This is a genomic window from Saccharomonospora sp. NPDC046836, from assembly GCF_040645195.1.
GTDB lineage: Bacteria > Actinomycetota > Actinomycetes > Mycobacteriales > Pseudonocardiaceae > Prauserella_A.
The window spans coordinates 110,925-167,692 of sequence record NZ_JBEYXW010000006.1 but is presented as its reverse complement, the minus strand read 5'-3'; the positions used below and the strand labels follow the sequence as shown (position 1 = coordinate 167,692).

At 70.8% G+C, this 56,768-nt stretch carries 54 protein-coding genes (1 of these 54 only partly in view); 10 read left to right on the top strand and 44 right to left on the bottom strand.

Features of this window, described 5'->3' with window-relative positions; all coding sequences use genetic code 11:
- From ABZ863_RS10680 to ABZ863_RS10660, 5 genes are all read left to right on the top strand, one after another.
- Positions 1 to 369, top strand: partial view of a glucose-6-phosphate isomerase gene (locus tag ABZ863_RS10680; protein ID WP_358533627.1) — the 3' portion only. It extends 1,248 nt beyond the left edge of the window; 369 of the gene's 1,617 nt are visible here — the last part of the coding sequence; the start codon falls outside the window, past its left edge; it ends in the stop codon at positions 367 to 369.
- Positions 366 to 1,895 carry a glucose-6-phosphate dehydrogenase gene (gene zwf / locus ABZ863_RS10675; RefSeq protein ID WP_358533624.1) on the top strand — a complete coding sequence of 510 codons (1,530 nt, stop codon included), beginning with the start codon at positions 366 to 368 and terminating at the stop codon, positions 1,893 to 1,895. The genes ABZ863_RS10680 and zwf overlap by 4 nt, the downstream gene beginning before the upstream one ends.
- On the top strand, positions 1,892 to 2,881 hold the full coding sequence (gene opcA, locus ABZ863_RS10670; protein WP_358533621.1) for a glucose-6-phosphate dehydrogenase assembly protein OpcA: 990 nt from the start codon (positions 1,892 to 1,894) through the stop codon (positions 2,879 to 2,881). The genes zwf and opcA overlap by 4 nt, the downstream gene beginning before the upstream one ends.
- On the top strand, positions 2,878 to 3,660 hold the full coding sequence (gene pgl, locus ABZ863_RS10665; protein ID WP_358533618.1) for a 6-phosphogluconolactonase: 783 nt from the start codon (positions 2,878 to 2,880) through the stop codon (positions 3,658 to 3,660). The genes opcA and pgl overlap by 4 nt, the downstream gene beginning before the upstream one ends.
- A 155-nt stretch (positions 3,661 to 3,815) precedes the next feature.
- Positions 3,816 to 5,024, top strand: coding sequence for a sensor histidine kinase (locus tag ABZ863_RS10660; protein ID WP_358533615.1), 1,209 nt, complete (start codon positions 3,816 to 3,818; stop codon positions 5,022 to 5,024).
- A gap of 130 nt (positions 5,025 to 5,154) precedes the next feature.
- Here ABZ863_RS10660 and ABZ863_RS10655 read toward each other — a convergent pair whose 3' ends face one another.
- The 6 genes from ABZ863_RS10655 to ABZ863_RS10630 form a co-directional block, all read right to left on the bottom strand.
- Complete coding sequence (locus ABZ863_RS10655; protein ID WP_358533613.1) at positions 5,155 to 5,496, bottom strand: RNA polymerase-binding protein RbpA; 342 nt, start codon at positions 5,494 to 5,496, stop codon at positions 5,155 to 5,157.
- Between the two features lie 54 nt (positions 5,497 to 5,550).
- On the bottom strand, positions 5,551 to 5,781 hold the full coding sequence (gene secG / locus ABZ863_RS10650) for a preprotein translocase subunit SecG (RefSeq protein WP_358533610.1): 231 nt from the start codon (positions 5,779 to 5,781) through the stop codon (positions 5,551 to 5,553).
- Between the two features lie 59 nt (positions 5,782 to 5,840).
- Positions 5,841 to 6,626, bottom strand: coding sequence for a triose-phosphate isomerase (gene tpiA, locus ABZ863_RS10645; protein WP_358533916.1), 786 nt, complete (start codon positions 6,624 to 6,626; stop codon positions 5,841 to 5,843).
- Between the two features lie 2 nt (positions 6,627 to 6,628).
- A complete protein-coding gene (locus tag ABZ863_RS10640; protein ID WP_358533608.1) occupies positions 6,629 to 7,882 on the bottom strand; it encodes a phosphoglycerate kinase in 1,254 nt (417 codons plus the stop codon).
- Between the two features lie 3 nt (positions 7,883 to 7,885).
- The gene (gene gap, locus ABZ863_RS10635) at positions 7,886 to 8,890 is read right to left on the bottom strand and encodes a type I glyceraldehyde-3-phosphate dehydrogenase (protein WP_358533605.1); all 1,005 of its coding nucleotides are present in this window, start codon (positions 8,888 to 8,890) and stop codon (positions 7,886 to 7,888) included.
- 143 nt (positions 8,891 to 9,033) lie between these two features.
- On the bottom strand, positions 9,034 to 10,209 hold the full coding sequence (locus ABZ863_RS10630) for a winged helix DNA-binding domain-containing protein (protein WP_358533602.1): 1,176 nt from the start codon (positions 10,207 to 10,209) through the stop codon (positions 9,034 to 9,036).
- Between the two features lie 56 nt (positions 10,210 to 10,265).
- Between ABZ863_RS10630 and ABZ863_RS10625 the strand changes: the two genes are divergently transcribed.
- Complete coding sequence (locus ABZ863_RS10625) at positions 10,266 to 10,910, top strand: LysE family translocator (RefSeq protein ID WP_358533600.1); 645 nt, start codon at positions 10,266 to 10,268, stop codon at positions 10,908 to 10,910.
- Between the two features lie 679 nt (positions 10,911 to 11,589).
- Positions 11,590 to 12,741, top strand: coding sequence for a DUF222 domain-containing protein (locus ABZ863_RS10620; protein ID WP_358533598.1), 1,152 nt, complete (start codon positions 11,590 to 11,592; stop codon positions 12,739 to 12,741).
- Between the two features lie 12 nt (positions 12,742 to 12,753).
- Here the strand turns inward: ABZ863_RS10620 and ABZ863_RS10615 are convergent, their stop codons facing one another.
- The 6 genes from ABZ863_RS10615 to ABZ863_RS10590 all read right to left on the bottom strand — a co-directional run bounded on the left by ABZ863_RS10615 (position 12,754) and on the right by ABZ863_RS10590 (position 21,148).
- A complete protein-coding gene (locus ABZ863_RS10615) occupies positions 12,754 to 13,437 on the bottom strand; it encodes a DUF899 domain-containing protein (protein WP_358533595.1) in 684 nt (227 codons plus the stop codon).
- 45 nt (positions 13,438 to 13,482) lie between these two features.
- Positions 13,483 to 13,839, bottom strand: coding sequence for a metalloregulator ArsR/SmtB family transcription factor (locus tag ABZ863_RS10610; RefSeq protein WP_358533593.1), 357 nt, complete (start codon positions 13,837 to 13,839; stop codon positions 13,483 to 13,485).
- Positions 13,829 to 14,260: an SRPBCC domain-containing protein gene (locus ABZ863_RS10605; RefSeq protein WP_358533590.1), complete on the bottom strand. Its 432-nt coding sequence runs from the start codon at positions 14,258 to 14,260 to the stop codon at positions 13,829 to 13,831. Before ABZ863_RS10605 ends, ABZ863_RS10610 begins: the two co-directional genes overlap by 11 nt.
- 59 nt (positions 14,261 to 14,319) lie before the next feature.
- Positions 14,320 to 18,801: a hypothetical protein gene (locus tag ABZ863_RS10600; RefSeq protein ID WP_358533587.1), complete on the bottom strand. Its 4,482-nt coding sequence runs from the start codon at positions 18,799 to 18,801 to the stop codon at positions 14,320 to 14,322.
- Positions 18,802 to 18,872: 71 nt separating this feature from the next.
- On the bottom strand, positions 18,873 to 19,670 hold the full coding sequence (locus tag ABZ863_RS10595) for a hypothetical protein (RefSeq protein WP_358533584.1): 798 nt from the start codon (positions 19,668 to 19,670) through the stop codon (positions 18,873 to 18,875).
- Positions 19,667 to 21,148 (bottom strand): hypothetical protein, encoded by a 1,482-nt coding sequence (locus tag ABZ863_RS10590; protein WP_358533582.1) that lies wholly within the window; start codon positions 21,146 to 21,148, stop codon positions 19,667 to 19,669. The genes ABZ863_RS10595 and ABZ863_RS10590 overlap by 4 nt, the downstream gene beginning before the upstream one ends.
- 66 nt (positions 21,149 to 21,214) lie before the next feature.
- Here ABZ863_RS10590 and ABZ863_RS10585 point away from each other — a divergent pair, with 66 nt between their 5' ends.
- A complete protein-coding gene (locus ABZ863_RS10585; protein WP_358533579.1) occupies positions 21,215 to 21,652 on the top strand; it encodes a PPOX class F420-dependent oxidoreductase in 438 nt (145 codons plus the stop codon).
- Between the two features lie 13 nt (positions 21,653 to 21,665).
- Here the strand turns inward: ABZ863_RS10585 and ABZ863_RS10580 are convergent, their stop codons facing one another.
- From ABZ863_RS10580 to ABZ863_RS10555, 6 genes are all read right to left on the bottom strand, one after another.
- Entirely contained in the window at positions 21,666 to 22,673 is a 1,008-nt protein-coding gene (locus ABZ863_RS10580; RefSeq protein ID WP_358533577.1) for a glucosyl-3-phosphoglycerate synthase, read from the bottom strand.
- A gap of 158 nt (positions 22,674 to 22,831) precedes the next feature.
- Positions 22,832 to 23,818 carry a DNA-binding protein WhiA gene (gene whiA / locus ABZ863_RS10575; RefSeq protein ID WP_358533574.1) on the bottom strand — a complete coding sequence of 329 codons (987 nt, stop codon included), beginning with the start codon at positions 23,816 to 23,818 and terminating at the stop codon, positions 22,832 to 22,834.
- Positions 23,818 to 24,783, bottom strand: a complete 966-nt coding sequence (yvcK, locus tag ABZ863_RS10570) for a uridine diphosphate-N-acetylglucosamine-binding protein YvcK (protein ID WP_358533572.1) — start codon at positions 24,781 to 24,783, stop codon at positions 23,818 to 23,820. Before yvcK ends, whiA begins: the two co-directional genes overlap by 1 nt.
- Before the next feature lie 8 nt (positions 24,784 to 24,791).
- Positions 24,792 to 25,649: an RNase adapter RapZ gene (gene rapZ / locus ABZ863_RS10565; protein ID WP_358533913.1), complete on the bottom strand. Its 858-nt coding sequence runs from the start codon at positions 25,647 to 25,649 to the stop codon at positions 24,792 to 24,794.
- A 22-nt stretch (positions 25,650 to 25,671) separates the two neighbouring features.
- Entirely contained in the window at positions 25,672 to 27,648 is a 1,977-nt protein-coding gene (uvrC, locus tag ABZ863_RS10560; RefSeq protein WP_358533569.1) for an excinuclease ABC subunit UvrC, read from the bottom strand.
- A gap of 58 nt (positions 27,649 to 27,706) precedes the next feature.
- Positions 27,707 to 28,384, bottom strand: coding sequence for an HAD family hydrolase (locus ABZ863_RS10555; protein ID WP_358533566.1), 678 nt, complete (start codon positions 28,382 to 28,384; stop codon positions 27,707 to 27,709).
- 74 nt (positions 28,385 to 28,458) lie between these two features.
- Here ABZ863_RS10555 and ABZ863_RS10550 point away from each other — a divergent pair, with 74 nt between their 5' ends.
- Positions 28,459 to 29,238 carry an exodeoxyribonuclease III gene (locus ABZ863_RS10550; protein WP_358533563.1) on the top strand — a complete coding sequence of 260 codons (780 nt, stop codon included), beginning with the start codon at positions 28,459 to 28,461 and terminating at the stop codon, positions 29,236 to 29,238.
- Between the two features lie 267 nt (positions 29,239 to 29,505).
- Here ABZ863_RS10550 and ABZ863_RS10545 read toward each other — a convergent pair whose 3' ends face one another.
- The 23 genes from ABZ863_RS10545 to pyrR form a co-directional block, all read right to left on the bottom strand.
- Positions 29,506 to 29,898 carry a PH domain-containing protein gene (locus ABZ863_RS10545; RefSeq protein WP_358533911.1) on the bottom strand — a complete coding sequence of 131 codons (393 nt, stop codon included), beginning with the start codon at positions 29,896 to 29,898 and terminating at the stop codon, positions 29,506 to 29,508.
- 53 nt (positions 29,899 to 29,951) lie between these two features.
- Positions 29,952 to 30,461, bottom strand: coding sequence for a 6,7-dimethyl-8-ribityllumazine synthase (gene ribH / locus ABZ863_RS10540; RefSeq protein WP_358533560.1), 510 nt, complete (start codon positions 30,459 to 30,461; stop codon positions 29,952 to 29,954).
- Positions 30,462 to 30,492: 31 nt separating this feature from the next.
- A complete protein-coding gene (locus tag ABZ863_RS10535) occupies positions 30,493 to 31,785 on the bottom strand; it encodes a bifunctional 3,4-dihydroxy-2-butanone-4-phosphate synthase/GTP cyclohydrolase II (RefSeq protein WP_358533908.1) in 1,293 nt (430 codons plus the stop codon).
- A 2-nt stretch (positions 31,786 to 31,787) separates the two neighbouring features.
- Positions 31,788 to 32,414 (bottom strand): riboflavin synthase, encoded by a 627-nt coding sequence (locus ABZ863_RS10530; RefSeq protein ID WP_358533557.1) that lies wholly within the window; start codon positions 32,412 to 32,414, stop codon positions 31,788 to 31,790.
- Positions 32,414 to 33,421, bottom strand: a complete 1,008-nt coding sequence (ribD, locus tag ABZ863_RS10525) for a bifunctional diaminohydroxyphosphoribosylaminopyrimidine deaminase/5-amino-6-(5-phosphoribosylamino)uracil reductase RibD (protein WP_358533905.1) — start codon at positions 33,419 to 33,421, stop codon at positions 32,414 to 32,416. The genes ABZ863_RS10530 and ribD overlap by 1 nt, the downstream gene beginning before the upstream one ends.
- Before the next feature lie 31 nt (positions 33,422 to 33,452).
- Positions 33,453 to 34,127, bottom strand: a complete 675-nt coding sequence (rpe, locus tag ABZ863_RS10520) for a ribulose-phosphate 3-epimerase (RefSeq protein WP_358533902.1) — start codon at positions 34,125 to 34,127, stop codon at positions 33,453 to 33,455.
- An 83-nt stretch (positions 34,128 to 34,210) separates the two neighbouring features.
- A complete protein-coding gene (locus ABZ863_RS10515) occupies positions 34,211 to 34,717 on the bottom strand; it encodes a flavoprotein (RefSeq protein ID WP_358533555.1) in 507 nt (168 codons plus the stop codon).
- A complete protein-coding gene (locus ABZ863_RS10510; protein ID WP_358533552.1) occupies positions 34,714 to 36,135 on the bottom strand; it encodes a transcription antitermination factor NusB in 1,422 nt (473 codons plus the stop codon). Before ABZ863_RS10510 ends, ABZ863_RS10515 begins: the two co-directional genes overlap by 4 nt.
- Complete coding sequence (fmt, locus tag ABZ863_RS10505; RefSeq protein ID WP_358533549.1) at positions 36,132 to 37,058, bottom strand: methionyl-tRNA formyltransferase; 927 nt, start codon at positions 37,056 to 37,058, stop codon at positions 36,132 to 36,134. The genes ABZ863_RS10510 and fmt overlap by 4 nt, the downstream gene beginning before the upstream one ends.
- A gap of 234 nt (positions 37,059 to 37,292) precedes the next feature.
- Positions 37,293 to 39,362, bottom strand: a complete 2,070-nt coding sequence (locus ABZ863_RS10500; protein WP_358533547.1) for a primosomal protein N' — start codon at positions 39,360 to 39,362, stop codon at positions 37,293 to 37,295.
- Positions 39,363 to 39,387: 25 nt separating this feature from the next.
- Complete coding sequence (locus ABZ863_RS10495; protein WP_358533899.1) at positions 39,388 to 40,473, bottom strand: acyltransferase; 1,086 nt, start codon at positions 40,471 to 40,473, stop codon at positions 39,388 to 39,390.
- A gap of 94 nt (positions 40,474 to 40,567) precedes the next feature.
- Positions 40,568 to 41,770 (bottom strand): methionine adenosyltransferase, encoded by a 1,203-nt coding sequence (metK, locus tag ABZ863_RS10490; RefSeq protein ID WP_358533544.1) that lies wholly within the window; start codon positions 41,768 to 41,770, stop codon positions 40,568 to 40,570.
- Between the two features lie 54 nt (positions 41,771 to 41,824).
- Positions 41,825 to 43,063 carry a bifunctional phosphopantothenoylcysteine decarboxylase/phosphopantothenate--cysteine ligase CoaBC gene (gene coaBC / locus ABZ863_RS10485; protein WP_358533541.1) on the bottom strand — a complete coding sequence of 413 codons (1,239 nt, stop codon included), beginning with the start codon at positions 43,061 to 43,063 and terminating at the stop codon, positions 41,825 to 41,827.
- Between the two features lie 7 nt (positions 43,064 to 43,070).
- Positions 43,071 to 43,337 (bottom strand): DNA-directed RNA polymerase subunit omega, encoded by a 267-nt coding sequence (gene rpoZ, locus ABZ863_RS10480; protein ID WP_358533538.1) that lies wholly within the window; start codon positions 43,335 to 43,337, stop codon positions 43,071 to 43,073.
- A gap of 8 nt (positions 43,338 to 43,345) precedes the next feature.
- A complete protein-coding gene (gene gmk / locus ABZ863_RS10475) occupies positions 43,346 to 44,008 on the bottom strand; it encodes a guanylate kinase (RefSeq protein ID WP_358533535.1) in 663 nt (220 codons plus the stop codon).
- A gap of 116 nt (positions 44,009 to 44,124) precedes the next feature.
- Complete coding sequence (mihF, locus tag ABZ863_RS10470) at positions 44,125 to 44,442, bottom strand: integration host factor, actinobacterial type (protein WP_005437476.1); 318 nt, start codon at positions 44,440 to 44,442, stop codon at positions 44,125 to 44,127.
- A 314-nt stretch (positions 44,443 to 44,756) separates the two neighbouring features.
- On the bottom strand, positions 44,757 to 45,602 hold the full coding sequence (pyrF, locus tag ABZ863_RS10465) for an orotidine-5'-phosphate decarboxylase (RefSeq protein WP_358533531.1): 846 nt from the start codon (positions 45,600 to 45,602) through the stop codon (positions 44,757 to 44,759).
- A gap of 141 nt (positions 45,603 to 45,743) precedes the next feature.
- Positions 45,744 to 49,058, bottom strand: a complete 3,315-nt coding sequence (carB, locus tag ABZ863_RS10460; RefSeq protein ID WP_358533528.1) for a carbamoyl-phosphate synthase large subunit — start codon at positions 49,056 to 49,058, stop codon at positions 45,744 to 45,746.
- Positions 49,058 to 50,257, bottom strand: a complete 1,200-nt coding sequence (carA, locus tag ABZ863_RS10455) for a glutamine-hydrolyzing carbamoyl-phosphate synthase small subunit (protein ID WP_358533524.1) — start codon at positions 50,255 to 50,257, stop codon at positions 49,058 to 49,060. Before carA ends, carB begins: the two co-directional genes overlap by 1 nt.
- Positions 50,254 to 50,745, bottom strand: a complete 492-nt coding sequence (locus ABZ863_RS10450; RefSeq protein WP_358533521.1) for a transporter — start codon at positions 50,743 to 50,745, stop codon at positions 50,254 to 50,256. The genes carA and ABZ863_RS10450 overlap by 4 nt, the downstream gene beginning before the upstream one ends.
- A complete protein-coding gene (locus tag ABZ863_RS10445; protein ID WP_358533519.1) occupies positions 50,745 to 52,040 on the bottom strand; it encodes a dihydroorotase in 1,296 nt (431 codons plus the stop codon). The genes ABZ863_RS10450 and ABZ863_RS10445 overlap by 1 nt, the downstream gene beginning before the upstream one ends.
- A 69-nt stretch (positions 52,041 to 52,109) precedes the next feature.
- Positions 52,110 to 53,045, bottom strand: a complete 936-nt coding sequence (locus ABZ863_RS10440; RefSeq protein WP_358533516.1) for an aspartate carbamoyltransferase catalytic subunit — start codon at positions 53,043 to 53,045, stop codon at positions 52,110 to 52,112.
- Positions 53,042 to 53,620, bottom strand: coding sequence for a bifunctional pyr operon transcriptional regulator/uracil phosphoribosyltransferase PyrR (gene pyrR, locus ABZ863_RS10435; protein ID WP_358533513.1), 579 nt, complete (start codon positions 53,618 to 53,620; stop codon positions 53,042 to 53,044). Before pyrR ends, ABZ863_RS10440 begins: the two co-directional genes overlap by 4 nt.
- A 260-nt stretch (positions 53,621 to 53,880) precedes the next feature.
- On the opposite strand from pyrR, the gene ABZ863_RS10430 reads away from it, so the two are divergent.
- A complete protein-coding gene (locus ABZ863_RS10430) occupies positions 53,881 to 54,369 on the top strand; it encodes a helix-turn-helix domain-containing protein (protein WP_003096372.1) in 489 nt (162 codons plus the stop codon).
- 62 nt (positions 54,370 to 54,431) lie between these two features.
- Here the strand turns inward: ABZ863_RS10430 and nusB are convergent, their stop codons facing one another.
- Genes nusB through ABZ863_RS10415 form a run of 3 tightly spaced genes read right to left on the bottom strand, consistent with a single transcriptional unit; the run spans position 54,432 to position 56,631 of the window.
- Positions 54,432 to 54,884: a transcription antitermination factor NusB gene (gene nusB, locus ABZ863_RS10425; protein WP_358533506.1), complete on the bottom strand. Its 453-nt coding sequence runs from the start codon at positions 54,882 to 54,884 to the stop codon at positions 54,432 to 54,434.
- Between the two features lie 34 nt (positions 54,885 to 54,918).
- A complete protein-coding gene (gene efp / locus ABZ863_RS10420; protein ID WP_358533505.1) occupies positions 54,919 to 55,476 on the bottom strand; it encodes an elongation factor P in 558 nt (185 codons plus the stop codon).
- 36 nt (positions 55,477 to 55,512) lie between these two features.
- Positions 55,513 to 56,631, bottom strand: coding sequence for a Xaa-Pro peptidase family protein (locus ABZ863_RS10415; RefSeq protein ID WP_358533503.1), 1,119 nt, complete (start codon positions 56,629 to 56,631; stop codon positions 55,513 to 55,515).
- Between the last annotated feature and the right edge of the window lie 137 nt (positions 56,632 to 56,768).

The following is a 56,768-nucleotide window of genomic DNA, read 5'->3' as shown; positions in this document are numbered from 1 at the left end:
TACCTGGCCGTGCAGGCCTACCTCGACCGGCTCGACGACGCCTCGGCGGCGCTGCTGCGGCCGGAGCTGGCGAAGCGGTCGGGCAGGCAGACGACCTTCGGCTGGGGTCCGCGGTTCCTGCACTCCACCGGGCAGTACCACAAGGGCGGTCATCCGAACGGCGCCTTCCTGCAGATCACCGGCGCGGCCGAGACCGATCTCGCCGTACCGGACCGCCCCTACACACTGGGCACCCTGCAGCTGGCGCAGGCACTCGGTGACGGCCAGGTGCTCGCCGGGCACGGCAGACCCGTGCTGCGGCTGCACCTCACCGACAGGGTCGCCGGCCTGGCCGAACTCATGCGCGCAGTACAGGACATCACTTCATGAAACGTGGCTGGACCAACCCACTGCGCGATCCGCGCGACAAGCGGCTGCCCAGGATCGCGGGCCCGTCGGGCCTGGTGATCTTCGGTGTCACCGGTGACCTCTCACGCAAGAAGCTGATGCCGGCGATCTACGACCTCGCGCACCGCGGGCTGCTCCCGGCGAGCTTCTCGCTCGTCGGCTTCGCCCGGCGGGACTGGGCGGACCAGGACTTCGGCGAGCTCGTGCACGACTCGGTGGCCGAGCACGCCCGCACCCCGTTCCGCGAGTCGGTGTGGAACCGGCTGGCTGAAGGGATCCGGTTCGTTCCGGGCGCCTTCGACGACGACGCGGCGTTCGACCACCTCGCGGAGACCGTGCGTGAGCTGAACACCGAGCGCGGCACCGGCGGCAACACGGCCTTCTACCTCTCGATCCCGCCGTGGGCGTTCCCCGTGGTCACCAAACAGCTCGCGCGGAGCGGGCTGGCGGAGTCCAGCGAGGACGTCTGGCGCCGGGTCGTGATCGAGAAACCGTTCGGGCACGACCTGGCCAGCGCCGTGGAGCTCAACGCGGTCGTCAACGACGTGTTCCCCGAGGAGTCGGTCTTCCGTATCGACCACTACCTCGGCAAGGAGACGGTGCAGAACATCCTGGCGCTGCGCTTCGCCAACCAGCTGTTCGAGCCGATCTGGAACGCCAACTTCGTCGACCACGTGCAGATCACGATGGCGGAGGACATCGGCCTCGGTGGGCGCGCCGGCTACTACGACGGCATCGGCGCCGCGCGGGACGTGATCCAGAACCACCTGCTGCAGCTGCTGGCACTGACCGCGATGGAGGAGCCCGTCTCCTTCGAGCCGAACGCACTGCGTGCGGAGAAGGTCAAGGTGCTGGGGGCGACCACGGCCATCGGCCCGTTCGACGAGACGACGGCACGCGGCCAGTACGCCGGTGGCTGGCAGGGCGGGACGAAGGTCCCCGGCCTGCTGCAGGAGGCGGGCTTCGCGAAGGACTCGACCACCGAGACCTACGCGGCGGTGACGCTGGAGGTCCAGAACCGGCGGTGGGCCGGCGTGCCGTTCTACCTGCGCACCGGCAAGCGGCTGGGGCGGCGGGTCACCGAGGTCGCCGTGGTGTTCAAGCGGGCGCCGCACCTGCCGTTCGACTCCAGCTCCACCGAGGAACTGGGCGAGAACGCGCTGGTGATCCGCGTGCAGCCGGACGAGGGCATCACACTGCGGTTCGGCTCCAAGGTGCCGGGGACGACCATGGAGGTGCGTGACGTCACGATGGACTTCGGCTACGGTCACGCGTTCACCGAGACCTCACCGGAGGCCTACGAGCGGCTGATCCTGGACATGTTGCTGGGCGAGCCGTCGCTGTTCCCGGCGAACGAGGAGGTCGAGCTGTCCTGGCAGATCCTCGACCCGGTGCTGGAGCACTGGGCGAAGGAGGGCGCACCTGAGCCGTACCAGCCCGGCTCATGGGGCCCGCCCTCGGCAGACCACATGCTCGCCCGCTCCGGCAGGCACTGGAGGCGTCCATGATCATCGATCTGCCGTCCACGACAACGTCGCAGCTGAACAAGAAACTCGTCGAGATACGTGAGCGCGGTGGCGTGGTCGCGCTGGGCAGGGTGCTGACCCTGGTCATCGCCGCCGAGGACGACGACCAGCTCGAGGACGCCATCGATGCGGCCAACGAAGCCAGCCGCGAGCACCCGTGCCGGGTGATCGTGGTGGCGAAGGGCGCGCGCAGCGCGGCTCCGCGCATCGACGGCCAGATCCGGGTCGGCGGCGACGCGGGCGCGAGTGAGGTGATCGTGCTGCGGCTGTACGGCGCGCTGGCCAGCCACGGCCAGAGCGCGGTCATCCCGCTGTTGCTTCCGGACGCCCCGATCGTCACGTGGTGGCCGGGCGCGGGGCCGAAAGCGCCCTCGAAGGACCCGCTCGGTCAGCTCGCGCAGCGCCGGATCACCGACTCCGCCGCGGAGAAGAGCCCGATCCGGGCACTGGCCACCCGGGCGAAGGCCTACGTCGACGGCGACACCGACCTGGCCTGGACGCGCCTGACCAACTGGCGGGCGCAGCTGGTGTCGGCGCTCGACCTGCCGCCCTACGAGCGGGTCACCGGGGCCACGGTGACGGGCGAGGGCGATTCGCCGTCCACCGAGCTGCTCGCCGGCTGGCTCGCCGAGTACCTCGATGTGCCGGTCCGGCGGATCAAGACGACGAGTGCACAGGGGATCGTGTCGGTGACGCTGGAACGGCCGTCCGGGTCGATCCAGATCTACCGCCCCGACGGCCGGACCGGGACGCTGACGCAGCCCGGTCAGCCGACGCGCCGGATCGCGCTGCAGCGGCGGGACACTCGCGACTGCCTGGTCGAGGAGCTGCGCAGGCTGGCTCCGGACGAGGTCTACGAGGCGGCACTGCTAGGCCTCGGCAAGCTGTCCGCGGCACGCAAGAAGGCCGAGCCCGCGGCCGGTGCCGCCGCGAACAACGCCAAGGCCGTGGCGAAGGCCAAGGCATGAGCCCCGCGTCCGAGGTCGTCGTCCACGCCAACCCCGAACTGCTCGCCGCGGCATGCGCGGCCCGGCTCGTGACGCGGCTGGTCGACCTGCAGGCAGCGAAAGGATCGGCGTCGCTGGTGCTGACGGGTGGCGGTACCGGCATCGCCATCCTCGAGCAGCTGCGTACGGCTCCGGCCAGGGACGCGATCGACTGGTCCAGGCTGGACATCTACTGGGGCGACGAGCGGTTCGTCCCTGCCGATGACGCCGAACGCAACGAGAGACAGGCCAGGAAGGCGCTGCTCGACCACGTGCCGGTGGATCCGGCGCGGGTCCACGCGATGGCCCCGTCCGACGGCGAGTTCGGCGCTGACCCCGACGCGGCGGCAGCCGCCTACGCCGAGGTGCTCGCCGCGAACGCCCAACCCGAGGACCACGGCAGCGTGCCGACGTTCGACGTCCTGCTACTCGGTCTCGGCGGCGAGGGGCACACGGCGTCGATCTTCCCGGAGTCGCCCGCGGCCTACGAGACGGAACGCTCCGTGGTGGCGGTGCGCAACTGCCCGAAGCCCCCACCGACCCGGATCTCGCTGACGTTCCCGGCAATCCGCAGCGCAGCCGAGGTGTGGCTGGTGACGACCGGCGAGGCCAAGGCCGACGCGGTCGCCCTCGCGCTCTCCGGCGCCGGTGAGGTGCAGCTGCCGGTCGCCGGCGCGCGTGGGCGACGGCGGACGCTCTGGCTCCTCGACAAGGCCGCCGCGGGCAAGCTGGGCACGGTCCCAGCGTTCCCGCACGTGTGACCCGACGCTCCCCGCCGTGGCAGGTGCCCACGGCGGGAAGCGCGCACGGGGAGTAACCACACCGTTAGCATCCGCACACTTTTCCGGCTTTACGCGTCCCTTACGCGCCTGAATGACCTCTCATAGTCGAGTCCACAAGACGAGAGGTCCATGCCATGACCACAGAGGGAATGACCATTCCCGGGGTTGCGGTCGGCGGCTCGGGCGCGCGGCCCGCCGAGGAGATGCGGCCGAGACCGACGGCCGTTCCACGACCAGCGATCGCACTCCGGTCCCACCCGTTCGTGCGCAAACTGGCCGTCGACGCGGCCATCTTCGTCATCGCGGTTCTCGACGTCTGGCTGGTCTTCCCGGAGAAGGCCCAGCCCTACTCGGTCTATCTCTCGGCGGCAAGCTGCGTCGTGCTCCTGGCACGCCGCTGGCTGCCCTTCACCGTGGTCGTGCTGGCCGTGCCCGGTTTCCTCGCCGGCTGGGCACAGGTAGCCGCCATGATCGCACTGGGCTACCTGGCGACCCGCAGGCAAATGCACTGGCAGGTGTGGGTCGGTGCGGGGCTGGTGTGGCTGGCCCGGTTCATGCTCTGGCCGCTGCCCGACTTCGCGGCACGCAGCTGGCGGGAGCACATGCTCGCCGCCATCTACGGCGTCATCGTCGCCGGGATGCCCGTGGCGATCGGGCTGCTGATCGGCGCGCGCAGTGAGCTGTCCGCCCGCCTGGTCGAACTGGCCGCGAGCCGGGACCGGGAACGCAAGCTGTACGCCGAGACGGTCCGCGCCGAGGAGCGGGCGCGGCTGGCCAGGGAGATGCACGACGTGGTGTCCCACGACATCACGCTCATCGCCATGCAGGCTGGTGCACTGTCGGCGGCGAACACCAGCGGCGAGGCCCAGCGCACCGCGCAGACCATCCGCCAGCTGTCCACGCGGACACTGGAGGAGCTACGCGGTCTGGTCGGGGTGCTGCGCTCGGGCGCGGTCGACGGTCAGCCGGATCTGGCCGATCTTCCCGAACTGATCCGCAGTGCGGAGGTGCCGGTGCAACTCGCTGTCGAACGGTTGCCGAACGACCTGCCGACGACGGTCTCCGCCGCCGCGTACCGGACGGTGCAGGAGAGCCTGACCAACGTTCGCAAGCACGCGCCGGGAGCGACCGCGTTCGTGCGGCTGTCGTGGGAGCCGGATCGCCTGACGATCGAGGTGAGCAACGATCGCCCGCAGCAGCCGACCAACGAGTTCCCTTCGGGTGGCTACGGCCTGGCCGGCCTCGCCGAGCGGGCACGGCTCCTCGGCGGCACCTTCGAGACGACCCCCACCAACGACGGCGGCTGGCGGGTGCGGGCCCGGTACCCGGTCACCCCTGAGTGACAACGAAAAACACCGCCAGACGCACGGTGGCCTGAGCGAGCCCGCGTTGCCGCGGGACTGGCGCTCAGACCACCGGCGCAGGCGGTGTCTGCCAGGCTTGCCGTCGCCTGCCCTTCCCTCGCGGGGAGGGTCAGATCTGCCGACGCTGGCGCAGCCGTTCGAGCGCCTCGGCGAGGATGGCCTCCCCATCGGCGTCGCTACGGCGTTCCTTCACATATGCCAGATGAGTCTTGTACGGCTCCGAACGCGGAGCCGCGGGCGGGTTCTGCTCGTCCTGCCCGCCGGGGAGACCGCAGCGTGGGCAGTCCCATTCCTCGGGAACCTCGGCGTCCATTGAGAACGACGGCCGAGATTCGTGCCCGTTGGCACACCAGTAGGAGACCCGGCGACGTGGGGCGGCATCCCCACGCTCCGATTCCCCAGTGGGCCCCGCACCGACTCTCGTGCCTCGAATCGCGTTACCGCCAACCATGCTTCCTCACACCCACCAGAAGTTGACGTACCCCGCCAGGCACGCCGATATCGATCAGATCTTCAGCAACAGACCGAGACCGACGATGGAAATGATCCATACGGCGCCGAGACCGAGCGTAATGCGGTCGAGGTTCTTCTCGGCCACGCTCGACCCGGACAGGCTCGACTGCATACCGCCACCGAACAGGGAGGACAGTCCGCCGCCGCGGCCACGGTGCAGCAACACCGCGACGATCAGCAGCACGCTGGTCGCGATCAACAGGATTTGCAGGAACAGCTTCATGTCATCCTCTGTGTACTGCGGGTGGCGGGGGTACCCAGAGTAGCGGGTACCCACTGAGATCAGGGTAGGGGCCCTCCGGCGGCGAGCGCACACAGTTTCGTGAACTCTTCACCGTCGAGGCTGGCTCCGCCGACGAGCGCACCGTCGACGTTCTCGCACTTGATGAGGTCGGCGATGTTGCCCGACTTGACCGATCCGCCGTAAAGAACGCGGACCTGTGCGGCGAGGTCGGCTCCGTACTTCTCGGCGAGCGCCGAACGCAGGGCCGCGCACACCTCTTCCGCGTCCGACGGCGTCGCGACCCGGCCGGTGCCGATCGCCCACACCGGCTCGTAGGCGATCACCGTGTTCTGCACCTGCTCGGCCTTGAGGCCCTTCAGGCCGGCGATGAGCTGGCTGGTGGTGTGTTCGATGTGCCCTTCGGCCTCGCGGACCTCCAGCTGCTCGCCGACACACAGGATCGGCGTGAGTCCGTGCTTGACGGCAGCACGGACCTTCTTGTTCACCACCTCGTCGGTCTCGCCGTGGTACTCCCGGCGCTCCGAGTGGCCGATGACGACGTAGGTGCAGCCGAGCTTGGCGAGCATCGGCCCGGACACGTCGCCGGTGTAGGCACCGGAGTCGTGCGGCGACAGGTCCTGCGCACCGTAGGTGAGCAGGAGCTTGTCGCCGTCGACGAGGGTCTGCACGCTGCGGATGTCGGTGAACGGCGGGATCACCGTCACGTCCACCTTCGCGTAGTACTTCTCGGGCAGTGAGAAGGCGATCTTCTGCACCAGCGCGATGGCCTCGAGGTGGTTGAGGTTCATCTTCCAGTTGCCCGCGATCAGCGGTTTGCGCGCCACCATCAGGTCCCCTCGCTCAGGACTGCCACGCCGGGCAGTTCCTTGCCTTCCAGGTACTCCAGCGACGCCCCGCCGCCGGTCGAGATGTGCGAGAAGCCGTCCTCGGGCAGGCCCAGCAGACGCACGGCGGCGGCCGAATCGCCCCCACCGACGACGCTGAAGGCGTCTCCATCGGCGATCGCCTGCGCCACTCCCCTGGTGCCCTCGGCGAACGGGGCCAGCTCGAACACGCCCATCGGCCCGTTCCAGAAGATCGTCTTGGCGGTGCCGATGGCGGCCGCGAACTCGGCGACCGTGTCCGGCCCGATGTCCAGGCCCATCCAGCCGTCCTCGATCGCGGTGGCAGCGACCGTGCGGGTGTTCGCCTCCGCCGAGAAGGCGTCCGCGGCGACGACGTCGACGGGCAGCACCAGCTTGTCGCCCGCCTCCGCGAGGAGCCGCTTGCACGTGTCGACCATGTCGGCTTCGAGCAGCGAGCTGCCGACGCCGTGGCCCTGCGCGGCGAGGAAGGTGAAGCACATCCCGCCGCCGACCAGGAGCCGGTCGACCTTCGGCAGCAGCGCCTCGATGACGGCGAGCTTGTCCGAGACCTTCGAACCGCCGAGCACCACGGCATAGGGCCGCTGCGGATCGCTGGTCAGCTTGGTGAGCACCTCGAGTTCGGCGAGCACCAGGCCACCCGCGTAGGCGGGCAGCGTGCGGGCCACGTCGTAGACGGAGGCCTGCTTGCGGTGCACGACACCGAAACCGTCGGAGACGAACGCCGCGCCGGGACCGACCAGTGAGGCGAGCTCACGAGCCAGCTCGGCGCGCTCCGCCTCCGACTTGCTCGTCTCACGCGGGTCGAAGCGCACGTTCTCCAGCAACGCGACCCGGCCGTCGGCGAGCGCGCCGGTGACGGCCCTGGCCTGCTCGCCAACGACGTCACCGGCCAGCGCCACCTCGGTTCCCCCGCTGAGTAGCTCACCGAGGCGGATGGCCACCGGGCGCAACGAGAACTTCGGGTCCGGGCTGCCCTTGGGACGGCCGAGGTGCGCCATGACGACCACCTTCGCGCCGGCGTCGGCCAGCCGCTGGATGGTGGGCAGCGCGGCACGCACCCGGCCGTCGTCAGTGATCGTGTCGCCGTCGAGCGGCACGTTCAGATCCGACCGCACGAGCACGTACCGGCCCGAGACGCCCTCTCCCCCGCCGGCTACGCCCTCATTGGCGGGGGTGCCCCCATTGAGCAGGTCGTCGAGTGTCTTGACCGCCATCGGTCAGGCGAGCTTGGAGCCGACGAGCTGCACCAGGTCCGCGAGACGGTTGGAGTAGCCCCACTCGTTGTCGTACCAGCCGACGACCTTCACCTGGTTGCCGATGACCTTGGTCAGCGGGGCGTCGTAGATGCAGGACGCCGGGTCGGTGACGATGTCGGAGGAGACGATCGGCTCCTCGCTGTAGCGCAGGATGCCCTGCAGCGGGCCCTCCGCCGCGGCCTTGTACGCGGCGTTGATGTCCTCGAGCGAGGCGCTCTTCGACAGCGTGACCGTCAGGTCCGTGGCCGAGCCGGTCGGCACCGGCACACGCAGCGCGTAGCCGTCGAGCTTGCCGTTGAGCTCCGGCAGCACCAGGCCGATCGCCTTGGCCGCACCGGTGGAGGTCGGGACGATGTTCAGCGCGGCGGCGCGGGCACGGCGCAGGTCCCCGTGCGGGGCGTCCTGCAGGTTCTGGTCCTGGGTGTACGCGTGGATGGTGGTCATCAGGCCCTGCTCGATGCCGAAGCTCTCGTGCAGCACCTTCGCGAGCGGACCGAGGCAGTTGGTGGTGCAGGAGGCGTTCGAGATGATCGTCTGCGAGCCGTCGTAGGCCTGGTCGTTGACGCCCAGCACCATGGTGAGGTCCTCACCCTTCGCGGGGGCCGAGATGATGACCTTCTTCGCGCCGCCGGCGATGTGCGCCTTGGCCGCGTCGGCGTTGGTGAAGAAGCCGGTGGACTCCACGACGACGTCCACGCCGAGTTCGCCCCACGGCAGGTTGGCCGGGTCACGCTCGGCCAGCGCCTTGATGGTCTTGCCGCCGACGACGATCCCCTCGTCGCTGGTGGTGACCTCCTCCGGGTAACGGCCCAGGATGCTGTCGTACTTGAGGAGGTGCGCCATCGTCGCGACGTCACCGAGGTCGTTGAAGGCGACGATCTCGATGTCGTGGCCGCTGGCCTGCACGGCACGGAAGAAGTTGCGGCCGATGCGGCCGAAGCCGTTGACGCCTACGCGAACCGTCACTGCTCTTCTCTCCTCGAGGTTCGACCCGGTCGCCGCCGGGCTACACATCTTCGGGTTTCACCCGCAACCCTAGCGTGCTGGCCAGGGCGGATCCGCAGCGCCCGCGCGAGACGTCGCCCACCTCGAAGCATTCAGCGAATCGATCAAGAAGACAGCTCCTTCTCGACCGGTGTGCGAAAACGCGGGACCACTGTGACGCCGTCCAGCCAGGCCGTCAGCCTGGCCGCCTCCGCCTCGATCGCGGCCGCTTTCTCGGCGCCGACGTCCTCGAGTAGGCGCACCGCGACGTCGCCGCCGGACCGCTGGCCCCAGCCGCCGACAATGCGCCCGTCGCTCCACACAGTCGGGCCGATGTTGCCCGTACGGTCGAACAGGGCCGCCCGGTGCTCCCCGACGAACCAGGTCCGCTCCGCCCAGCCCATGGCGGTCGGATCGAGCGCGGGCAACAGCGCGACCCAGGGCTCGGGCTCGGGTACCGGCTCGGTGTCGTCCGCCGGCAACAGGCCCGGAATGCCGTCCATGTCCACCTCGACGACCTCCAGCGCGGCGAGCGCCTGCTTGGTCTGGGTCGCCGTCCAGCCCATCCACCAGCGCAGGTCACTCACCTGCGCCGGGCCGTAGGCACGCAGCCAGCGGCGGGCGAGCTCCACCCGCGCGGCGCCGGGGTCCTGCGTGGGCAGGCCTCCTGCCAGCCAGTCCTCGATGGCGCACCAGTCGTACTGGGTGGACAGCCACGTGCCGCGCGGGCGGCCACGCATGATCCGGCCGGCGACCGCGAGCAGGAACAGCACCCGGTTGGTGATGTAGCCACGGGACTCGTACGGCTTGCCCTCCGCCATGACGATCTCCGTGCGCAGCCGGGGCTCGTCGGCGGCGAGCTGCTGCGCGCCGGCGAACCCGCGCGCCCTGAGCGCCCGCAGGGTGCCCTCCTCGACATCGCGCAGCCACTCCGCCAGGTCGGGGATGCCGGTCTGCTCGAGGTGCTGAAGCAGCAGCCTGCGTTGCTTCTTCTCGATGTCCAGTGCGCATCCGGCCTGCACCAGCGGCGCCACGTCGGCGGCCACGACGAACATCGTCCTGCGCATGCCCAGCATGCGCAGGAGGGTCCGCTCGTCGTAGAGCGCGCGCTCGACGGTCGCGACGGCCGGGCGCGTCATCCTGGCGGCCACCGCGAGGTACACGGTGGCCGGATCGGTCGCGTGCAGCGCGAGGAGACTGTCGGCCGCCTCGACCGGGGTGTCGGCGCGCGCCGACGGAGCGAGCCGGTGGCGGCCGGCCAGTCGCGCCCGCCGCTGGTGAACCGTGATCTGCCGGAGCATGCCGTGTTCCTACCATCGCGTACCGACAGCCGCCCGCTGATGCCTACGCTGAGCGCATGGTGACACCGAGCCAGCTGGCCGCGTTCGCGGCACTGACCTTCCTCATGGTTGTGGTACCCGGGCCCAGCGTGCTGTTCACGATCAGCCGCGCGCTGACGGCCGGGCGCCGCGATGCACTGCTGACCGTCGCAGGCAACGCGGTCGGCGTGTACGCCCAGGTGGTCGCGGTGGCGTTCGGGCTGGGCACACTCGTCGAGCGGTCGGCGATCGCGTTCACCGTCATCAAACTGGCCGGCGCGGGCTACCTGGTGTTCCTCGGTGTACAGGCATGGCGACACCGGCGCTCGCTCGCGGAGGTGCTCGGTACTCAGGTGCGCGCGGCGCGCGGCCGCACGCTGCGGGTCCTGCGCGACGGGTTCGTCGTCGGCTTCGCCAACCCGAAGTCGATCGTGTTCCTGGCCGCGGTGCTGCCGCAGTTCGTCAACCACAGTGCAGGATCCGTACCCGTGCAGATCCTGCTGCTGGGCATCCTGTTACCGGCGACCGCGCTACTGTCCGACAGCGTGTGGGCGCTCGTGGCCGGCACCGCGCGCGACTGGTTCGCCCGCTCGCCGCGCAGGCTGGAACTCGTCGGCGGCGCAGGCGGCCTCACCATGATCGGCCTGGGCGCAACGCTGGCCTTCACAGGCCGCAAGGACTAACCACACGCGCGAGTCCCCCGCCCCGGCACGCGAGTCCCCCGCCCCGGCACGCGAGTTGCCCCGCCCGGGGACGCGAGTTGCCCGCCCCGGCGCGCGAGTTGCCCGCTGGGGCGCACGAACTCCCCGCTGGGGCACGCGAGTTGCCCACCCGGGGGCGCGAGTCCCCCACTCCGGTAGGCGAGTTGCCCGCACCGGCGCGCCAGTTCTCGGCTCCAGCGTTGCCCGCACCGGCGCGCCAGTCCCCCGCCCGGAGGCACTAGCTCCGCCCTTCAGCATGCGAGTCACCCACTCCGGCGCGCGAGTCCCCCGCCCCGGTGCGCGAGTCCCCCACTCCAGCACGCGAGTCCCCCGCTCCGATGCGCGAGTTGCCCACTGGGGCACACGAGTTGCCGCTCCGGCACGCGAATTCCGCCTTCACGTGGTCCGTAGAGGTAACGGTGAAACCCGTTTCGTGTGCGGGTGGGCGATTTCCTGGAAGCGGTTGGGTTTCAAGCACGCCTTCGGCGCGCCGTGTGAAACTGTCGCCCCTCGGGCCGAGTTGGTATCACTGTCCACTAGCAACAGTTCCCCACGGGACGAGTATCGTTGTCCGTCCACTGTGGATGCCCAGATATGGCAATCCGCAGATTCACTCTAATGCTTCTGTAGTGTTCTACCTTCGCCCAGTATAATCGACTTCGTGGGGGATTCCTTTCAATACCAACGACTTCGGTCTCAGATCGAGACTCTGGGTCGACATCGGGCGCGCATTGACGCGCTGCTGCACAAAGCGGTGGATGCTTTGGATGATCATCGGGGACATGCGCCGGATGTGGCAGTGGAGGTGTCGTTGCTGCTGTTTATGAGCGAGCCGCAGGCCCGCCGGCTCGTCGACCTGTCCGCCACCCTGGTACGGCGGCTCCCGAACACGTTGGCGGCCATGGAGGAAGGTCGCCTTGATTCCTACCGGGCGTCGAAGGTCGCCGATGTCACCGTCGCGCTTTCCAACACCCAGGCCCGGGAGGTCGACCAAGTCATAGCGCCCAAGGTGGAAGGCAAGGGACCCCAACAGGTACGGCGAGTAGCGCAGTACTGGGCGACCAAGATCGACCCCGAAGCCGCCGCCCGACGGGCAGAGCACCTCCGCAGCGAACGCAAAATCCAGCTGCTACACGGGGAGGACGGGATGTCCACCCTGTGCGCCGACCTGCCGGTAGCGGTCGCTTCGGCGGCCTATGCCCGGGTCGATCAGCTGGCCCGCGCCCTCCGCACCGCCGACGAACCACGAAACCTGGACCAGCTGCGTGCCGATGTGCTGGCCGACCTGTTACTCGGCAGGACCACCACCCACTCCGGCATGAAAGCCGACATACACGTCTACGTCGATCTCACTACCCTGGCAGGCCTGAACGATGACCCCGCCCAGTTGGCCGGCCATGGTCCGGTTCCCGCTTCGGTGGCACGGGAAATCGCCCACGACGCGAACTCCACCTGGCAGCGGATCGTCACGGACCCCCTCACAGGAACCCCGGTGGATGTGGGGCGGCAACGCTATCGGCCGCCCGCCGTCACCGACGAATTCGTGCGGGTACGGGACCGGGAATGCCGCTTCCCCCACTGCCACCGGCCCGCGCATTTCGGCGACAACGATCACCACCAGGCTTGGCAACACGAAGGGTCAACGAATCCGTCCAATTTGGTCAACTACTGCCGTCGGCACCACCGGCTGAAGAATCGGCCCGGATGGGTCTATCACCTGCACCCCGATACGGGCGCCGTCACGGTCACGACACCGTCCGGCGCCACCTACACCAGTCACCCCGAACCCCTCCACGACCCGCCACCGTTTTAGATCCAGCGTCGGCTACGCCTGCCCCGACTGGGATTTGCTGTACTCGTCGTGCCAGTTCCACCACTCGTATGGCGGGGTCTGCGGATATCCCTCGGGCGAGTCCTCCCACTGCTCCTGCCGCCCGAGCGCGGTGATGTCGAGGTAACTCCAAGTACTCCCCATCACCTCGTCGCCACGGTTGTTGACGAAGTAGGTGCGGAACACGCTCTCGCCATCCCGGATGAACGCGTTCGTGCCGTGCCATTCGTTCACGCCGAAGTCGACATCGAACTCGTCGGTCATGGTGTACCAGGGCATCGTCCAGCCCATCCGCCCCTTCAGACGCTCGATATCCGGCTGCGGTGCGCGCGAGGCGAAGACAAGGCTCGTGTCGCGGGCGTGCAGATGGGCGAGGTGCCCGACCTGGTCAGCCAGCATGGAACAGCCACGACACGCATGCTCTGGCCAGCCGTACACGCCCGGCTCGAAGAACGCGCGGTAGACGATCAGCTGACGACGACCCTCGAACAGGTCGAGCAGGCTCGCCCTGCCCCCGGGACCTTCGAACACGTACTCCTTCTCCACCGCCATCCACGGCATCCGCCGGCGCTGCGCCGCCAGCGCATCCCGGGCGCGGGTCATCTCCTTCTCCTTCACCAGCAGCTCCTGACGCGCTGCTTCCCAATCCTGCCCTGTGACAATCTGGGGGATCTTCATGATGGTGTCAGCCTCTCTTCGAAGGGATACCGATTCCTCTACCGGTTACCCGTCCTTCCGGCCTTCTCCCGCAGACCGGTCGAGATGGTCCTGCAACGCGCCGAGCGGCCTGTCCCAGTCACGCGCCAGCGCGGCCAGAAACTGCTGCGCCACCTGCATCGGCGCCGAACGCAGCCGGTACCGCACCCGGCGCCGCTCCCCCGCCTCGGCCGTCACGAGGCCGGCCTCGGCCAGCAGGGCCACGTGTTTGGCGATCGCCTGCCGCGTGATCGGCAACCGGGCGGCCAGGTCCGTGACGGTGGCAGGCCCACCCGAGGCCAGCGCGGCCAGGACGGCGCGCCGGCTCGGGTCGGCCAATGCGACGAAGACCTGCTCGGCGATCGCCTCGATGTCAGGCGGCATCGAGGTAGTCGGCCAGTTCGCCCAGTTCCTTCGCCCAACCCTCGGTGTTGCCGCCATACGCCTCGCGGTGGGCGTCGTCCGACAGCTGAGCGAAGCCGGTTTCGACCACGGTCAACCGCGTGCCCGCGCCGACCGGTTCGAGCGTGAACTCGACATAGGTACGGCGCAGATCGTCATCGGGCAGACCGAAAATGTGCCAGGTGAACCCGAACACCGTCGGCTGCTCGACCCGTTCGATCCGCATGTCGGCCTGGTGCCCGTTGTTCCAGGACATCTGGGCCGACCCGCCAGGGCGGAGATCGATCGTCGCCTGGTTGCCGAACCAGGCGCCGAGCCCCTCGGCCGTGGTCAGCGCGGCCCACACCGCGGCCGGCGGGTGAGCGATCTCCACGGTCCGTTCAATGCGATCGGGAAAAGCCATGACAGCCTCCTCATGTAGCAACCCGTTGGTTGCCACACTATGGCAACCAACGGGTTGCGTCAACGTTCGAGGCCGGCCGCCGGCTTGGCGTAGAGGCGGGTCGCGGACAGCCGCGCGACCCCATCCGGTTCGGCGAGCTGCTCGAGCTCCTGGCGGATGGTCGTCTCCACGGACAGGTACTTGCGCCCCGCCCGCAGGTCGGCGTCGTTGCGCAGCCGGATGATCAGCGGGAACTCGCTGAGCGCTCCTGCATCGAAAAGGCCCGTCGTGTAGATCAGCTGCACGCCCAGTGCCCTGGACACCGCACGCTGCAGTTCCAGCAGGTAGCCCGCCGACGCGCGGCCGATCGGGTTGTCCAGGAACAGCACCCCGGAATGCGGGTTGCGCACCTTGCCCCGGTTGTTGGCACGCAGTGCCGCGAGCGTGCAGTAGAGGATGATCGCGGCGGTGAGCTGCTGGCCGCCGGAGAACACGTCCCGGATCTCCGACACCCGTTGCCGCTCGGTCCGCAACACCGAATCGGGCTTGAGCATGTCGACCCGGTAGCCCTTGGGCACGGCGGCCCGCACGCCGCGCAGCAGCAACGACATGCCGTCCCGCTTGGCGTCACGACCGTCGCTGGTGCGCCCCGCGGCCGCCTCGTCGACGACGACGCCGAGCCGCTCGGCGAGTTCGCCATCCTCCAGCTCGGCGAACCGGATGCGCAGGAACTCCTGGCCCGACCAGTCGCCGAGGCCGTCCGGCAGTCGCGACACCCGCTGCGCCGAGCGCAGGGTGCGCAGCGCGCCCTCGACCAGGCTCTGTAGCCGGGTGACGATGCCGGTGCGGTGCCGGTCGATCTGCGCCAGATCGTCGGTGAGGGTACGCAGCCGGGGCCGCAGCGCCTGCGCCCACTCGTCGGCATGCGCGGGCAGGCTGTCCCTGCGTACCGAGATGACCTGCTGGCGCACCGGCGTGCTGAGCTGCTCGAAGCGCTTCTCCGTGGCGCACTGGGCCAGCGCGTCGGCAGCCGCCCGGACCCGCTTCTCGGCGCCCTCGACCGCCTCCTGCGCGGTGGTGAGCGTCGCGATCAGCTCACCGTGGCGCGCCCGCGCAGTCTCCACGTCGCCGTCGTAGACCTGCTCCGCCGTCCCAGCTGGGGTGTAGGGCGCCAGCGACTCGGCCAGCACCCGGAACCCCGATGCGCGGGTGCGGGCGGACTCCAGGGTCGCCTGCGCCGTCGCGCACTGCTCGCGTAGCGCCTCCCACTTCCGCGCGGCCGCGGACACCTCGGCCGCCGCGCTATCGATGAGCTCACGCCCGTGCTCGACATCGCGGGGCGCCTCGAACGCATCCACCGGACCGCCCTGCTGGGGCAGCTGGTCCAGCTCCGCCCTGCGCGTGGCGAGCTGGCCGATCACCTCGGCGCGCTCGTCCTCCAGCGCCGCAACCGCCCGCACGGACCTGGCCTGCGCAGCAGCCCGTGCCGAGGCATCCGAGCCGTCGGGCGTCTCCAGCAGCTCACCGGCCAGCGCGCGCACCACCGCGTCGAGGCTCTCCACCGCCGCCCTGGCCGCGGACTCCGCGCTCTCCGCCTGTTCCAGCTCGGCTCGCAGGTCGCTGCCGACCTCCACCTTGGCGTAGGCCTCGGCCGCCGAGGCGAACGCGCGGCGCAGCGCGTCGGCGGGCTCAGGCGAGTCAGAGCCCGATACAGCAGGGTCCAATTCGAAGGAGTCCAATTCGGACACCGCACCGCCGCCGGGTACCTCGGCGAGCTCGGCCCGCGCGGTGCCTGCGGTACGGCGATGGCCGTCCGCGGTTCGCTGATGCTCGGCGGCACGCTCGCGCAGCCGTGCCGCCTGCGCCGCCGCATCGAGTGCCCGTGCCTCGGCGATCTCGACGGCCTCACGGGCGCGCTCCGCCTCTTCGGTCCACTGTGGAATCCGCGCGGCTTTGCCCGCCAACTCTTCCAGCCGCCTCGCCCGGCCATCTACCTCGCGCAGGCCTTCTCGCAGGGCAGGCACCCGCTCCCGCGTCGAGTCCCGTGTGGACGTCAGCCGGTCAAGCCGATGCTGTGCGTCGTCGACATCGGCCTCGGCGGTCTCACGCGCGGTGGCCGCGACCTGCGCCTCCTCGGCCATGACCGCGATGCTGCCCGGCGGGTAGTCCTCGCGCCAGGTGGTGAGCTTCCAGGACAGCGCGGCGTCGGCGCCGGTGGACTCCTCCAGCACGGCGAGCCTGCGGTGCCGCCCGGCCTGCCGCCGCGCGATCTCCTCCCGCGCGGTGTCGGCTGCCTCCTCGTCGTACATCGCGGGGTTGGGTGGCACCAGGAACTCCACACCCGCCGCGCCTGTCAGCTGCGCGTCGGCCAGCGCGGCCGTGGTCCCGACGGCGATCACGGCGCTCGGCAGCAGTCGCTGCCCGGTGAGCACCTGTTGCGCCCGCTCGCGGTGCGCGGCGTCGTTGAGCAGGACCCCGGCCACCAGCTGTGGTGCCTGGAGCAGCGCGGCTTCCCGCCGCTGGGCGTCCAGTGTGGACAGATAGCGCCAGCCGGACCAGGCGGTGATCCCGGCGGCCTCCAGCGCGTCGAGCGCGGCCTGCACCTCTTCCGGCGGCGGCAGCAGCCCACCGGAACCGAGCGCCGCCAGTGCGCGCTCGTCGAGCGACTCCTCGATACGCAGCGCGGTCTGATCGCTGTCCGCCTTGCCGCGCGCCTCCCGCAACCGTTCCAGCAGCGCAGGCGTATCGGTCTCCAGAGTGACGTCATCGGCACCCAGCAGCTCAGCGAGCCGGGGCTCCGCGGCGAGGCTGTCCGTGCGCCGGTGGGCGCGCTGCAGCTCCTCGGCGGCGCGCACGGCGCGGTCGCGGGCCGAACCCGCCGCGCGGTGAGCCTCGGTGACCGCCGTCTGCGCGGCGCCGGTCTCTTCGGCCAGCCGCTCCAGCTCCCGCTCCCGGCGGGCCAGCTCCGAAGCGGCGCTCTCCCCTGCCGCGCGGGCCTGCCTGGCCACTTCGGCCACATCGGACCCAGCCGCCAGCACGCCGTCCCTTGCCGCCTCGGCAATCTCGGCGCGAACCTCCTCGATGCGCGCGGCGAGCCCGTCGGCCTCGGCCCTGCGGTTCGCCGCGGCGCTGGCCGCCGCGTCGCGCTCACCCTGCGCCTGCTCCGCCTCGGCGCTCGCCGCGTGCGCGGCGTCGTCGGCTACCTCGGCCTGCTCCTGCGCATCGCGGGCCAGCCCCAGCAGCCCGCGCGCCAGCGCTATGGCCGCGGCGTTCTTGGCCCGCAGCGCCGGTTCGGCCTTCTGCTCCCTGGTTCCAACCAGGTCGCGGATGTCGGCCGCCCGGCGCGTGGTGTTGAGGTGAGCGAGCACCGTGCTCGTCTCGCGCCAGGCCTCAGCCAGCGTCTTCGCCTCCGCGAGCTCGGCGTCCACCCGTTCCTTGGCGGCGGTGGCCCGCGCCAGCAGGAGGTTCGCGACCGCCCGCCGCAGCTCGGTGACCACCGCGGTGTGGCGGCGGTGGTCACCTTCGGCCAGCCGCTCCGCGCTCGCGATCTCCTCGACGTGCGCGTCGAGCCCGGTGAGCCGCTCGCTCTCCAGCGCCTCCCGAGCCGCGATCTGCCCGGCGAGGACCTCCAGATCCGCCCGCGCCGCAACGGCGAGGGTGCGCGAGGCTGCGGCGAGACGCTCCTCATCGGACAGTGGGCCGAGCAGATCGAGCGCCCCGGCGACGAAGTCCCGTTCCGCCATGAGCTCACCGCGCTGGGCGAGGTTGTGGGCGTAGGTCGCGACCACCTCGGCGAGGTCCTTCGGCTCGTCCTCGGGCACCACCGCGCGCAGCAGGAACTCGACGAACGCCTCGTCGGTGCCGAAGGCGAACGCGTCGGCGGCCTCACCCTCGCCGGCGTTCATCGCGCGCTGGTAACGGAACAGCTCGGTGTCCAGGCCCAGCTGATCGAGCCGTTCGGTCCACTCGTGATGCCTGCGGGTCCAGAACAGTCCGAGCTCCGGCACCTCCGCATGCAGCCCGGTGAGCCGGTCGTGGAAGCCCGACATCGTGAGCAGCCTGCCCTCCGACGTCAGCGGCAGGGTCTCCAGGTCGACCGAGGTGCTGGGCCGGAAGCAGTACCAGGAGTCGACGAGGTTGGCCGGGTCGGAGGAGGCGACGTGGCCACGCCACTCGGACGCCTTGCCGGTGATCAGGCGCTCCCCGGTCTCGGTGTGCTGCCACTCCAGCACCACGTGGGCGACATCCTTGGCACCGACGAACTTCTCCAGCACGCGCGTGCTGGTGGTACCGACCACCTGCCGCCTGCCGGGCAGCATCACCGAGAAGATCAGCTTGATGAGGACGGACTTGCCGCCGCCGTTCTCCAGGAACAGCACGCTCGCCGGGGAGGGACGGCGAACCGGCCCCGACTCGGCGGTGTGGATTCCGGCGCCGAACAGCGCGTCCTGCTTCGGCGCGGCGATCATGTCGCCCGCACCGCTGAGGTCCAGCAGGACGTCCTGGTAGCGGGCACCGGCGGGCCCCACGGAGTGCAGCCGCACCCGCGACAGTTCATACATCCTGGTCTTCCCCCTTCTCCGCCGATGCCGGACGCGACGCGCCCGGTACCGCTATGCCGCCGCAGGCCCCGTCACAGCGTGCTGGACGTGGTGCGCAGTGTCCCGTCTCCCCCGGGAACCGACACGACGCCCAGCGAGAGCAGCTCATCGAACGCGGCGTCCGCGGCCAGCTCCCGCACCTGCACCTGGTAGCGCGGCGTGGTCCGGTAGGTGCCGCCCTGCTCACCGCTCACCGGCACCAGGAACCCTTGCTCGGCAAGGAACCGTAGCGCCCTGGCCACCATGCCGCGCGTGGTGTCCGAGGCGAGCCTGCCGTCCTTGGTCGCGGCCGCGGCGGGCCTGCGCGCGTAGGCCCGCCACGCCTGTTCCAGCTCCGGCGCGTCGGCGAGCGGGTCGTTGTTCCCAGCAGAGGCCGCGGCGCGCTCGTCCAGGATGCGGCACGCCTCCCGCACCACGCCGTCCACCTGCTCGACACTCACGCGGCCGATGTAGGTGTCGTTGGCGAGGTCGTCGGGACGCGGGTAGCCGAGCGCAGCGGTGGCCAGGTGGATGAGCCCGTGTAGCACCTTCTCGGTGTCGCGGCGTTCGCGGATCTTGCTCTGCCGCGCGTAGCTGTCCATCTTGATCTCGAAGATCGACTCGTCGGTGGCGGCGAGCACGGCACCGGCCTGGGTGCCGACCTCCAGCACCATGAGCCCGAGCCCGGCGGCGACCGCGTGCGTGAGCTGCTTGAAGGAGCTGTCCTCGCCGTAACGGCGGACCAGTTCGCCGTACACCACGTCGCGGCCGGGCAGCAGTTTCGGCCGCATGCCGAACGAGATCAGCCGGGCCGCGGCCTCCGCATCGGCCGAGCTGTGCCCCGTACTCACGCGACCTCCTCATCGGCGGTGTCCTCGCCGTGCTCGATGGTGGCGGACATCAGCAGCAGGTCGGCGCCGCCGAAGTCCGGATCGTCCAGCGGTGTGCCGTCGTCGAAGGCGAGCAGCACCTGCCGCTCGCCCTGGCGGACGGCGGCACTCACCTCGGGCCCGTAGGCGTGCAGCGCGCGCAGTGCGACGAGCCGCACCGCACCCGGATCGGCCTGCCTCGCCTCCGCGAGCAGTCCGGACAGCCGGCGCGGTACCTCGGGCAGGGTGAGCAGCTCGTCGGCAAGGCGCCACTGTTCGTCGCTGTAGCTGTCGGTCTGCTCGGCGGGCAGCAGCTCGGGCTCGGGGACCTCGCCCACCAGCTGCTCACGTTCCGGTGCCGGCCGCAACAGCAGCGAGACCAGCGAGGGCAGCGACGGCACGGTCGGCACCGAAATACCGGTGGCGGCATGGAAGAACGCCTGGGTGGGCGCGAGCGCATCGGCCAGCGGCAGCTCCAGCGCGGGCGTCAGCAGCTGGCCGAACAGGTCGATCGCGGCGCGCTGCGGCGGCCCGGAGAACTGCTGGCGGTCCTGTTCGGCGCGGAAGACGGCGCCCGCCGCCTGCAGCCGGGACTGGAGCTGGGTGTGCCTGCGGATGCAGTCGGCGACGATGTCGACCAGCTCGGCCGCGCGCCGCTTGCGATCGGGGTCCTCGGCCTCGTCCCTGGCGGCGGTGATGTTGCGCAGGATCGCGGTCTCGGCACGGAAACGGGACTCGATGTGCGACAACGCGGCGTCCAGCAACTCGGGAACCTCGCGCTCCCAGTCGACGGAGCGCACATCGCGCCGGGTGGCCTCGAGCTTGGCGCGCAGCGTCTCGCCGTACTGCACGGTCCGGTAGCGGGCCTGCTCGGCAGCCAGCTTGGCGTCGGCGAGCCGCCCGCGGTTGATCAGGTTCTCCAGCTTCACCTCGGCGGCGATCTGGGCCGACTCGACATCGGTGTCCAGTGCTCCGACGAGCACGTTGATGGCCTCGTCGGTGGCCCGCAGGTACACCTCGCCTGTCGGCGCCGCCAGCTCCACGAGCAGCTTGAAGTCGAACGCGCGGCGCCGGTACCGGCCGTCGGCGTCGACCGAGCCGTAGACCCGGCGGAAGCCGCGGTCGGTGGTGCCGACGTTGATCAGGTTGTCCAGCACCCACCTGGCAACGCGGGTGTGCTCGGCGGTGCCGCGCCGCGGTGCCTGCGCGGCGATGAACGGCAGGAGGCGGCCGACGACCTGCTGGTGGTCGGCGCCGGTGTCGAAGTCCATGGCGATCGTGACCTGGTCGATCGTGTGCAACCCGATCTCCGCCATCTGGTAGACCGTGGCGTCGGCCCAGTCCAGCTTCGCCTTGCGGGCGTCCAGGTCGTGCAACGGCGCCGTGCACGCGAGCGCCTTCAGCCTGCGGGCCAGCCCCTCGTCGGGGTCGGCGGCCAGGGTCAGGTCGTCGTCTCGCACAGCGGATCAGAGTATTCCAGCCGCGCGGAGCGCGCCCGGGTGGGCGCGCCGGTAACGTGGGAAGGCATGCACCGGATGACGAGGGACGAGTGGTGGCGGTTCGCCAGCAGCGGTACCCGCACCGGCAAGCTCGCGGTGGTGCGGGCGGACGGATCGCCGCACGTCACGGCGATCTGGTTCGTGCTCAACGCGGCAGCCGACGGCGACGAGCTGATCTTCAACACCGGCGCGGACTCGTTGAAGGGCAAGGCGCTGCGCCGCGACCCGCGGATCTCGCTGATCGTCGACGACCAGGTTCCGCCGTTCTCGTACGTGCAGTTCACCGCGGAGGCCCGGCTCTCCGAGGATCTCGCCGAGATGCTCCCGTGGTCCATCCGGATCGGCGGGCGGTACATGGGCGAGGAGAACGCGGAGGCCATCGGCAGGCGTAACGCCCAGCCCGGCGAGTACCTCGTCCGGGCGAAGATCACCAAGGTCCTCGCCTACGCGGAGATCGCGGGCTGAGATCGGCTGCCGGTCAGGCGGTGTTGCGCAGGGGTTCCGGTTCCGCCCGCAGAGTCGCCAGCGGTGGGCGCTGGTGCAGGGTGAGGTCGGTCAGCACGAGCTCCCGCTCGACGCCGTGCCCGGCATCGCCGCCCCTGCGGAACTGGGCCAGCAGCGTCGCGGGCGGCTGCGAGGTCACCAGCCGCCCGTAGTGCTTCAGCCGGTCCACAATGGTCAGCATGATCTGCCCGGACATGCGGCCCAGCGCCTGCGTGCTCTGGTGGCGGTGGGTACGCATGCCGAGGTCCACCTGGGCCAGCGCGTCGAGACCGCGCCACTCCAGCAGGTCGATCAGGTGCCCGACCTCGACGCCGTAGTTGGTGACGAACGGGATGCTCTCCAGCACCTCCCGCCGCCCCGCGTACTCACCGGCCAGCGGCTGGACGAACCCGGACAGCTCGGGCCAGAACATGTTCAGCAGCGGCCTGGCGACCAGCTCGGTGACTCGCCCGCCACCGTCGGCATCGGTGTGCTGGGCACCGACGAGCGGGCGGTGGTAGAAGCCCTTCACGTAGTCCACTGCGGGGTCGGTGAGCAGCGGCCCCAGCAGTCCGATCACGTACCCGGCCGTGAAGTCGTACAGATCCCCGTCGACGAACACGACGAGCTCACCCGAGGTCGCCGCCAGTCCCTTCCACAGCGCCTCGCCCTTGCCCCGCACACCGGGCAGCGAGAGCACGGCGTCCTGCGCGACGACCGTCGCGCCTGCCTCGGCGGCGACCGCGGCGGTGGCGTCCTCGGAATGTGAGTCGACGACGAGGATCTCGTCGACCAGTGGCTGCTCTTCCATCAGTGCCGTGCGGATGGTGCGCACGATCTGCCCGACGGTCTCCTGCTCGTTGCGGGCAGGGATCACGACGCTGACCGTCCGCCCGCGCTTCGCGGCGACGAGTTCGGCGGCGGTCCAGTCGTCGGCCCGGCTGGACCGCCGTTCGAGCCAGGTCCCGATCTCCGCCGAGACGGTGAGGTCGGCCCTTTCCACAGCACCTGTCCTTGTCGCGTGCACGAAGCCCCCTTTCGGTCAACCGGCCGTACTGCCGTGATCGAGAGTTGGCGTGCCGCGTTTCGAGCCGGGGTGCGTGCGTGAAACCGCTGCGTTACGAGTGCGCCCTCAGACGCGCCGCAGGTAACGCCGCCCGTTCACACGTCCTCCTCCAGCATCTCCGGGGTCACCGCGGACTCGGTGTCGGGGACACCCAGATCGCCTGCCCGTTTGTCCGCCATGGCCAGCAACCGCCGGATCCGGCCTGCGACGGCGTCCTTGGTCATCGGCGGATCGGACAGCTGGCCGAGCTCCTCCAGCGACGCCTGACGGTTGGCCAGCCGCAGCTTGCCCGCGGCGAGCAGGTGGTCGGGCGCGGTGTCGCCGAGGATCTCCATCGCACGTTCGACCCTGGCGGCGGCGGCCACGGCGGCCCTGGCCGAGCGGCGCAGGTTGGCGTCGTCGAAGTTGGCGAGCCGGTTGGCGGTGGCGCGCACCTCGCGTCGCATCCGCCGCTCCTCCCACGCCAGCACGCTCTCGTGCGCGCCGAGCCGGGTGAGCAGGGCACCGATCGCGTCGCCGTCGCGCACCACGACGCGGTCGGCGCCGCGCACCTCGCGGGACTTGGCCTGGATGCCGAGCCTGCGCGCGGCGCCGACGAGCGCGAGTGCCGCCTCCGGGCCGGGGCAGGTGACCTCCAGCGAGGACGACCGGCCGGGTTCGGTCAGCGAACCGTGCGCCAGGAACGCACCCCGCCACGCGGCCTCGGCATCGGCGATCCCGCCGGAGACGACGGCAGCGGGCAGCCCACGGACGGGACGCCCGCGCTGGTCGATCAGCCCGGTCTGCCGCGCGAGCCCCTCACCGTCCTTGACCACCCGCACGACGTAACGGGTTCCCTTGCGCAGCCCGCCGGAGGTGATCACGTGCACGTCGGCCTGGTGCCCGTACAGCTCGTGGATCTCCCTGCGCAGCCGGCGCGCCACCGAACCGGTGTCGACCTCCGCCTCGACGACCACCCGCCCCGCCACGATGTGCAGCCCGCCCGCGAACCGCAGCAGCGAGGACACCTCCGAGCGGCGCGGGCTGGTCTTGGTGATCTCCAGCCGGCTCAGTTCGTCCTTGACCGCAGCCGTCATGGCCATTACTGCCCCTCCCTCTCGCACTCGGTCAGACCGAGAGCGTCTCGCACACAGCCAGCCAGGGCATCCGGATCGTGCCGTCCCCCCACCCCAGGGGCCGCCACCGACGCCAGATGCGCACGCCCGCCCAGCGCGGCCGCCGCACGGCGCAGGCTCGCCGGGGTCGGCACGGAGTCGCGATCGGCGATCACCGCGTCGACCCGCAGCCGGGGAGCGTGTTCGAAGAGTACGTCCAGGTGCCGTTCGGGTGAGAAACCAGCCGTCTCTCCCGGCTGCGGCTCCAGGTTCAGAATCACCACCTTGGTCGCGGACGTGCGGACCAGCGCATCGTGCAGTTCGGGCACCAGCAGGTGCGGCAGCACGCTGGTGAACCACGAACCGGGGCCGAGGAACACGACATCCGCCGACAGCACGGCCTCGACCGCCTCCGGGCAGGCGACCGGACGGCTGCCGGGGCGGCCCGTGGCGTGCAGCGTGATGCGCCGGACCTGACCCGGCGTGCTGGCGACCGCGACCTGACCGCGGATACGGCTCGCCGTACCGTCCGGTTCGAGGCCGGTGACCTCGCCCTCGATGTCCAGCGGCTCGGCCGACATCGGCAGGACCCGCCCGGAGATGCCGAGCAGCCTGCTCGCCTCGTCGAGCCCGGCGACCGGATCACCGAGCACCTCGAACAGGCCCGCGAGCAGCAGGTTGCCCACCGTGTGCCCGGTGAGCGCGCCACTGCCACCGAAACGGTGCTGGAACACCTCCGCCCACAGCGTGCCGCCGTCCTCGGCGGCCGACAGCGCGGCCAGCGCCTGCCGGAGGTCACCGGGCGGCAGCAGCCCGAGCTCCCTGCGCAACCGTCCCGAAGAGCCGCCGTCGTCGGCGACCGTGACAACCGCGGTGACGTCCTTGGTGATGCGGCGCAACGCCGTCAGCGTCGCGTGCAGCCCGTGCCCGCCACCGAGCGCGACCGCCCGCATGCCGGATCTCACTCTCTGCCCAGGTCCCGATGCACCACCTTCACTGCCATGCCATCCTCTTTGGACAGTCGGGTGGCCAGTTCCTCGGAAATGGCGACGCTGCGGTGTTTCCCGCCGGTGCAGCCGACCGCGAGGGTGAGGTACCGCTTGCCCTCCCGCTTGTACCCTGCCCCGATGAGCCGCAGTAGTTCGTGGTAGCGCTCGAGGAACTCCTCGGCTCCCTCCTGCCCCAGCACGTAGTTGCGCACGTCGCCGTCGAGTCCACTGTGTTCACGCAGCTCGGGAATCCAGAAGGGATTGGGCAGGAACCGGACGTCCATGACGAGGTCGGAGTCCATCGGCAGGCCGTACTTGTACCCGAAGGACAGCACCGTCACCCTGGTCTGGCTGCTCGCCTCGGTGCCGAACGCGTCCTCGATCTTGGCGCGCAGGTCGTGCACCGACAGCCCGGAGGTGTCGAGCAGCAGGTCGGCCTCCTCGCGCAGCGGTGAGAGCAGCGCGCGCTCGGCGGTGATGCCGTCGGCGAGCCGCCCGTCGGCCTGCAGGGGGTGGCTGCGCCGCACCTGCTCGAAACGGCGGACCAGCACGGCATCGGTCGCCTCGAGGAAGAGCACGCGCGGCTTGTACCCGCGTGCGTCCAGGTCCTTGATCACCGAGGCGAGGTCGTCGGTGAAGGCGCGTGAGCGCACGTCCATGACCACGGCGACCTTGGTGATCGCCCCGCGCGCCTGCGCGCCGAGCTCCACCATGGTCGCGATCAGCTCTGGCGGCAGGTTGTCGACCACGAACCAGCCCAGGTCCTCGAGGCACTTGGCCGCGGTGCTGCGGCCCGCCCCCGACAACCCGGTCACGACCGCGACCTCCATGCCCGCGGTCCTGGCTTCCTCGTCAGTCACGTGCGTGACTCCCCTCTCCCTGTTCGGCCGGGCGCCCCCCGGCGAGCGCCGCGTGGACGACCTCGGCGGTGCGCGTGCCGACGCCCGGAACCTCGGCGATCTCCGCCACGCTGGCCTGCCTGAGCTTCTTGACCGAGCCGAAGTGCTTGATCAGGGCGGACTTGCGTGCCTGCCCGAGCCCAGGAACACCATCCAGCGCCGACGCCTGCACCCGCTTGGAGCGCTTCTGGCGGTGGTACTGGATCGCGAAGCGGTGCGCCTCGTCGCGTACCCGTTGCAGAAGGTACAGCGCGTCGGAGGTCCGCGGGAGGATGACCGGGTCCGGGTCGGCGGGCAGCCACACCTCTTCGAGGCGCTTCGCGAGGCCGACCACCGCGACGTCGTTGATGCCGAGGTCGCCGAGGACGTCGGCGGCCGCGGTCGCCTGCGGCCCCGCACCGTCGACCACGAGCAGGTTCGGCGGGTAGGCGAACTTGCGCGGCCTGCCGGTCTCGGGGTCGATCCCCGGTGTGGACTCCGGCGGCGCGTCCTCGTCACCGCTGCCGGTCTCCTTGAGGTAGCGGGCGAACCGGCGGCGCACGACCTCGGCGATGGCCGCGACATCGCCCTCGGTGGCCGCCTCCTTCAACGCGAAACGCCGGTACTCCGACTTGCGGGGCACCCCGTCCTCGAAGACCACGAGCGAGGCCACCACATCGCTGCCCGCGATGTGGCTGATGTCGACGCACTCGATGCGCAGTGGCGCGCTGTCCAGGCCGAGGTGCTCCTGCAGTTCCGCCAGCGCCGCCGAGCGCGCGGTGAGGTCGCCCGCCCGGCGCAGCTTGTGCTGCGCGAAGGCCTCCTGCGCGTTGCGGGTGACGGTCTCGGCCAGCGCCCGCTTGTCCCCGCGCTGGGGCACGCGCAGGTGCACCCGTGAGCCGCGCAGACCGGACAGCCACTCGCTGAGTGCGCCGGCGTCCGGTGGCAGCTCGGGTACGAGCACCTCGCGTGGCACGGTGGCTCCGGCGCCGGTCGTCTCCTCGGCCAGTTCGGCCTGCTCGGCGTAGAACTGGCTCAGGAACTGCTCGACGAGCGCGGGAACGTCCATCTCCTCGACCTTGTCGATGACCCAGCCGCGCTGGCCCCGCACCCGGCCGCCCCGCACGTGGAACACCTGGACCGCGGCCTCCAGTTCGTCGTGCGCGAAGGCGATGACGTCGGCGTCGGTGCCGTCGCCGAGGACGACGGCCTGCTTCTCCATCGCCCGGCGCAGCGCGCCGAGGTCGTCACGCAGGCGTGCCGCCCGCTCGAACTCCAGCGTGTCCGCCGCCGCCGCCATCTCCTTCTCCAGCCTGCGCACCATGACGTCGGTGCGGCCGGCGAGGAAGTCACAGAAGTCCTCGACGATGGCGCGGTGCTGCTCGGCGTCGACCTTGCCGACGCACGGTGCCGAGCACTTGTCGATGTAGCCGAGCAGGCAGGGCCTGCCGATCTGACCGTGCCTGCGGAACACCCCGGCGGAGCAGGTCCTGGCGGGAAAGACGCGCAGCAGCAGGTCGAGCGTCTCGCGGATGGCCCAGGCATGCGCGTACGGGCCGAAGTAGCGCACGCCCTTCTTGCGTGGTCCGCGGTAGACGTGCAGCCGCGGGAACTCCTCGTACAGGGTGACCGCCAGTACGGGGTAGGACTTGTCGTCGCGGTAGCGGACGTTGAACCGGGGGTCGAACTCCTTGATCCAGTTGTACTCCAGCTGAAGGGCTTCGACCTCGGTCGAGACGACCGTCCACTCGACGCTCGCCGCCGTCGTCACCATCTGCCGGGTCCGCGGGTGGAGCCCGGCGAGGTCGGCGAAGTAGGAGTTCAGCCTGCTGCGCAGGCTCTTGGCCTTGCCGACGTAGATGACCCGCCTGGTGGCATCGCGGAACTTGTAGACGCCGGGGGCGTCCGGAATGCTGCCCGGCGAGGGACGGTAGGTGGAGGGGTCAGCCACCTGTCCAGCCTATGGCGCGGCACCGACAACTCCGCGCCCCACCTTGGCCCGGCACACGTCAGAGGCCGAGCAGCCCCGCGACCACCTCGTCCACGCGCTCGGCGACCACGTGTGGCCGCTCGACGACGGCGGGCAGGCCACCCTCCAGCCTGGTGGCGAACCCGGCCAGCAGCCCGGCCCGCACGGCACCGTGGGTGTCCCAGGAGTGCACGGCCACGACCGCGGTCGCCTCCGGCGCGCAACCGGCCTGCGCGCACGCCCAGTGGTAGACCTTCGCCGGTGGTTTGAACGACCGGATCTCCTCCGCCGACAGGACCCGTACCAGTTTGTGCGCGATCCCCTGTCTGTCCAGAATGGACTCCAAGATCGCCGCCGAGCCATGGGTGAAGCCGTAGGCCGCAATGCCGGCCTCCGTCAGGAGATCGAGCGCCGGCTCGGCATCCGGCTGGAGCGGTAGCATGGCGAACCCTGCCAGTATGTGCTCGATCTGGTCGCGACCGAGCGCATGGCCCGACGTGATCGCCAGTTGCGCGGCGGCCACCTCGCGGAACGGCGGGGCCTCGCCGGCGAGGGTGTAGGCCATACCGTCGCGCAGCGTGCGGGCGAAGAAGAGCTCTAGCTCGTGTCCCGGCCTGCCGGCCTCGACGAACCGTTCGCGCAGCGGTTCCAGCCGAACCAGCGTCTCGAAGACGTCGAACAGGACGACGTCGGGCTTCCTCGCCCTCGCGCGTGCCATGCTCACCAGACTACGACCCAGGGCCGTGCTGTATAGATCGTTATACATGGCAGTTGGTGTGCGAAGGTCTCCCCATGCGGATCGCCACGTGGAACGTCAACTCGATCACCGCGCGCCTGCCCCGGCTCACGGCCTGGCTGGCCACCGCTGCGCCGGATGTGCTGTGCCTGCAGGAACTCAAGTGCGCTGACGATGCGTTCCCCCGCGCCGAGATCGCCGCACTCGGCTACGACGTGGCGAGCCACGGCACCGGCCGCTGGAACGGTGTGGCGGTGCTGTCCAGGGTCGGGATCGAGGACGTCACCCGCGGACTGGTGGACCAGCCGTCGTACGACGGCGTCACCGAGCCGCGCGCGCTCGGCGCCACCTGCGGCGGGGTGCGGGTGTGGTCGGTGTACGTGCCCAACGGGCGCGAACCCGGGCACCCGCACTACACCTACAAGCTGCGCTGGCTGGAGGCGCTGCAGGCGACCGTGCTCGGCGAAGCGGACGGCGGCGGACCGTTCGCGGTGCTCGGCGACTTCAACATCGCCCCGGCCGACGCCGACGTGTGGGACATCGCGCTGTTCGCCGACTCGACACACGTCACCGAACCCGAGCGCAAAGCGCTGGCGATGCTGCGCGAGGCAGGACTGACCGACGTCGTTCCCCGGGCACTGAAGTACGACCGCCCCTACACCTACTGGGACTACCGGCAACTGGCGTTCCCGAAGAACAACGGGATGCGCATCGACCTGGTCTACGCCAACCGCGGCTTCGCGGAGGCCGTCACCGACGCCTACGTCGACCGCGAGGAACGCAAGGGCAAGGGCGGGTCCGACCACGCCCCGGTCGTCGTGGACCTCGAGGTGTAGGAGCCGTTTTCATCAGCAGCGGAGCCGCTTGCTGTGGGCTATCAGCTTGCGCCGCAGCGGGTTCTCAGCCGGTCTTCTCGCGAGGACAGCGCCGACGTGGGTGAATTGGCATTCATGAGGAGGCGATCCCGGAGCCGAGGGCACTGCGGCGCGAAGCGCCTCCGTCAGGGGTGGCGGTCGGGCGACGGGTGGGCGGTCGGGCTGGCGGGCGGGAGGCTGAGGTTCCGCCACCCGCACCGCCACGCAAGCCGCGTTCAGAGCTCTACGTCAGTCCCGAGCCTGCTTGTGCAGGCGGCGGAGGGCGCGAACGGCCTCGACGGCGCGGTCGCGGTCGACGGCCTGCACGGCGAGCACCGAGTGGTACTCGTCGTCCGGGAGCTCCAGCCGGGCGAACGAGGCGCCATCGGGGAAGCTCACCGACAGCACCTCCTGCCAGGAGAACCGGCGGGTGAGCAGCACGTTGCGTACCTCGATGCCGTCGGCGTCGGCCCGCGCCAGCGGCGCCGCGAACAGCAGCGCACCGCACGCGAGCAGCACCCCGATGCCGATCATCGCGACCTGGTCACTGGTCTGGAAGATCACACCCGTGCTCGTGTTGCGCAGCAGCACGGCAACCACGGTGAACACGACCACCAGCAGCAGCGCAAGGCAACTGGCCATCCACGTGGCCCGCCTCGGCCTGATCAGCACCGTCTCCCCGGTCACGGTCGCGCTCACACAAAACCTCGTTCCGTCCACGGCTGGCGCAGACCACGCAACACGTGCGCGGTGGTCAGGGCGGCGATGGTCGCCTCACGTCCCTTGTCCTCCGCCGAGCCCGGCAGCCCGGCCCGGTCCAGCGCCTGCTCCTCGGTGTCACACGTCAGTACGCCGTTGCCGACCGGGGTGCTCTCGTCGAGCGCCACCCGGGTCAGCCCCGCCGTCACGGCATCGCACACGTAGTCGAAGTGCGGAGTGCCGCCACGGATCACCACGCCCAGCGCGACCACCGCATCGTGGCTGCGGGCCAGCGCCTGCGCCACCACCGGCAGCTCGATCGCACCCGCGACGCGCACCACTGTGGCCTCCTGGCCGAGGTCGACTTCCGACGCCGTCCGCAGCGCGTTCGCCAGCAGGCTGTCGGTGATCTTCTCGTGCCAGCGGGTCACGACGATCGCGAGCCGCAGGTTCTCGCACTCGCTCAGGTCGACACCCGCATCACTGGGCCGTCCCTGTCCGCTCATGCCGTCTCCTCCGGGCTCGACACCGGACTCCTCATGCCTGACCTCCACCGTTACGCACATCGCCGAACTCGGCGCCGACCTCGTCGAAGTGCTCCAGCTGGGACAGGTCGTGCCCCATACGATCCCGCTTGGTGCGCAGGTACCGCAGGTTCTCCGGGTTCGGCGAGACGGGCAGCGGGACCCGTCCGGTCACACGCAGCCCGTAGCCTTCGAGGCCGACCCGCTTGGCCGGGTTGTTGGTGAGCAGCCGCATCGAGCGCACCCCGAGGTCACTCAGGATCTGCGCCCCGGTGCCGTAGTCACGCGCATCGGCGGGCACGCCCAGCGCGAGGTTCGCGTCGACGGTGTCGGCGCCTGCGTCCTGCAGCTGGTAGGCCTGCAGCTTGTGCAGCAGCCCGATGCCCCTGCCCTCATGGCCGCGGATGTAGAGCACCACACCACGCCCCTCTGCCGCCACGGCCTCCAGCGCCGCCTCCAGCTGCGGGCCACAGTCGCAGCGCAGGGACCCGAAGACGTCACCGGTGAGGCATTCGGAGTGCACGCGCACCAGGATGTCCTCACCGTCGCCGACGTCGCCGTAGACGAACGCGACGTGTTCGATGCCGTCCAGCAGGCTGTCGTAACCGATCGCGCGGAACGTGCCTGGGCTCAGCGGGATGCGCGCCTCCGCCACCCGCTGGACCTGCTTCTCCTTGCGCCGCCGGTAGGCGATGAGGTCGGCGATCGTGATGAGCCGCAGGTCGTGGTCGGCGGCGAACACCTCGAGTTCGTCCCGCAGTGCCATGTCGCCCTCGTTCTTCTGCGACACGATCTCGCAGAGCACGCCCGCCGGCGCCAGGCCCGCCATCCTGGCCAGGTCGACGGCCGCCTCCGTGTGCCCCGGCCTGCGCAGCACACCGCCTTCCTTGGCACGCAACGGCACGACGTGACCGGGCCTGCGGAAGTCGGACGGCTGAGCCTTCGGGTCGGCGAGCAGGCGGATGGTGCGCGCGCGGTCGGCCGCCGAGATGCCCGTGCCGATGCCCTCGGAGGCGTCGACGGTCACGGTGTAGGCGGTGCCGCGCCGGTCCTGGTTGGTGTGGTACATCGGCGGCAGGTCGAGCCGGTCGCAGTCCCGCTCGGTGAGCGGTACGCAGATGTAGCCCGAGGTGTAGCGGACCATGAAGGCCAGTAGCTCCGGCGTTGCCTTCTCCGCCGCGAAGATCAGGTCGCCCTCGTTCTCCCGGTCCTCGTCGTCGACCACCACAACCGGCCTGCCGTTGGCGATGTCGGCAATGGCCTGCTCGATCGTCTCGATGTCCAGTGACGGACCGGCATCTGTCATGCTCACGCGTCCTCCTTGCCCACGCCATTCTCCACCGCGGCACCCGGCAGGTGGACAGCGGCCAGTTTCTCGACATACTTCGCGAGCACGTCGACTTCGAGGTTCACCGACTCGCCCGGCTCGGTGCGGCCGAGGGTGGTGAGTGCGAGCGTGGTCGGGATGAGCGCGATCGCGAACTCCTCCGCGCCGACCGCCGCCACCGTCAGCGAGATGCCGTCGACCGCGATGGACCCCTTCTCCACGATGTAGCGCGCCAGCTCCGGCGGGAACGCGAAATGGGTCAGATCGTCGGGATCGCGCCGCAGGAAGACGCCCGTGCCGTCGACATGGCCCTGCATGACGTGACCGCCGAACCGGCCGTTCGCCGGCATCGCGCGTTCCAGGTTGACCCGCCGGCCTGGCTCGGCCTCGTCCAGGCTCGACCGGCGCAGCGTCTCGTGGACGACGTCGACGGTGAACTCGCTGCCGGAGACCTCGACGACGGTCAGGCACACGCCGTTCACCGCGATCGAGTCCCCGCGCCCTGCGTCGCTGGTCACCAGCGGTCCGCGCACGGTGAGGCGCGCCGCGTCGGGTCGCTGCTCGACGTGTGACACCTCGCCGAGCTCCTCGACAATGCCGGTGAACACTAACGGCCTCCCTCAGCTACGACTGGCACGGCGGCGATACGCACGTCGTCACCGCTCATGGTGACTCCTTCGACTCGCCAGCGGTGCGCTTCGGTGATGGTTGACACTCCCGCCGGGCCGAGGGCCACCGGTCCGGCACCGAGCAGGGCCGGTGCCACGTAGGCCACGATCCGGTCGACCCGGCCCGCGGCCACGAAGGCGCCGGCCAGTGTCGGCCCACCCTCCAGCAGAACGTCCACGACACCACGCTCCCCCAGCACCGCGAGCACCTCGTCGGGATCGTGGGTGTGGACTCGCAGCGTCTCCGCCGCATCGTCCAACACGCGTGCGGTCGCCGGTATGCCGCCTGTGCCCACCACCACACGCAGCGGCTGGCGCGCGGCCAGTGAACCGTCGGGGCCCCGCACGGTCAGCCAGGGATCATCGGTGCGCACCGTGCCGGTGCCGACGACGACCGCGTCGGCCGCCTCACGGATGGCGTGTACCTCGGCTCGCGACACGGGCCCGGAGATCCAGCGGCTCGTGCGGTCCGCCGCGGCGACCCTGCCGTCCAGTGTGGCCGCATACTTCCACGTGACATGCGGGCGAGAAGTCCGCACGGAATGCAGCCAGGCACGCAGCGGACCGCCGGCGACCTCCTCGGCGAGCAGCCCGCCGCGCACGTCGACTCCGGCGGCGCGCAGTACGTCCGCGCCACCCGCGGCCTGGGGATGGGGATCGGCGACGGCATAACGCACCGCGGCGACCCCGGCGGCGAGCAGCGCCTCCGTGCACGGCGGCGTGCGACCGTGGTGCGCACACGGTTCGAGCGTCACGAACGCCGTGCCCCCGCGGGTCCGCTCGCCCGCCTGCCGCAACGCCATCACCTCGGCGTGCGGTCCGCCGGGCGGCTGGGTCGCGCCCTCACCGACGCGTGTGCCGTGCGCGTCGAGGATCACCGCGCCGACCGGCGGGTTCGGGCTGGTCGTGCCCCGGACCGTCGCGCTGAGGGCGAGCGCCACCGCCATGGTGTCGCGCTCGCCTGCCGGGACGGTCACCTCACTGCGCCGCCTGTGCCTGTGCCGCCTTGGCCCGCAGCGCGGCGACGGCCTGCGCGGGGTCCTGCGCGTCGTAGACCGCGGAGCCTGCGACGAAGCAGTCGACACCGGCCTCGGCCGCCTGCTCGATGGTGTCGGCGTTGATCCCGCCGTCGATCTCGACCAGAACCTGCAGGTGACCGGTGTCGACGAGCCGGCGCGCGGTCCGCACCTTGTCGAGGACCTCGGGCATGAACGACTGGCCTCCGAAGCCCGGCTCCACCGACATCACGAGCAGCGTGTCGTAATGCCTCAGTGTGTCGAGGTGGTCCTCGAGCCTGGTGTTCGGCTTGACCGACAAACCGGCCTTCGCGCCTGCCGCCCGCAGGTTCTTGGCGATCATCACGGGGTCGTGCGCCGCTTCGACGTGGACGGTGACGTTGTAGGCGCCCGCCTCGGCGTACCCGGGGGCCCAGCGGTCGGGGTCCTCGATCATCAGGTGACAGTCGAGCGGCAGGTCGGTCGCCCGCAGCAGGGACCGCACGACGGGCAGGCCGAGGGTGAGGTTCGGGACGAAGTGGCCGTCCATCACGTCGACGTGCACCCAGTCGGCGCGTGCGTCGCCGGTTCCGGTGACAGCGGCGATCTCCTCGCCGAGGCGGGCGAAGTCGGCGGACAGGATACTGGGTGCGATCAGCGGTTGATGGGCCACGCGCGCGAGTGTAGAGGGGGCGGCGTACCCCCGGTCGGCGCGGACCCCTCCGCCACGCGGAGCGTGGTTCAGCTCACCGGCAGCAGGTCCAGCACGCCGGACCAGGACCGGTCCCCGGCCAGCCGGTGCAGCTGTACCCCGGCCGAGGCCAGCACGTCCAGGTGGCGCTGCCAGGCGGGATGCCCGAAGCGGGTGTCCCGGACCGAGTAGCCCACGACGATCGTGACCTGTGGATCGCCCAGCGCATCACCAAGGACCGTCAGCGCCTGGTTGTCGGCGAGGCCGAGCGCCAGCTTGGCGACCGACCCTGCGGTGGCGGGGGCGAAGAGGAACACCTCCGGATCCGGATGAGGGCGCGGCTCGCCCGGCAGCCGGGGTTCGCTGCGCACCTCCAGATCGGTGAACTGCCGCACCCGGTCCAGCTCGCCGCTGGCCGTCAGCCAGCGCGCGGCTGTCGGGGTGAGGGTGACCGCCAGCCGCCAGCCGCGCCGGACCGCTGGTGCGGCCAGCTCGGCGCACAGCCGCGTCTCGACACCACCGCAGGAGGCGGCGACCAGGCCGAGAACCCGGCTCACCGCGCCCTGGCGACGGCGCAGAACATCGCGTCGGTGCCGTGCCTGTGTGGCCACAGCTGCACGAACGGTCCGTCGCCGAGCTGTGGCACGCCGGGGAACAGCTCGCGCGCGTCGACCACCTCGGCCTTGGCCCTGCGCACGGCCTCGCCGAAGACGCCCTCGGTCTCGGCCAGGTGCGGCGAGCACACCACGTACGTCACGACACCGCCTGAGCGCACCAGCCGGAACGCCGAGGCCAGCAGCTCGCCCTGCAGCTTGGTCAGCTGGGGCAGGTCGGAGGGCTGCCTGCGCCAACGTGACTCGGGCCGCCTGCGCAGGGAGCCGAGCCCGCTGCACGGCGCGTCCAGCAGCACCCGGTCGTAGCCCGGCTCGAGGCCGGGGTCGCGGCCGTCGACGGTGTGCACGGTGACCGGCAGTCCGTCGGTGGCCTGCTCCACCAGTGTCGCCCGGTGCGGCAGGTCCTCGACGGCATCGAGGGTGGCGCCGGAGATCGCGGCCAGCGAGCCGAGCACGACCGCCTTGCCGCCGGGCCCTGCGCACAGGTCCAGCCAGCGCTGGTCGGTGCCCTCGACCGGGGCGTTCGCGGCTGCGATGGCGACGAGCTGGCTGCCCTCGTCCTGCACGATCGCCAGCCGCTCGCGGATGGGTTCGGAGTCGGCGAGATCGCCGGTGCCCGAGGGCAGGTGCACGCCATAGGGCGAGTACGGGGCGACGTCACCGCCGGTGATCGCGGCGAGCTCGTCGGCGCTGATCTCGCCGGGCCTGGCGAGCAGGTGGACGGCGGGCCTGGCGTCGTCGGCCCCGAGCGCCGCAGCCAGCTCGGCTCCCCTGTCGCCGAGCGACTCGGCGAACGAGCGCGCCACCCAGCGCGGATGCGCCGTACGCAGGGCCAGGTTACCGATCGGGTCCGTCTGCGGGTCCGGCGCGAGCTGGTCCAGCCACGCCGCCTCGTCCTTCTCGGCCACGTTGCGCAGTACGGCGTTGACGAACCCGGCCACGTGCGAGCCGGCGACCTCGCGGACCAGATCCACCGCCGAGGTCACGGCCGCGTGCGGGGGAATCCGCGTCCGCAGCAGCTGGTAGGCGCCGATGCGCAGCGCGTCGAGCACCACTTTGTCCACTTTGGACAGCGGCCGGTCGAGGCAGGCGGCGATGATCTCGTCGAGCAGACCCTGCGCCCGAGCCGTACCGTAGGTCAGCTCCGTGGCGAGTGCCGCGTCGCGGCCGGTGACGCCACGCTTGCGCAGCAGCTCCGGCAGAATCAAGTTGACGTAGGCGTCGCGCTCGCTGATGGCCCGCAGGGCATCGAACGCGGCACGGCGGGCCGGGTCCTGGGCGGGCGGCTTGCGCGGGCCTTCCTTGCGTGGCGCCGGCCGCCGGCTGCGGTCCGGCTTGCGCTGCCGGCTGCCTGGTGTCATGTGAGGTGCTCCTGCTGCTCGATTCTCGTACCGCGCGCCCAGTCGGTCGCCGGCATGCGTTTCTTGCCCTGTGCCTGTACATCGCCGAGCCGCACCGGGGTGGTCGCGGTCCCTGCGAGCACCTGCTTGCGCTCGACCAGCAGCTCCCCCGGCGCGAGCCCCGGCCCGTCAACGGGGACCACCGGGCCCAGCTTCAGCCGTTCGCCCCGGAACTCCGCCCACGCGCCCGGCTCCGGGGTCATCGAGCGGATGTGCCGGTCGACCGCCGCCGCCGGATCGGTGAACGCGACGCGGGCGTCCGCGACGGTCACCTTGGGCGCGTAGCTCGCACCGCCGGGTTCCTGCGGCACGGCGCGCAGTGCGTCGTCCGCTATCCCGTCCATCGTGGAGCGCAGCAGCGCGGCACCGGACACGGCGAGCCTGCCGAGCAGGTCGCCAGCGGTGTCGGTGGGAGCGATCGGCTCGGTGAGCACACCGAAGACGGGCCCGGCGTCCAGTTCCTCGACGATGCGGAACGTCGACGCACCGGTGATCTCGTCGCCGGCGCGGATCGCGGCCTGCACCGGTGCCGCACCACGCCAGGCGGGCAACAGCGAGAAGTGCAGGTTCACCCAGCCGTGCGGGGGGATGTCCAGCGCCCGCTGCGGCAGCAGCGCACCGTAGGCGACCACCGGGCAGGCGTCGGGTGCCAGCTCGGTGAGCCGGGCGAGGAAGTCCGGATCGCCCGCGCGCTGTGGGGTGAGGACCTCGATGCCGTGCTCGTCGGCGACCGCACCAACGGGCGAGCGCAGCAGCTTGCGGCCACGGCCCGCCGGGGCATCGGGACGCGTGACGACGGCGACCACGTCGTGCCTGCCGGATTCCAGCAGTGTGCACAGTGACGGGACGGCGGGTTCGGAAGTGCCTGCGAACACCAGCCTCATCGGCGATCCGCGGCAGCGACAGAGAGCAACATCGCCAGCCAGTCTACGAGGCCACACAGATGGGAAACGTACGGGCGGGCGGCGCCCAGGCGGCGCTGTGTCCCTGCGGGACGCTGCCGCCTGGATCGCCGCCACGCCTCGGGGTCCGGGGTGTCCCCGAAATTCAGCCGAGACCCCTATCCGCGCGGCCTCTCAGCGCCGCGACCGCCCGCCGGACACGCGCACCCACTGCGGTCAGACGAGGTCGAGCGGATCGAGCTGGATGCGGACCGGGTCGGTTTCCTTGCGAGCATTGCGCAGCGCGTTCACCGCGTGTGCTGCGGCGGCCAGCGCGCGTCCCTCGGCGCGCGGCACCCGCACCAGTGCCCGTTCCCGTTCCGCCCGGCCATCGGCGTCGACCTCGCCGAGCGGAACCGGGCCGAGTACCTCCGCCGACTCCGGCAGCGTGATCTCGTCGAGTAGCGCGGCGACGGCATCCGGCGTGCCCTCGGCACTCGCCATCCGGACGGCGGGCGGGAAACCGAGCTCCTTGCGGTCGGCGAGCTCCAGCTCGGCATGCCAGCCCGGGTCCCATCGCACGAGCGCCTGCACCACCGGGATCGCGGCGTCGGCGCCGACCACGACACGGCCACCCGCACGGGCAGGCCGCACCAGCGCCGCTGCCGCCATCCACCGCCGGAGGGTCTCTTCCGCGGCGCGCAGGTCCTGCCTGCCCAGCAGCGCCCACCCGTCGAGCAACAGCGCGGCGCCGTAGCCGCCCTCGGCGACGGGCTCGGCGCCTGGTGTCGCCACGACCAGCGACGGCTTGGCCGGGACACCGGCGAGCACCTCACCGCCGCCGGACGTGCGTACGGCGACACCGGGGAACGCCCTGCCCAGCTCCTCGGCGGTGCGTTTGGCCCCGACGACGACCGCGCGCAGCCTGCCCGATCCGCAGGTGCCGCACCGGTAGGCCGCGTCCGCGACACCGCACCAGCGGCAGCGCGGCACCCCGGCCTCGCCCCCACCGGGCAGCATGAGCGGACCCGCACAACGCCGGCAGCGGGCCGGCGTGCGGCAGCGGGCGCAGGCCAGCCCCGGCACGTACCCCCGACGGGGCACCTGCACCAGCACCGGGGCACCCGCCGCCAGGCCCGCTCGCGCGGCCTCGAACGCCACCGCGGGCAGCCGTGCGGCGCGGGCGGCCTCGTCACGGGCCACGTCGAAGTCCTCACCGGTCGGCGTCACCCGCGGCGCGCACGCACGCAGCTCCTCGCGTGCCGCGACGATCGGGTGTGCCCAGCCCGACTCGAGCAGCAGCTGCGCTTCGGCAGTGCGGGTGTGCCCGGCAATGAGCACCGACGCGCTGGCAGCGTGTGCGCGCAGCACGAGCACGTCGCGCACCTGTGGATACGGCATGTGCGGGTCGGCGTGCAGGTCGTCGCCGTCGTCCCAGACCACGAACAGCCCCGGGTCGGCGACCGGGGCGAACATCGCCGCCCGGGTGCCGACGACGATCCGCGCGGCGCCCCGCAAAACCGCGAGCCAGCGGCGGTAGCGCTCGGCGGGACCGAGATCGGCCGAGAGGGCGACGACGGCATCGGCCCCGGCGAGCGCGGCGCAGGCCGCATGGACGCGGGCGACGTCGCGGTGGTCGGGCAGGACGAGCACGGCGCCCTTGCCAGCGGCCACGACGGTGGTCGCGAGCTCGGCCAGGCGCGCGGGCCAGTCCTCGCCCGGCAGCGCCTGCCAGACCGCGTGGGCCGCGCGCCCCGCTCGCAGCGCGTCCGCGAACGCCGGGCCCCACGGGTAGCGGTTCCAGCCGGTGACCGGCGGCTCGGCCGGGGTTGGCGCGGGCGCACGGGGCGGTTCCGCCTCGGCCTTGGCATGCCGGGGCGGCACGGCCAGCCGCAGGACGTCGATCAGCGTGCCGCCGTAGCGCTGCGCGACCGAGCGGCACAGTGCCGCCAGCGCTGGCGGCAGGACCTGCTCACTGGAGGTGACCCGTTCCAGGAAAGCCAGCTTGCCCTGGTGTTCGGTCGTGGCGGCACGTTCCAGCAGGAAACCGTCCACCAGCTGCCCTGCGAACCGCACTCGCACGCGGCACCCCGGCACGGCGGCGGCGTCGAGCTCACGCGGCACGTGGTAGTCGAACGTGCGGTCCAGGTGCGCGAGCGGCACATCGACGATCACCCTGGCGACCGGGTCGGATTCCGCGGGCTGCCGCTGCCCCTTGTTGGATCCGCTGTTGGAGCCGCCGCGGGCGCCCTTGGCGGGTTTGGGCTGCGGCAGGTCCCACAGCGGTGCGGTCTCCGGGCGGCTCACGCCGTCTTCTCTACCAGAGCGGTCCCTACCGCGCGGGTGCGGCGTCGAGGCGCCGGGTGAGCAGGTTGAAGACCGGCTGCTCGACCCATCTCGTGAGCGCCCAGCCGAGCAGGATCGCCGTGCCGACGAACGCGGGTACCCAGCCCCACCAGGGCACACCGAGGTCGGCCAGCCTGCGCGCGACGATGGTGCCGATGACGTAGTGCATGAGGTAAACGCCGTAGGAGATGCCGGCGAGCCACCGGATCGGCCGGCTCAGCCGCGTCAGGAACGGCAGGTCCCAGGCCGGCTGGTAGGCGGCGACGCAGATCAGCACCAGCGCGACCGCGAAGGCGATCACGGAGTCGCCGTCCGGCGGGTGCTTGTCGTGCGCGATGAGCACCACGCCGAGCATGCAGTACAGCTGCGCGAAGCTCATCCGGCCCTTCGACCACCGGTAGATCGCCACACCCGCGACCACAAGGTGGGCCCGGTTCAGGCCGGAACCGTCCATGACCATGCTCAGCCACTGCGGCACCGCCATGCCCGGTCCCATGAACAGCACGCGCACGGCGAGCGGCACCAGCAGCACCGCCCACATCACCGCGGTCGCCGCCCGGCCGCGAACCCGGCCGCGCCAGGCGAGCAGTGCGATCGCGGTGAAGGAAGCCACCTGCACCGGCACGGTCCAGTGGGACAGATCGATGTAGTCGACCGAGGCCAGCAACGTGTGCACGAGCGCCAGGTTGCCGACCAGGTCGCCGTAAGCGGGCCGCGGCAGACCCTCCGGTGCGAACAGCAACGTCACCACGAAGATCACCACGACGGCGCCCCAGAAGGCGGGTAGCAGGCGGGCGAGCCGCCGGAACCACCAGCGCAGCGGCGGTTGCTTGCCGATCGTCATCGCGGCGAAGTAGCCGGAGATGACGATGAGGATGGAAGCCCCGAAGGGGAAGTCCATCTGCAGCGGCCCCGGCGGCAGGTCGAAGCCCGGCAGTGTCTGTGGTGCGAGGAACGTGGCGTGGAACGCCAGGACCGCGATGATCCCGAGCACCCGGAGCGCGTCCCAGCTGATGTGGCGCGTGCTCCGGGCCCGCGGTGGAGCCGGTTCCCGGCGCTGCGACGACGCGATCTCCTGAGTGTCCACCACGAGATCGGGAGCCTAGAGCAGCGCCATCACCATGTCACCACTGGGTCGTAATCGTGTCGCGGCGGGGCGGCGTGCGTCAGGCTCCCACGGCCTTGCGCAGGCTGTCGGCGCGGTCGGTGCGCTCCCACGGCAGGTCGAGCTCGGGCCGGCCGAAATGCCCGTAGGCCGAGGTCTGCGTGTAGATCGGGCGCAGCAGGTCGAGGTCACGGATGATCGCCGCGGGCCGCAGGTCGAACACCTCGGCGATCGCCCCCTGGATCTTCAGCGGGTCGACGTGCTCGGTCCCGAACGTCTCCACGAACAACCCCACCGGCGCCGCCTTACCGATCGCGTACGCCACCTGGACCTCCACGCGACCCGCCAGCCCGGCGGCGACCACGTTCTTGGCCACCCACCGCATGGCGTACGCCGCCGAGCGGTCGACCTTCGACGGGTCCTTACCGGAGAACGCGCCACCACCGTGCCGCGCCATCCCGCCGTAGGTGTCCACAATGATCTTGCGACCGGTCAGCCCGGCGTCCCCCATCGGGCCACCCACGACGAACCGGCCCGTCGGGTTCACCAGCAGGCGCAGCTGGGAGCTGTCCAGCTCCACGCCTGCCAGCACCGGGCCCACCACGTGCTCACGCACGTCGACGCCGAGCATCTTCTCCAGGTCGATGCCCTCGGCGTGCTGGCTGGAGACCACCACGGTGTCCAGCCGCACCGCCTGTTCACCGGCGTACTCGATGGTCACCTGGGTCTTGCCGTCCGGGCGCAGGTAGGGCAGCGTCCCGTCCTTGCGCACCGCCGCCAGCCGCTGCGCGAGCCGGTGCGCCAGCGCGACCGGCAGCGGCATCAGCTCCGGCGTGTCCGAGCACGCGTAGCCGAACATCAGGCCCTGGTCACCCGCGCCCTGCCGGTCCAGCTCGTCGAGCGCGTTCTCCAGCCGCGACTCGTAGGCGACGTCCACACCCTGCGCGATGTCCGGCGACTGCGAGCCGATCGCGATGTTCACGCCACAGGAGTTGCCGTCGAACCCCTTGGCCGAGGAGTCGTAGCCGATCTCGAGGATCTTCTCCCGCACGATGGTCGGAATGTCCGCATACGCCTCGGTGGTGACCTCCCCGGCCACGTGCACCTGACCCGTGGTGATCAGCGTCTCGACCGCGACCCGGCTGCGCGGGTCCTTGCCAAGCAGCGCGTCCAGTACGGAGTCGCTGATCGCGTCGCAGATCTTGTCCGGGTGCCCCTCGGTCACCGACTCCGACGTGAACAACCTACGGTTCGACGCGGTCACGACGTCCTCACTCCTCATTCATCAGCTGCCTGCGGGCGAATGCCCCAGACGAGCCTACTGGCGATCCGGTCTGCGCCGCAGTAGCGCGGCCGCCGCATCCCACACTGTGGCCGCGAGCTGCGACTTCGCGCCGAGTGGGATGCGTTCTTCCACACCGTCGGCCGACAGCAGCCAGCCGGTGTTCTCCTCAACCTCGAACGCCTTGCCCTCGCCGACGGCGTTGACCACCAGCAGGTCGCAGCCCTTGCGCTTCAGCTTGGCGCGGGCATGGTCGAGCACACTGCCCCGCTCGTCGCCGGTCTCGGCGGCGAACCCCACGATGATCTGGCTGCTCCGGCGATGCTCGACCAGTCCGGCGAGGATGTCCGGGTTGCGGGTCAGCTCGATCGTCGGGTCGGGCAGGTCGTCCGACTTCTTGATCTTGTTCTCAGCGGTGCTGACGGGACGGAAGTCGGCCACGGCGGCAGCCATGACGACGATGTCGGCCTTCGCCGCGGCCTCCTCGACCGCTGTGGCCAGCTGGAGGGCCGTGGAGACGTGCACGACGTCGGCGCCGGCCGGCTCGGGCAGCGCCTCGGTGTGCGCGGCGACGAGCGTGACCTGGGCACCGCGCTGCGCGGCGACCCTGGCCAGTGCGTAGCCCTGTTTGCCGGACGAGCGGTTGCCGAGGTGGCGGACCGGGTCGAGTGGTTCCCGCGTGCCGCCGGCCGAGACGACGACCCGGACTCCCTCCAGGTCACGCGGCAACGCGTCGGCGCGGGCCAGCAGCAGGCGGGCGATGTCGACGATCTCGCGTGGATCGGCGAGCCTGCCCTTGCCGGTGTCGGCGCCGGTGAGCCTGCCCGAGGCCGGCTCGGTCACCACGGCTCCCCGCGATCGGAGCAGGGCGACGTTGGCGCGAGTCGCTGGGTGCTCCCACATCTCCGTGTGCATGGCGGGGAAGAAGGCGACCGGGCACCGGGCGGTGAGCAGGGTGTTGGTCAGCAGGTCGTCCGCGAGGCCGTGCGCCGCCCTGGCCAGCAGGTCGGCGGTGGCGGGAACGACGAGCACGAGGTCGGCCTCCTTGCCGACACGCACGTGCTGGACGTCGGGCACGTCGGTGAACACCCCGGTGTGCACGGGATGCCCCGACAGTGCCTCGAAGGTCGCCGCGCCGACGAAGTTCAGCGCGGCCGCGGTGGGCACGACGCGGACGTCGTGCCCGGTCTCGGTGAGCCCGCGCAGGACCTCGCACGCCTTGTAGGCCGCGATGCCTCCGCCCACCCCGAGGACGACACGAGGTTGCGGGCGCACCGCGCCGCTACTCGCCTTCGGTGTGCTCGAGCAGGCCGGCGTGGATCTCGCGCAGGGCGATCGACAGCGGCTTCTCCCGCGGACCCGGCTCGACGAGCGGGCCGACGTACTCGAGCAGGCCCTCACCGAGCTGCGCGTAGTAGTCGTTGATCTGGCGGGCACGCTTGGCCGAGTAAATCACCAGCGCGTACTTGGAGCTGACCTTCTCGAGCAGGTCGTCGATAGGCGGGTTGGTAATGCCCTCGAGGTGTTCGCTCTGCGGGCCCAACGTCATCGCGGTCACTAACTGTGCTCCGAATCGTCGAAAGCGGTATCTTCGCCGGTCACCAAGCTTAGCAACTCGCGCGCGGCGGTCTGCACGTCGGCGTTCACCACCTGCGCGTCGAACTCCGCCGCGGCCGCGAGCTCACGCTGCGCTTCCGTCAGACGGGCCTGCACGGCGTCGTCGGCCTCGGTACCCCGGCCGGTGAGCCTGCCGACCAGCTCGCCCCATGAGGGCGGCAGCAGCATGACCAGCTGGGCGTCCGGCATCGCGGCCCGCACCTGCCGTGCGCCCTGTAGCTCGATCTCCAGCACCGCGGGCCGCCCCGACCGCAGCGCCGCCTCGACCGGCGCTCGGGGGGTGCCGTAGCTGTTGCCGGCGAACTCGGCGTGTTCGAGGAGCTCACCTTTGGTGACCATCGCCTCGAAGGTGTCCCGCTCGATGAAGTGGTAGTGCTCGCCGTCGACCTCGCCGGGCCGCGGCGTGCGGGTGGTCACCGAGACACTGAAGTAGATGTCGGGGCACAGCCGCCGCAGTTCGGCAACGACGCTGGACTTGCCGACCCCCGATGGTCCGGATACGACAGTGAGCCGGTGCCGCGCCGTCTCAGCCGGCACCGGCTCACCATCGGTCTGTCCTGCGACCGGCACATGATCGCGCCGCCGGGGCTCTGGCTCGGTCATCGTTCCACCGTTTCCGCCATCGGTTCGCCCCGCCGCCGCGATCATGCGGGCTGCTGCCCTCCGGTCCTGGCCGCCGCGAACGCCGGCCTCGATCGAGCCGCGGTGTAGCTGCTCACTCACTCGCCGCTGAACTCGGCGAGCAGCGCTTTGCGCTGCCGGTCGCCGAGGCCGCGCAGCCGGCGACTGGTAGCGATCTCGAGACGCTCCATCGTCTGCTGCGCACGCACCTTGCCCACGCCCGGCAGAGCCTCCAGCAAAGCGGAGACCTTCATCTTGCCGAGGACCTCGTCCTCGTCGGCCTGCTTCAGCACGTCGGCGAGGGTGGTGCCGCCGCGCTTGAGCCGTTCCTTGAGCTCCGCGCGGGCGCGACGGGCGGCGGCGGCCTTCTCCAGCGCCGCAGCACGCTGTTCCTCGGTGAGCTGGGGAAGTGCCACGTTTTCCTCCGGTATTACTCAAATTCTGGGTGGGTGTGGCGACCGTACCCACCCTCGACCTGGACTCACAATGCGGGGGTGGGCGCCGATCGCATCACCCGGGCGCCGTATAGCGGCCTGGTGGATGGTGCTCTCGTGACGCGACTGGGCGCCGCGGCACGACCAGAGACGACCCTACTCACTTCTGGCGTCGCGGTGTCAGCCCGCGACCAGTGAATCCGTTTTCCGGTGCGGCGCCGACACCCCCGCCTGCGCCACGCCGATTACCCTAGTGCAAGATCAACATGTGCTTCGACCAGGGCAGGAACTCCGCATCACGGCCGGCAGGCAACCCGCAGCAGGCTCTCCTGGGTGCGTAGCACCGCGGCACGCAGCGCCGTCGCGTCCGGCCCCTCCCGCAGCAGTCCACGCGACGATGCGGGCAGCACCGAGGGAAGACTGTCGCCGAACACCGCAGGCAGGTCGTCCGCGGTCGCGCCCTGCTCGCCGAACCCGGGCGCCAAGATTGGCCCGTTCAGCCCAGTGAGGTCGAGCTCGCCAGGCCGGTTGGTGGCGCCGACGACCACGCCGGTGGCGCCGAGCGGAACGGCTCCCGCGTTGCGCCGTGCCGCGTCGTCCACAATGGACTGGGCGACCGTCCTGCCGTTGGTGTCGGCCCGCTGCAGCCCCGCCCCGTCGGGGTTGGAGGTGCGCGCCAGTACGAACACTCCCCTGCCGCTCGCCTCTGCCGCCGCGAACGCCGGCTCGAGCGCGCCGAAGCCGAGATAGGGCGACACGGTGATCGCGTCGGCCGCCAGCGGGGCGTCCTCGCCGAGGTAGGCCTGCGCGTAGGCGGCCATGGTCGAGCCGATGTCGCCTCGCTTGACGTCCAGCAGCACCAGCGCGCCCGCCTGCCTGGCATGGGCGAGCACGCGTTCCAGTACGGCGATCCCCGCGGCGCCGTACGCCTCGAAGAACGCCGACTGGGGCTTGAGCACGGCGACGTGCGGCGCGATGGCGTCGGTGGCCGTCAGCGCGAACGTCTCCAGGCCACGTACGCCACCAGGCAGGTCCCAGGCCTCCAGCAGCGCCGGATGCGGGTCCACCCCCGCACACAGTGGCCCACGCTGTGCCACCGCGTCCGCGAGCCGTTTCCCGAACCCCTCGAACCCCTCAGCCATGCCGTGACCCTTCGGTCTTGTCCCCCAAGGCCACCTTGGTTGCGCCCACCCGTCTCCCACCACCGCCCAAACCGAGACGCTTCGCGCCGCAGTGTTTGATTCCTGCAACCAAGGTGGCCTTGGGGAGCGTTTCGCTTCCACTCACGACCGGCCGCGCAGGGACGCCTGGAGGTGCTGCAGCGAGCGGACCCCGATGTCACCCCGGATGAGCGCCTCGATGCCGTGTACGGCCGCGGCAGCGCCCTGGACAGTGGTGACGCACGGGATGCCCCGCGACACAGCGGCGGTCCGGATCTCGTAGCCGTCGATGCGGGGCCCGCTGTTGCCGTACGGCGTGTTGATGACCATGTCGACCCCGCCGTCGAGGATCACCTCGACGATGTTCGGCTCGTCGGCGGTGCTGCCCTGGTAGTGCTTGCGCACGACCGTGCACGGCACCCCGTTGCGCCGCAGTACCTCCGCCGTGCCCGAGGTCGCCAGCACCTCGAAGCCGAGGTCGGCGAGCCGCTTCACCGGGAAGACCAGCGAGCGCTTGTCCCTGTTGGCGACGGACACGAACACCTTGCCCGAGGTCGGCAACGACCCGTAGGCACCGGCCTGCGACTTCGCGAAAGCCGTGCCGAAGGAGGTGTCGACACCCATGACCTCGCCGGTGGACTTCATCTCCGGCCCGAGCAGGGAGTCCACTCCCTGACCCTCCGGCGTGCGGAAGCGGTGGAAGGGCAGCACGGCCTCCTTCACCGCCACCGGCGAGTCGACCGGCAGACGGCCACCGTCGCCCTGCTGCGGCAGCACACCGCGTGCACGCAGGTCCTTGATCGAGGAGCCCGTCATCAGCAGCGCCGCGGCCTTGGCCAGCGGCACGGCCGTCGCCTTCGACACGAACGGCACCGTGCGCGAGGCCCGCGGGTTCGCCTCCAGCACGTAGAGCACATCGTCCTTGAGTGCGTACTGCACGTTGAGAAGGCCGCGCACACCGACTCCCCGCGCGATGGCCTCGGTGCAGCGGCGCACCTCCTCCAGATCGGTGTGCCCCAGCGTGATCGGCGGCAGCGCACATGCCGAGTCGCCGGAGTGGATGCCGGCCTCCTCGATGTGCTCCATGACGCCGCCCAGGTACAGCTCCTCGCCGTCGAACAGGGCGTCCACGTCGATCTCGATCGCGTCGTCGAGGAACCGGTCCACCAGCACCGGATGCTCGGGAGTGACCTCCGTGGCGCGCTGGATGTAGCCGGCCAGCGACGCTTCGTCGTAGACGATCTCCATGCCACGGCCGCCCAGCACGTACGACGGGCGCACGAGCACCGGGTAGCCGATCTCGTCGGCGATCCGCTTGGCGCCCGCGAACGAGGTCGCCGTGCCGTACTGCGGAGCGGGCAGTCCGGCCGAGCGCAGCACGTCGCCGAAGGCGCCACGGTCCTCGGCAAGGTGAATGGCCTGCGGTGGGGTGCCCACGATCGGCACACCCGCATCCGCGAGCCGCCTCGCCAGACCCAGCGGGGTCTGCCCGCCGAGCTGCACGATCACACCGGCCACCGTGCCCGACGCCTGCTCGGCACGGACCACTTCGAGCACGTCCTCGAAGGTCAGCGGCTCGAAGTACAGGCGGTCGGAGGTGTCGTAGTCGGTCGACACCGTCTCCGGGTTGCAGTTGACCATCACGGCCTCGAACCCGGCCTCGCGCAGGGCGAGCGCCGCGTGCACACAGGAGTAGTCGAACTCGATGCCCTGCCCGATGCGGTTCGGGCCGGAGCCGAGGATCAGCACCTTCGGCTTGCCGTTCTGCGCCGCGACCTCCGACTCCGCCGCGGCGTCGGACTCGTAGGCCGAATAGTGGTACGGCGTCTTCGCGGCGAACTCCGCCGCGCACGTGTCGACGGTCTTGAACACCGGATGCACGCCGAGCCGGTGCCGCAAGGTCCGCACGCCGTCCTCACCGGCCAGTTCGGGTCGCAGGGCGGCGACCTGCCGGTCGGAAAGGCCGGTGCGCTTGGCCCGCCGCAGCAACGGCTCGTCCAGCACGGGCGCGTCCCTGACCTCGGCGCCGACCTCGCCGATCAGCGCGATCTGGTCGATGAACCACGGGTCGATGCCGCTGGCCTCGTGCACCTGCGCCGGCGTCGCACCGAGCCGCAGGGCACGTTCGACGGCGTAGAGCCTGCCCTCGTGCCCGGTACGCAGGTCCGCCAGCGTCGACTCCAGTGTGGCGCCCTCGGGATCGGGACGGGTCCAGAAGCCGACGCGCTTGGTCTCCAGCGAGCGCATGGCCTTGCCGAGCGCCTCGGCGAAGCTGCGGCCGAGCGACATCGCCTCACCGACGCTCTTCATCGTCGTCGTCAGCGTCGGATCGGCGCCGGGGAACTTCTCGAACGCGAACCGCGGCATCTTGACGACCACGTAGTCGAGCGTCGGCTCGAAGCTGGCCGGGGTCTCGCCGGTGATGTCGTTGCTGATCTCGTCGAGCGTGTAGCCGATCGCCAGCTTCGCGGCGATCTTGGCGATCGGGAACCCGGTCGCCTTCGACGCCAGCGCCGAAGAACGCGACACCCGCGGGTTCATCTCGATCACGACCATGCGCCCGTCGCGCGGGTTGATCGCGAACTGGATGTTGCAGCCGCCGGTGTCGACGCCGACCTCGCGCAGCACGTCGATACCGACGTTGCGCATGTGCTGGTACTCGCGGTCGGTCAGGGTCATCGCCGGCGCGACGGTGACCGAGTCGCCGGTGTGCACGCCCATCGGGTCCACGTTCTCGATCGAGCACACCACCACGACGTTGTCGTGCCGGTCGCGCATCAGCTCGAGCTCGTACTCCTTCCAGCCGAGCACGCTCTCCTCGATGAGCACCTCGGTGACCGGGCTCTCCTCAAGGCCGATGGAGGCGAGCCGCTCGAGCTCCTCGTCGGTGTGGGCCATCCCCGAGCCGAGGCCGCCCATCGTGAACGACGGCCGGATGACCACCGGCAGCCCGACCTCGGCGACGGTCCCGCGCACCTCGTCCATCGAGTGGCACACGGCGCTGCGTGGCACCTCGGCGCCGACGGCACGCACGATGTCTTTGAACTTCTGCCGGTCCTCACCGCGCTGGATCGCGTCGATGTCGGCGCCGATGAGCTCGACGCCGTACTTTTCCAGTACCCCGCGCTCGTGTAGCGCGACGGCGCAGTTGAGGGCGGTCTGGCCGCCCAGCGTGGCGAGCAGCGCGTCGGGCCGTTCCGCGGCGATGACCTTCTCGACGTAGTCGGGGTTGACCGGCTCGATGTAGGTGGCGTCGGCGAACTCCGGGTCCGTCATGATCGTGGCGGGGTTGGAGTTGACGAGGCTGACCCGCAGGCCCTCCTCCCGAAGCACCCGGCAGGCCTGGGTGCCGGAGTAGTCGAACTCGGCGGCCTGACCGATCACGATCGGTCCGGAACCGATGACGAGAACGTGCTCGATGTCAGTGCGTTTGGGCATTACTTCTGCTTCTCCAGTGCTTCGCGGGACACCCGCACCCGGTCGGCCCCCGCGGGCGGGGCTGCGCGATTGTGGCCCGCGCGTGCCTCCATCAAGGTCACGAACTCGTCGAACAGCGGGTTGGCGTCGTGCGGGCCCGCCGCCGCCTCCGGGTGGTACTGCACCGAGAAGGCGGGAACGTCCTCGCAGCGCAGCCCCTCGACCGTGCCGTCGTTGGCGCAGTAGTGGCTGACCTTCGTCGCACCGAACGGGGACTCGAACCGCTGCCCCGGCTCACCTTCCAGGGCGAAACCGTGGTTCTGTGCGGTGATGGCCACCCGGCCGGTCTCGATGTCGAGCACCGGGACGTTGATGCCGCGGTGGCCGAAGCGCATCTTGTACGTGCGCAGGCCCAGCGCCCTGCCGAGGATCTGGTTGCCGAAGCAGATGCCGAACAGCGGCAGCTGCTGCCCCAGCACGGCCTTGGTCAGCTCGATGGCGTGGGTCTGCGTCTCGGGGTCACCGGGACCGTTCGACAGGAACACACCGTCCGGTTCGACGGCCAGCAGGTCTTCCAACGTCGATCCGCCGGGCAGCACGTGCACCTCGATGCCGCGTTTCGCCAGCTGCCGGGGGGTGTTCGCCTTGATGCCGAGGTCGAGCGCGGCGACACGGTAGCGCCGCTCGCCCTGCGCCGGCACGACGTAGGGCTGCCGTGTGGTCACCTGACCCGCGAGGTCGGCGCCCTTCATCGACGGGCTCGCCAGCACCTGCGTGACCAGCTCGTCGTCCGGCGCGAGCGCGTCACCGGAGAACACCCCGGCCCGCATCGCGCCGTGTTCCCGGATGTGCCGGGTGAGCGTCCGCGTGTCGACCTCGGCGATACCGACGATGCCCTGCGTGGCGAGCTCCTCGTCGAGGGAGCGCCTCGACCGCCAGTTGGACGGCGTGCGCGCCGGATCGCGCACGACGTAGCCCGCGACCCAGATCCGGGACGACTCGTCGTCCTCGTCGTTCCAGCCGGTGTTGCCGATCTGCGGCGCGGTCTGCGCGACGATCTGTCCCCTGTACGAGGGGTCGGTCAGCGTCTCCTGGTAGCCGGTCATGCCGGTGCAGAACACGACCTCCCCGAGCGTGGCACCCTGCGCGCCGTAGGCCGCGCCGCGGAACACCCGGCCGTCCTCGAGCACCAGCGCCGCCGGTGTGCGCGTTCCGCTCATACCTGGGCACCTCCCTTGACCTGAGCGATCCACTGTGGATAGACACCGATGTCGTCACCCCGGAACCCGGTGTCGAGCTCGGTTTCCCCTAGCCGCCAGCTGACCACCAGCAGGCTTTCCGTGCCCATGACCTTGCCGGCCATCCCCCTTCCGGTCTTGACGTCCACAATGGATTCCCGGGGAATCCAGAATCCGGTGGCACCCACGCGGTCCACCTCGATGCCGCCGTCGTGGTAGCGCAACACCGCTGGCCCGCGCAGGCCGACCCCGCGTGTCACCACCCGCTCCTGCCAGTGTCCGGCCGTCGTCGTCGCGACGTACAGCCCCTTGGCGTCGAGCACCGGCTCACCGAGGTCGTCCGGAACCTGCGGGAACGGCGGGAAACGGACACTCTGCGCGCGCGCCTGGCGTCGCCAGCCGCGCCACATCCCGTAGACGCAGAGTGCGAAGAACACGACGACGACCAGCGAAAGAAGCAGCCTTTCCATCAGTCAATCTTCCCTTCCCGCGACGTAATCCGCCCGCGCAGGAGCGTGGCGCTCACCACGGCCGGCAGCCGCATTCCCTCGTATGGCGTGTTGGCGGAAATACTCGCCAGCTCGGCGCCGCGCACGGTCCACTCGGTGTCCGGGTCGACCAGCACGAGGTTCGCCGGCTCCCCGGCCTCCAGCGGCCGGCCCTGGTCGGGCAGCCCGGCGATCTCGGCTGGCCGCTCGCTCATGACCCTGGCCACCCCGCGCCAGTCGAGCAGGCCCGGCCGCACCATCGTCTCCACGACGATCGACAGCGCGGTCTGCAGGCCCAGCATGCCCGGGCGGGCCGCCGCCCACTCACAGTCCTTGTCCTGCACGGCGTGCGGCGCGTGGTCGGTCGCCACGCAGTCGATCACGCCGTCGGTCAGCGCCTGGCGCATCCGCTCGGCATCGGCCTCGGCGCGCAGCGGCGGGTTGACCTTGTTCACCGGGTCGTAGGTCGCGAGCCGCTCGTCGGTCAGCAGCAGGTGATGCGGTGTCACCTCGGCCGACACATCGATGCCGAGTCCCTTCGCCCAGCTCAGCACGTCCACGGTGCCGGTGGTCGACACGTGACACACGTGCAGCCGGGCACCGGCGTGCCTGGCCAGGACACAGTCGCGCGCGACGATCGACTCCTCGGCCGAGGCCGGCCAACCGGGATAACCGAACCGCGAGGCCCGCTCACCCTCGTGGGCCTGCGCCCCGACGGTCAGCCGCGGCTCCTCGGCGTGCTGGGCCACCACGGTGCCGAGCGCCGTCGAGTACTCCAGCGCCCGCCGCATGAGCAGCGGGTCTGCCACGCAGTGCCCGTCGTCGGAGAACATCCGCACCCCGGCCACCGACTTGGCCATCGTGCCCATCTCGGCGAGCCGCTCGCCACGAAGGCCGACCGTGACGGCGCCGACCGGATGGACGTCGACCAGCCCGATCTCCCTGCCCCGCCGCCACACGTGCTCCACCACCACCGCGTTGTCGGCCACCGGGTCGGTGTTGGCCATCGCGAACACGGCCGTGTAGCCGCCGAGTGCGGCCGCCGCCGAGCCGGTCTCGACGGTCTCGGTGTCCTCCCGGCCGGGCTCGCGCAGGTGGGTGTGCAGATCGACGAACCCGGGCAGCAGAACATGGCCCGCCGCCTCGATCACGTCGGCGTCCGCCGGCGCGGCGACCGTGCCGATCTCGGCGATGATCCCGTCGGCGACGAGCACATCGACCGGCTCCCCCTCGCCATAGCGGCGCGCGCCCCGGATGACGGTGGTGCCCCTGGTCAAGATTTGTCCTCCGTATTCTGCGGGACACCCGCACCCGGTCGGCGACCGTGACCACAAGGCACACAATGATCAACCACGCTCGCCTCCGTCTCCTGCCAAGAGGTGGTACAGCACGGCCATCCGCACGTGGACGCCGTTGCGGACCTGTTCGGTGATCGCCGACTGCGGCGCGTCCGCGACGGCGGAGCCGATCTCCATCCCGCGCAGCATCGGTCCCGGATGCAGCACCACGGCGTCCTCGGGCAGCAGGCGAAGCCGTGCCTCGTTGAGCCCGTAGGCGATCGAATACTCCCGAGCCGACGGGAAGAAGCCGCCGTGCATGCGCTCGGCCTGCACGCGCAGCATCATCACCGCGTCGGCGGCGGGCAGCTCGGCGTCGAGGTCGTGCGCGACGGTGACCGGCCAGGCCCGTACACCGGCGGGCAGCAGCGTCGGCGGCGCGACGAGCACCACCTCGGCGCCGAGGGTGGCGAGCAGGTGGACGTTGGAGCGGGCGACCCGGCTGTGCAGGACGTCGCCGACGATCGCGATGCGCCTGCCGGCGAGCCCGCCGAGCCGCTCCCGCAACGTCGCCGCGTCCAGCAGCGCCTGCGTCGGGTGCTCGTGCATGCCGTCACCGGCGTTCACCACCGCGGTGCCCGCGTCGGCGAGCCAGCCGGCCAGCCGGTGCGCGGCCCCGGTCGCGGGATGGCGGATGATCACACAGTCGGCTCCGGCGGCGGCCAGCGTGAGTGCGGTGTCACGCAGCGACTCACCCTTGCCGACCGAGGATCCGCTGGCCGAGACGTTGATCACGTCTGCGCTCATCCACTTCCCCGCGATCTCGAAGGAGACCCTGGTGCGGGTGGAGTTCTCGTAGAACAGGGTGACGACGGTGCGCCCGCGCAGCGTCGGCAGCTTGCGCACCTCCCTGCCGAGCAGAGTGCGCTTGAGTTCGTCGGCGGTGTCCAGCACCGCGGTCGCCGCATCGGCGGCGAGGCCGTCCGTGGTCAGCAGGTGTTTCATCGGCGCTCCCCCAGCAGCACGGCGTCGCGGCCGTCGGTCTCGGTGAGCAGCACCGAGACCTCCTCCGAACGGGAGGTGGGCACGTTCTTGCCCACGTAATCGGCCCGGATCGGCAGCTCCCGGTGACCCCGGTCGACCAGCACCGCGAGCTGCACGGCGCGGGGCCTGCCGTGGTCGCGCAACGCGTCCAGAGCAGCGCGGATGGTGCGACCGGAGAAGAGCACATCGTCGACGAGGATCACGATCGCGTCGTCGATACCGCTAACCGGCAGCTGCGTCTGCGCGAGCGGCCGGGTCGGCTTGTGCCGGAGATCATCACGGTAGAGGGTGACGTCGAGTGCTCCGCTGGGCACCTCGGTGCCGGAGAACTCGGTGATGCGCTCGCCGAGCCGGGTCGCGAGCGGGATGCCTCTGGTCGGAATGCCCAGCAGCACGGGCTGGGGCGTGTCCCCGGCACCGAGCGCAGTTTTCTCAATGACCTGATGGGCCATTCGGGCGATGGTGCGCGCGACGTCCCCGGCTGAGAGCAGTTCACGCTCGGCCGGCTCCGTCGCGCCACGTGGGCGTGGCGCCACGGTAGACCTCCTTCCCCGCCTCACGGGACGGGTCCTTAAAGGATGTCGATTCCCCCGATCCAGCGGGGAACCGCACAGACAGTAGCAGGTCGCGCGCCTCAGCCTTCCGGGTGGTGCGACGAGAGCGGATACCGCCTGGAAGGGATGCACTGCTTGACCTGGTGACGACAAGGAGTAACCATTACTCTGAGTATTCGACTTAGGAGTTCCCTGTCGGTCATCCGGGCCGTACTTGGGGTGAGGAAACGGAGAACCACCAGATGGGCGATTACGCCAAGGCGCTCGGGGCAAAGCTCCGCGGAATCCGCCAGCAACAGGGCCTGTCCCTGCACGGGGTCGAGCAGAAGTCGGGCGGCCGCTGGAAGGCAGTCGTCGTGGGCTCCTACGAGCGCGGCGATCGTGCGGTCACCGTCCAGAAGCTGGCCGAGCTCGCCGACTTCTACGGTGTCCCGGTAGTCGAGCTGCTGCCCGAGGGCCGGGTGCCGTCCGGCGCCGAACCCGCAACCAAGATCGTGATAAACCTGGAGCGGCTGCAGCAGCTGCCCGCCGAGAAGGTGGGTCCGCTGGCACGCTACGCCGCCACGATCCAGAGCCAGCGTGGCGACTACAACGGCAAGGTGCTCTCGATCCGCACCGAGGACCTGCGGTCATTGGCGATCATCTATGACATGACGCCGGGTGAGCTCACCGAACAGCTCATCGACTGGGGAGTCCTGCCGCCCGAGGCACGGCCCTCGAAGGAAGACTGACTCCGCATCCCCTGCTGCGCGAGGCACACGACGGTCGCGCAGCGGGGGCAGGTCGCGGCGGGTCAGAGCACGGCACGCAACCGGTCGGCTATGTTGCCGATCCGGCCGAGCACGCCGTTGACGAACCGCGGCGAATCGTCGGTGGACAGCTCCTTGGCGAGGCCGACCGCCTCGTCGATGGCCACCGGGTCCGGGACGTCGGCTGACCACAGCATCTCGTAGACGCCGATCCGCAGTATCGCGAGATCGACCGGCGGCATCCGGCTGAGTGTCCAGCCGTGGGCATGTTCGGCCAGCAGCTCGTCGATGTGTTCGCGCTGCGCTGCGACACCCTCCACCAGGGAGATCGTGTAGTCACTGATCGGATCCACGTCGAGGGAGCCGATCCGCTCGGTGAGCAATGTCACCGGGTCCGCCGAGCGCTGCGCCCCTTCGTAGAGGAACTCCACCGCGCGACGGCGTGAGGCGTGGCGGCTGATGGGCCTGCCGCGCCGGGAGGAGGCGTCCTGGCTCACCGCTCCTGCCACTCCACGTGATGCGACACCGTGCTCACGCGCGGCCGAGGTAGCGGCCGTCGCGGGTGTCGACCTTGACCTTCTCGCCGGTGCTGACGAAGAGCGGCACCTGGATCTCGGCGCCCGTCTCCAGCGTCGCGGGCTTGGTGCCACCGGTCGACCGGTCGCCCTGCAGCCCCGGGTCGGTGTGCTGGATGATCAGCTCGACCGACGTCGGCAGCTCGATGTACAGCGGGGTGCCCTCGTGCACCGCGACCTGCGCCTCGCTGTTCTCGAGCAGGAAGTTGGCGCCGTCGCCGACCGTCTCGGCGCTCACGTTGATCTGCTCGAAGGTCTCGCTGTCCATGAAGACGTAGTCGGAGCCGTCGTTGTACAGGTAGGTCATGTTCCGGCGGTCGACCGTCGCGGTGTCGACCTTGGTGCCCGCGTTGAACGTCTTGTCGACCACCTTGCCCGACAGCACGTGCTTGAGCGTGGTCCGCACGAACGCACCGCCCTTGCCGGGCTTGACGTGCTGGAAGTTCACGACGGACCAGAGCTGGCCGTCCAGGTTCAGGACCAGGCCGTTCTTCAGGTCGTTGGTGGTGGCCACTGCTGTGAGTTCTCCTGTAGTCCGGGTGGGCCGCGCCTAGACGACCACGAGTTCCTTGGTGCTGAGGGTGAGGAGCTCGGGAGTGCCCTCCCGCACGACGAGCGTGTCCTCGATGCGCACACCACCGCGGCCGGCGAGATAGACGCCGGGTTCGACGGTGACCGCCATACCGGCGGATAGTGTACCGGCGGCGGTCGCGGCCAGGCTGGGAGCCTCGTGGATCTGCAGACCGACACCGTGCCCGAGGCCATGGGCGAACTCCTCGCCACGCCCCGCCTCCGCGATGACGTCCCGCGCGGCCTTGTCCACCGCGGCCACGTCCGCACCCGGGTAAACGGCCGCGCGACCGGCTGCCTGGGCGTGCCGGACCAGGTCGTAGATCTCGCGCTGCCAGCCGGCGGGCTCGCCGAGCACCAGCGTGCGTGTCATGTCGGAGTGGTACCCGTCGACGGTCGCCCCGAAATCCAGCTTGACGAAGTCGCCAGCGGCCAGTGGCGTTCCGGTGGGCCGGTGGTGCGGGATGGCCGAGTTCGCGCCCGCCGCCACGATGGTGGCGAACGACGGGCCCTCCGAACCGTGGTCCAGCATCCGGCTCTCCAGCTCCCGTGCGACCTCGCGCTCGGTGCGGCCAGGGCGCAGGCCCCCGTGCTCGATCAGGCCGGCCAGCGCGCGGTCGGCCGCGGCGCAGGCCTGGCGCAACGCCTCGACCTCGGCCTCGTCCTTGATCACCCGCAGCTGCTCGACCAGGCCAGGAGCGCGGGCGAGCCGCACATGTCCCGCCGTTTCCTGGTAAGCAACGTGCTGTTCGACGCTGACGTACTGGCTCTCGAAACCAGTCTGCCCGTACCGGCCAGGGTCGGCTGCGGCGTGCGCGAGGAGCGCCGCTGCGCTCGCCCGGTCCAGGATGTGCTCGAGATCCGGCACCTCGGCAGCGGCCTGCGTGGTGTAGCGGCCGTCGGTGCAGAACACGGTCCCGGCGTCGCCGCCGGCGTGCAGCAGCAGCGCCGCGTTGGACCCGGTGAACCCGGTGAGGTAACGGATGTTCAGCAGATCGGTGACGAGCAGCGCGTCGAGTTCGGCCTCGTGGAGCAGCGCACGGAGCGCGTCGCGGCGGACGGCGCGGAACTCGCTGCCGGTGCGGGAGATCGGAGCCACCGGCCCAGCTTAGAACTCGCCGCGACCGACACTGACGCCGCGCTTGTCACGATCGGCTCCGCCAGGCTCATCCACCAGGCTCGCCGCCCGCTGATCCGAGACATGCCCGACCTTTGTAGAACTCGCGCGACCGACAC

Coding starts and splice junctions, on each gene's coding strand:
- ABZ863_RS10610 (WP_358533593.1), bottom strand. CDS start 13,839: ATGCCGCCTGACATCGAGGCGATCGCCGAGCAGGTCTTCGTCGCATTG.
- ABZ863_RS10605 (WP_358533590.1), bottom strand. CDS start 14,260: ATGGCTTTTCCCGATCGCATTGAACGGACCGTGGAGATCGCTCACCCG.
- ABZ863_RS10630 (WP_358533602.1), bottom strand. CDS start 10,209: ATGCTCCGGCAGATCACGGTTCACCAGCGGCGGGCGCGACTGGCCGGC.
- carB (WP_358533528.1), bottom strand. CDS start 49,058: ATGCCCAAACGCACTGACATCGAGCACGTTCTCGTCATCGGTTCCGGA.
- carA (WP_358533524.1), bottom strand. CDS start 50,257: ATGAGCGGAACGCGCACACCGGCGGCGCTGGTGCTCGAGGACGGCCGG.
- ABZ863_RS10555 (WP_358533566.1), bottom strand. CDS start 28,384: ATGGCACGCGCGAGGGCGAGGAAGCCCGACGTCGTCCTGTTCGACGTC.
- ABZ863_RS10625 (WP_358533600.1), top strand. CDS start 10,266: ATGGTGACACCGAGCCAGCTGGCCGCGTTCGCGGCACTGACCTTCCTC.
- zwf (WP_358533624.1), top strand. CDS start 366: ATGAAACGTGGCTGGACCAACCCACTGCGCGATCCGCGCGACAAGCGG.
- rpoZ (WP_358533538.1), bottom strand. CDS start 43,337: ATGACGTTGGGCCCGCAGAGCGAACACCTCGAGGGCATTACCAACCCG.
- pyrF (WP_358533531.1), bottom strand. CDS start 45,602: ATGGCTGAGGGGTTCGAGGGGTTCGGGAAACGGCTCGCGGACGCGGTG.
- ABZ863_RS10545 (WP_358533911.1), bottom strand. CDS start 29,898: ATGGCCAGTTGCCTTGCGCTGCTGCTGGTGGTCGTGTTCACCGTGGTT.
- fmt (WP_358533549.1), bottom strand. CDS start 37,058: ATGAGGCTGGTGTTCGCAGGCACTTCCGAACCCGCCGTCCCGTCACTG.
- yvcK (WP_358533572.1), bottom strand. CDS start 24,783: ATGCGGGCGGTCGCGCTCGGTGGCGGGCACGGGCTGCACGCGACGCTG.
- ribD (WP_358533905.1), bottom strand. CDS start 33,421: ATGGCGGTGGCGCTCGCCCTCAGCGCGACGGTCCGGGGCACGACCAGC.
- ribH (WP_358533560.1), bottom strand. CDS start 30,461: ATGAGCGGACAGGGACGGCCCAGTGATGCGGGTGTCGACCTGAGCGAG.
- ABZ863_RS10510 (WP_358533552.1), bottom strand. CDS start 36,135: ATGACACCAGGCAGCCGGCAGCGCAAGCCGGACCGCAGCCGGCGGCCG.
- ABZ863_RS10440 (WP_358533516.1), bottom strand. CDS start 53,045: ATGAAACACCTGCTGACCACGGACGGCCTCGCCGCCGATGCGGCGACC.
- ABZ863_RS10585 (WP_358533579.1), top strand. CDS start 21,215: ATGCACCGGATGACGAGGGACGAGTGGTGGCGGTTCGCCAGCAGCGGT.
- ABZ863_RS10600 (WP_358533587.1), bottom strand. CDS start 18,801: ATGTATGAACTGTCGCGGGTGCGGCTGCACTCCGTGGGGCCCGCCGGT.
- ABZ863_RS10640 (WP_358533608.1), bottom strand. CDS start 7,882: ATGGCGGTCAAGACACTCGACGACCTGCTCAATGGGGGCACCCCCGCC.
- whiA (WP_358533574.1), bottom strand. CDS start 23,818: ATGGCCATGACGGCTGCGGTCAAGGACGAACTGAGCCGGCTGGAGATC.
- ABZ863_RS10550 (WP_358533563.1), top strand. CDS start 28,459: ATGCGGATCGCCACGTGGAACGTCAACTCGATCACCGCGCGCCTGCCC.
- ABZ863_RS10615 (WP_358533595.1), bottom strand. CDS start 13,437: ATGAAGATCCCCCAGATTGTCACAGGGCAGGATTGGGAAGCAGCGCGT.
- ABZ863_RS10430 (WP_003096372.1), top strand. CDS start 53,881: ATGGGCGATTACGCCAAGGCGCTCGGGGCAAAGCTCCGCGGAATCCGC.
- rapZ (WP_358533913.1), bottom strand. CDS start 25,649: ATGGAGGTCGCGGTCGTGACCGGGTTGTCGGGGGCGGGCCGCAGCACC.
- pgl (WP_358533618.1), top strand. CDS start 2,878: ATGAGCCCCGCGTCCGAGGTCGTCGTCCACGCCAACCCCGAACTGCTC.
- ABZ863_RS10660 (WP_358533615.1), top strand. CDS start 3,816: ATGACCACAGAGGGAATGACCATTCCCGGGGTTGCGGTCGGCGGCTCG.
- ABZ863_RS10450 (WP_358533521.1), bottom strand. CDS start 50,745: ATGGAAAGGCTGCTTCTTTCGCTGGTCGTCGTCGTGTTCTTCGCACTC.
- opcA (WP_358533621.1), top strand. CDS start 1,892: ATGATCATCGATCTGCCGTCCACGACAACGTCGCAGCTGAACAAGAAA.
- secG (WP_358533610.1), bottom strand. CDS start 5,781: ATGAAGCTGTTCCTGCAAATCCTGTTGATCGCGACCAGCGTGCTGCTG.
- ABZ863_RS10535 (WP_358533908.1), bottom strand. CDS start 31,785: ATGACAGATGCCGGTCCGTCACTGGACATCGAGACGATCGAGCAGGCC.
- gmk (WP_358533535.1), bottom strand. CDS start 44,008: ATGACCGAGCCAGAGCCCCGGCGGCGCGATCATGTGCCGGTCGCAGGA.
- ABZ863_RS10655 (WP_358533613.1), bottom strand. CDS start 5,496: ATGGTTGGCGGTAACGCGATTCGAGGCACGAGAGTCGGTGCGGGGCCC.